At 71.7% G+C, this 57671-nt stretch carries 48 protein-coding genes (1 of these 48 running past the window's edge); 14 read left to right on the top strand and 34 right to left on the bottom strand.

The window, feature by feature from the left end:
* The 3 genes from E1298_RS06045 to E1298_RS06035 form a co-directional block, all read right to left on the bottom strand.
* Positions 1 to 3097, bottom strand: the 5' portion of a protein-coding gene (locus E1298_RS06045; RefSeq protein ID WP_131889780.1) for a bifunctional glycosyltransferase/CDP-glycerol:glycerophosphate glycerophosphotransferase. The gene continues 467 nt to the left of window position 1, outside the view; 3097 of the gene's 3564 nt are visible here — the first part of the coding sequence; its start codon is at positions 3095 to 3097; its stop codon lies beyond the left edge, outside the window.
* A 14-nt stretch (positions 3098 to 3111) separates the two neighbouring features.
* The gene (locus E1298_RS06040) at positions 3112 to 7356 is read right to left on the bottom strand and encodes a CDP-glycerol glycerophosphotransferase family protein (protein WP_165975322.1); all 4245 of its coding nucleotides are present in this window, start codon (positions 7354 to 7356) and stop codon (positions 3112 to 3114) included.
* 652 nt (positions 7357 to 8008) lie between these two features.
* Positions 8009 to 8929: a LysR substrate-binding domain-containing protein gene (locus E1298_RS06035; RefSeq protein WP_243725415.1), complete on the bottom strand. Its 921-nt coding sequence runs from the start codon at positions 8927 to 8929 to the stop codon at positions 8009 to 8011.
* A 542-nt stretch (positions 8930 to 9471) separates the two neighbouring features.
* On the opposite strand from E1298_RS06035, the gene E1298_RS06030 reads away from it, so the two are divergent.
* Together E1298_RS06030 and ahpD are read left to right on the top strand one after the other, a co-directional pair.
* A complete protein-coding gene (locus tag E1298_RS06030; RefSeq protein WP_131889774.1) occupies positions 9472 to 10023 on the top strand; it encodes a peroxiredoxin in 552 nt (183 codons plus the stop codon).
* A 75-nt stretch (positions 10024 to 10098) separates the two neighbouring features.
* Positions 10099 to 10641, top strand: a complete 543-nt coding sequence (gene ahpD, locus E1298_RS06025) for an alkylhydroperoxidase, AhpD family (RefSeq protein WP_131889772.1) — start codon at positions 10099 to 10101, stop codon at positions 10639 to 10641.
* Positions 10642 to 10674: 33 nt separating this feature from the next.
* On the opposite strand, the gene guaA is transcribed toward ahpD, so the two are convergent.
* Positions 10675 to 12282 carry a glutamine-hydrolyzing GMP synthase gene (gene guaA / locus E1298_RS06020; RefSeq protein WP_131889770.1) on the bottom strand — a complete coding sequence of 536 codons (1608 nt, stop codon included), beginning with the start codon at positions 12280 to 12282 and terminating at the stop codon, positions 10675 to 10677.
* Positions 12283 to 12509: 227 nt separating this feature from the next.
* Between guaA and E1298_RS06015 the strand changes: the two genes are divergently transcribed.
* Positions 12510 to 13478 carry a zinc metalloprotease gene (locus tag E1298_RS06015; RefSeq protein WP_243725414.1) on the top strand — a complete coding sequence of 323 codons (969 nt, stop codon included), beginning with the start codon at positions 12510 to 12512 and terminating at the stop codon, positions 13476 to 13478.
* A gap of 111 nt (positions 13479 to 13589) precedes the next feature.
* Here the strand turns inward: E1298_RS06015 and E1298_RS06010 are convergent, their stop codons facing one another.
* Entirely contained in the window at positions 13590 to 14321 is a 732-nt protein-coding gene (locus tag E1298_RS06010; protein ID WP_131889768.1) for a DNA alkylation repair protein, read from the bottom strand.
* 180 nt (positions 14322 to 14501) lie between these two features.
* Here E1298_RS06010 and E1298_RS06005 point away from each other — a divergent pair, with 180 nt between their 5' ends.
* Positions 14502 to 15401, top strand: coding sequence for a zinc metalloprotease (locus E1298_RS06005; protein ID WP_131889766.1), 900 nt, complete (start codon positions 14502 to 14504; stop codon positions 15399 to 15401).
* 13 nt (positions 15402 to 15414) lie between these two features.
* Here the strand turns inward: E1298_RS06005 and E1298_RS06000 are convergent, their stop codons facing one another.
* From E1298_RS06000 to E1298_RS05990, 3 genes are all read right to left on the bottom strand, one after another.
* Complete coding sequence (locus E1298_RS06000; RefSeq protein ID WP_131889764.1) at positions 15415 to 15897, bottom strand: hypothetical protein; 483 nt, start codon at positions 15895 to 15897, stop codon at positions 15415 to 15417.
* A gap of 122 nt (positions 15898 to 16019) precedes the next feature.
* On the bottom strand, positions 16020 to 17771 hold the full coding sequence (locus E1298_RS05995) for a GMC oxidoreductase (protein WP_131889762.1): 1752 nt from the start codon (positions 17769 to 17771) through the stop codon (positions 16020 to 16022).
* Positions 17772 to 17904: 133 nt separating this feature from the next.
* Positions 17905 to 19485 carry a succinic semialdehyde dehydrogenase gene (locus E1298_RS05990; RefSeq protein WP_131889760.1) on the bottom strand — a complete coding sequence of 527 codons (1581 nt, stop codon included), beginning with the start codon at positions 19483 to 19485 and terminating at the stop codon, positions 17905 to 17907.
* 288 nt (positions 19486 to 19773) lie between these two features.
* Between E1298_RS05990 and E1298_RS05985 the strand changes: the two genes are divergently transcribed.
* Entirely contained in the window at positions 19774 to 20514 is a 741-nt protein-coding gene (locus E1298_RS05985; RefSeq protein WP_131889758.1) for a TetR/AcrR family transcriptional regulator, read from the top strand.
* Positions 20515 to 20600: 86 nt separating this feature from the next.
* On the opposite strand, the gene glpD is transcribed toward E1298_RS05985, so the two are convergent.
* The 3 genes from glpD to guaB form a co-directional block, all read right to left on the bottom strand.
* Positions 20601 to 22340 carry a glycerol-3-phosphate dehydrogenase gene (gene glpD, locus E1298_RS05980; RefSeq protein WP_131889756.1) on the bottom strand — a complete coding sequence of 580 codons (1740 nt, stop codon included), beginning with the start codon at positions 22338 to 22340 and terminating at the stop codon, positions 20601 to 20603.
* A gap of 98 nt (positions 22341 to 22438) precedes the next feature.
* The gene (locus tag E1298_RS05975; RefSeq protein ID WP_131889788.1) at positions 22439 to 23554 is read right to left on the bottom strand and encodes a GuaB3 family IMP dehydrogenase-related protein; all 1116 of its coding nucleotides are present in this window, start codon (positions 23552 to 23554) and stop codon (positions 22439 to 22441) included.
* Positions 23555 to 23715: 161 nt separating this feature from the next.
* The gene (guaB, locus tag E1298_RS05970; RefSeq protein ID WP_131889754.1) at positions 23716 to 25212 is read right to left on the bottom strand and encodes an IMP dehydrogenase; all 1497 of its coding nucleotides are present in this window, start codon (positions 25210 to 25212) and stop codon (positions 23716 to 23718) included.
* A gap of 164 nt (positions 25213 to 25376) precedes the next feature.
* On the opposite strand from guaB, the gene E1298_RS05965 reads away from it, so the two are divergent.
* Positions 25377 to 25766 (top strand): DUF5319 domain-containing protein, encoded by a 390-nt coding sequence (locus E1298_RS05965; RefSeq protein ID WP_131889752.1) that lies wholly within the window; start codon positions 25377 to 25379, stop codon positions 25764 to 25766.
* Positions 25767 to 25819: 53 nt separating this feature from the next.
* Here E1298_RS05965 and E1298_RS05960 read toward each other — a convergent pair whose 3' ends face one another.
* The 4 genes from E1298_RS05960 to groES all read right to left on the bottom strand — a co-directional run bounded on the left by E1298_RS05960 (position 25820) and on the right by groES (position 29737).
* A complete protein-coding gene (locus tag E1298_RS05960; protein WP_131889750.1) occupies positions 25820 to 26704 on the bottom strand; it encodes a hypothetical protein in 885 nt (294 codons plus the stop codon).
* The gene (locus E1298_RS05955) at positions 26701 to 27393 is read right to left on the bottom strand and encodes a sigma-70 family RNA polymerase sigma factor (RefSeq protein ID WP_424923070.1); all 693 of its coding nucleotides are present in this window, start codon (positions 27391 to 27393) and stop codon (positions 26701 to 26703) included. The genes E1298_RS05960 and E1298_RS05955 overlap by 4 nt, the downstream gene beginning before the upstream one ends.
* A 321-nt stretch (positions 27394 to 27714) precedes the next feature.
* Entirely contained in the window at positions 27715 to 29343 is a 1629-nt protein-coding gene (gene groL, locus E1298_RS05950; RefSeq protein WP_131889748.1) for a chaperonin GroEL, read from the bottom strand.
* Between the two features lie 85 nt (positions 29344 to 29428).
* Positions 29429 to 29737: a co-chaperone GroES gene (gene groES, locus E1298_RS05945; protein ID WP_089314894.1), complete on the bottom strand. Its 309-nt coding sequence runs from the start codon at positions 29735 to 29737 to the stop codon at positions 29429 to 29431.
* A gap of 256 nt (positions 29738 to 29993) precedes the next feature.
* Between groES and E1298_RS05940 the strand changes: the two genes are divergently transcribed.
* The 3 genes from E1298_RS05940 (at position 29994) to E1298_RS05930 (ending at position 34815) form a co-directional block, all read left to right on the top strand.
* On the top strand, positions 29994 to 31283 hold the full coding sequence (locus E1298_RS05940) for a class I SAM-dependent methyltransferase (protein ID WP_131889746.1): 1290 nt from the start codon (positions 29994 to 29996) through the stop codon (positions 31281 to 31283).
* A 662-nt stretch (positions 31284 to 31945) separates the two neighbouring features.
* Positions 31946 to 33595 carry an apolipoprotein A-IV repeat region-like domain-containing protein gene (locus tag E1298_RS05935; RefSeq protein ID WP_131889744.1) on the top strand — a complete coding sequence of 550 codons (1650 nt, stop codon included), beginning with the start codon at positions 31946 to 31948 and terminating at the stop codon, positions 33593 to 33595.
* A 242-nt stretch (positions 33596 to 33837) separates the two neighbouring features.
* Positions 33838 to 34815 (top strand): phosphotransferase family protein, encoded by a 978-nt coding sequence (locus tag E1298_RS05930; protein WP_131889742.1) that lies wholly within the window; start codon positions 33838 to 33840, stop codon positions 34813 to 34815.
* A 35-nt stretch (positions 34816 to 34850) separates the two neighbouring features.
* On the opposite strand, the gene tsaD is transcribed toward E1298_RS05930, so the two are convergent.
* The 8 genes from tsaD to E1298_RS05890 all read right to left on the bottom strand — a co-directional run bounded on the left by tsaD (position 34851) and on the right by E1298_RS05890 (position 42523).
* Positions 34851 to 35888 (bottom strand): tRNA (adenosine(37)-N6)-threonylcarbamoyltransferase complex transferase subunit TsaD, encoded by a 1038-nt coding sequence (tsaD, locus tag E1298_RS05925; RefSeq protein ID WP_131889740.1) that lies wholly within the window; start codon positions 35886 to 35888, stop codon positions 34851 to 34853.
* Complete coding sequence (gene rimI / locus E1298_RS05920) at positions 35885 to 36358, bottom strand: ribosomal protein S18-alanine N-acetyltransferase (RefSeq protein WP_131889784.1); 474 nt, start codon at positions 36356 to 36358, stop codon at positions 35885 to 35887. The genes tsaD and rimI overlap by 4 nt, the downstream gene beginning before the upstream one ends.
* 20 nt (positions 36359 to 36378) lie before the next feature.
* Positions 36379 to 37059 (bottom strand): tRNA (adenosine(37)-N6)-threonylcarbamoyltransferase complex dimerization subunit type 1 TsaB, encoded by a 681-nt coding sequence (gene tsaB / locus E1298_RS05915; protein WP_131889738.1) that lies wholly within the window; start codon positions 37057 to 37059, stop codon positions 36379 to 36381.
* A 94-nt stretch (positions 37060 to 37153) separates the two neighbouring features.
* Positions 37154 to 38008, bottom strand: coding sequence for a hypothetical protein (locus tag E1298_RS05910; RefSeq protein WP_131889736.1), 855 nt, complete (start codon positions 38006 to 38008; stop codon positions 37154 to 37156).
* 165 nt (positions 38009 to 38173) lie between these two features.
* On the bottom strand, positions 38174 to 38605 hold the full coding sequence (gene tsaE, locus E1298_RS05905; protein WP_131889782.1) for a tRNA (adenosine(37)-N6)-threonylcarbamoyltransferase complex ATPase subunit type 1 TsaE: 432 nt from the start codon (positions 38603 to 38605) through the stop codon (positions 38174 to 38176).
* A gap of 35 nt (positions 38606 to 38640) precedes the next feature.
* Complete coding sequence (locus E1298_RS05900) at positions 38641 to 39717, bottom strand: alpha/beta fold hydrolase (protein WP_131889734.1); 1077 nt, start codon at positions 39715 to 39717, stop codon at positions 38641 to 38643.
* A gap of 12 nt (positions 39718 to 39729) precedes the next feature.
* A complete protein-coding gene (gene alr / locus E1298_RS05895; protein WP_131889732.1) occupies positions 39730 to 40854 on the bottom strand; it encodes an alanine racemase in 1125 nt (374 codons plus the stop codon).
* Between the two features lie 184 nt (positions 40855 to 41038).
* Entirely contained in the window at positions 41039 to 42523 is a 1485-nt protein-coding gene (locus E1298_RS05890; protein WP_131889731.1) for an NAD(P)H-hydrate dehydratase, read from the bottom strand.
* 315 nt (positions 42524 to 42838) lie between these two features.
* On the opposite strand from E1298_RS05890, the gene E1298_RS05885 reads away from it, so the two are divergent.
* The 3 genes from E1298_RS05885 (at position 42839) to E1298_RS05875 (ending at position 44437) form a co-directional block, all read left to right on the top strand.
* Positions 42839 to 43699 (top strand): helix-turn-helix domain-containing protein, encoded by an 861-nt coding sequence (locus tag E1298_RS05885; RefSeq protein WP_131889730.1) that lies wholly within the window; start codon positions 42839 to 42841, stop codon positions 43697 to 43699.
* A gap of 40 nt (positions 43700 to 43739) precedes the next feature.
* A complete protein-coding gene (locus E1298_RS50190) occupies positions 43740 to 43958 on the top strand; it encodes a DUF397 domain-containing protein (RefSeq protein WP_131889729.1) in 219 nt (72 codons plus the stop codon).
* A gap of 167 nt (positions 43959 to 44125) precedes the next feature.
* Positions 44126 to 44437 carry a DUF397 domain-containing protein gene (locus E1298_RS05875; RefSeq protein ID WP_341770595.1) on the top strand — a complete coding sequence of 104 codons (312 nt, stop codon included), beginning with the start codon at positions 44126 to 44128 and terminating at the stop codon, positions 44435 to 44437.
* A 46-nt stretch (positions 44438 to 44483) separates the two neighbouring features.
* Here the strand turns inward: E1298_RS05875 and E1298_RS05870 are convergent, their stop codons facing one another.
* The 3 genes from E1298_RS05870 to glmS all read right to left on the bottom strand — a co-directional run bounded on the left by E1298_RS05870 (position 44484) and on the right by glmS (position 48363).
* Complete coding sequence (locus E1298_RS05870) at positions 44484 to 45440, bottom strand: ABC transporter permease (RefSeq protein WP_131889727.1); 957 nt, start codon at positions 45438 to 45440, stop codon at positions 44484 to 44486.
* Positions 45441 to 45447: 7 nt separating this feature from the next.
* Positions 45448 to 46416: an ABC transporter ATP-binding protein gene (locus E1298_RS05865; RefSeq protein ID WP_131889726.1), complete on the bottom strand. Its 969-nt coding sequence runs from the start codon at positions 46414 to 46416 to the stop codon at positions 45448 to 45450.
* Between the two features lie 102 nt (positions 46417 to 46518).
* Entirely contained in the window at positions 46519 to 48363 is a 1845-nt protein-coding gene (glmS, locus tag E1298_RS05860; protein WP_131889725.1) for a glutamine--fructose-6-phosphate transaminase (isomerizing), read from the bottom strand.
* A 123-nt stretch (positions 48364 to 48486) separates the two neighbouring features.
* Between glmS and coaA the strand changes: the two genes are divergently transcribed.
* Positions 48487 to 49428, top strand: a complete 942-nt coding sequence (gene coaA, locus E1298_RS05855; RefSeq protein ID WP_131889724.1) for a type I pantothenate kinase — start codon at positions 48487 to 48489, stop codon at positions 49426 to 49428.
* 17 nt (positions 49429 to 49445) lie between these two features.
* Here coaA and E1298_RS05850 read toward each other — a convergent pair whose 3' ends face one another.
* From E1298_RS05850 to E1298_RS05830, 5 genes are read right to left on the bottom strand one after another with little or no spacing between them, the layout of a single operon-like run.
* Complete coding sequence (locus E1298_RS05850; RefSeq protein ID WP_131889723.1) at positions 49446 to 50162, bottom strand: ABC transporter permease; 717 nt, start codon at positions 50160 to 50162, stop codon at positions 49446 to 49448.
* A 4-nt stretch (positions 50163 to 50166) separates the two neighbouring features.
* Positions 50167 to 51078: an ABC transporter ATP-binding protein gene (locus E1298_RS05845; RefSeq protein WP_131889722.1), complete on the bottom strand. Its 912-nt coding sequence runs from the start codon at positions 51076 to 51078 to the stop codon at positions 50167 to 50169.
* Complete coding sequence (locus E1298_RS05840; RefSeq protein ID WP_131889721.1) at positions 51075 to 51953, bottom strand: ABC transporter permease; 879 nt, start codon at positions 51951 to 51953, stop codon at positions 51075 to 51077. The genes E1298_RS05845 and E1298_RS05840 overlap by 4 nt, the downstream gene beginning before the upstream one ends.
* Positions 51950 to 52942 carry an ABC transporter ATP-binding protein gene (locus tag E1298_RS05835; protein WP_131889720.1) on the bottom strand — a complete coding sequence of 331 codons (993 nt, stop codon included), beginning with the start codon at positions 52940 to 52942 and terminating at the stop codon, positions 51950 to 51952. The genes E1298_RS05840 and E1298_RS05835 overlap by 4 nt, the downstream gene beginning before the upstream one ends.
* 41 nt (positions 52943 to 52983) lie before the next feature.
* A complete protein-coding gene (locus E1298_RS05830) occupies positions 52984 to 53937 on the bottom strand; it encodes a DUF389 domain-containing protein (protein WP_131889719.1) in 954 nt (317 codons plus the stop codon).
* A gap of 130 nt (positions 53938 to 54067) precedes the next feature.
* Here E1298_RS05830 and E1298_RS05825 point away from each other — a divergent pair, with 130 nt between their 5' ends.
* The gene (locus E1298_RS05825) at positions 54068 to 54781 is read left to right on the top strand and encodes an HNH endonuclease family protein (RefSeq protein ID WP_131889718.1); all 714 of its coding nucleotides are present in this window, start codon (positions 54068 to 54070) and stop codon (positions 54779 to 54781) included.
* An 80-nt stretch (positions 54782 to 54861) separates the two neighbouring features.
* Here E1298_RS05825 and glmM read toward each other — a convergent pair whose 3' ends face one another.
* From glmM to rplM, 3 genes are all read right to left on the bottom strand, one after another.
* A complete protein-coding gene (glmM, locus tag E1298_RS05820; protein ID WP_131889717.1) occupies positions 54862 to 56205 on the bottom strand; it encodes a phosphoglucosamine mutase in 1344 nt (447 codons plus the stop codon).
* Positions 56206 to 56465: 260 nt separating this feature from the next.
* The gene (gene rpsI / locus E1298_RS05815) at positions 56466 to 56984 is read right to left on the bottom strand and encodes a 30S ribosomal protein S9 (RefSeq protein WP_131889716.1); all 519 of its coding nucleotides are present in this window, start codon (positions 56982 to 56984) and stop codon (positions 56466 to 56468) included.
* A 99-nt stretch (positions 56985 to 57083) separates the two neighbouring features.
* Entirely contained in the window at positions 57084 to 57536 is a 453-nt protein-coding gene (gene rplM / locus E1298_RS05810) for a 50S ribosomal protein L13 (RefSeq protein WP_131889715.1), read from the bottom strand.
* Positions 57537 to 57671 lie beyond the last annotated feature (135 nt).

Raw genomic sequence — 57671 nt, 5'->3', positions numbered from 1 at the left:
AGAACCCGCGCCGGCCGGGGGCGTGGTGCTGGTCGTCCCGCCAGGTCGGCGCGTAGAGGATGACCTTCTTGTCCTTGGCGATCCCGAGGCGTGCGCGTATGCGGGCGCCGATGGCGCCGAACTCTGGGCTGCTCAGGACGTCGTTGCGCGGGTATCCGGTCTCCAGGATCTCACCGTCGAACCGGAACGCCCGGCGCATGATCTCGGTCGTGAAGGGGTTCGGGGACAGGAGGACGTCCCAGCGGGGGATCTCGTGTTCCATCCAGTCGAGCTTCTCGGTGCGCTTGAACGGCATGTCCTTGAGGTCGTGCGCGAGCCGCTTCAGCGGGGTGCCGTGCCAGGTCTGCATGTAGGTCTGACCGTCGCGCTTGGCGAACCACGGAGGAAGCCCGTAATTGGTGACGATGTAGCGAGCGCGCGCCAGCACCCGGTAGTGCTCACGGGTTCCGGCCAAGACGGTCTTGGCTTCGCCTTCGACCGTGAACTGGCCGTCCTTGGAGATCCAGACGCATTCGAGGTCCGGGTGGCGCCGGGTGATCTCCTCGTAGACGGCCCTGGGATTGCAGCTGTACTGGGACGCGTCGTAGCTGTCGAACACGGCGATGTCGGCCAGCGGGCTCCGCAGGTGGACCGGGTAGTCGCGTTCTCGGATGAGCCGTTGCGCGTACTTGCCGCGCTCGTCCTCGGCCAGGACGAGACGGCTGCGCAGTTGCAGGGCGTCGGTCTGGTAGACGCCGACCTCGACCTCGTGCGTGCCGGTTGGGCGCCATGTGGGGAGGCTGGGGATCGCGGCGCGTTCGACGACGACCGCTACCGTTCCGGGGGCTGACCATGCGGTGTCGGCCGCCGCTTCGTTCTCAGCGTTGTCCGAACTCCGGGTCGGGGCCAGTACCTCCCAGGATCCGCTTCTGAGGGGTGTCTCCGCGCCGAACTCCGGCATTTTCGCGGGCGTGAAGACGGCGGTGAATCTTTCGTCTTCCCAGGTCAGTGGAATCTGGTGCTCCTCGCCCGAGCGGCGGCGCCGGAGGATCAGGTGGGCGGGACGGTGCTCGGGGTCGGCGAGGTCGCCGGTGAGGGCGAGCCGTCCGTCCGGCGTCCATGTGGCGGACGTGACGACGGGGCGGAAGCTGCGTTCGACGCCGCGCAGGTTGCCGTAGGCGGTGCGGGTGAGGGCGAACTCGCGGCCGTGCGAGGCGTATCGGGCGCCGGCGAGGTTGCGGGCCACGGTGAGTTTGAGCGGGCCTCCAGTGCCGGTCAGGCGGATGTCCCAGTCGATCGCGTCCCGCAGGTGGGCGGCGCAGGGGCCGAGGTCGGCGGCGTCGCCGGAGAGCAGGCCGTCCAGCGGGAGCGTGGCCGTGAAATCGAAGCCGGTGCCCTTCTCCATCCGCATGCCGGCCGCCGGGCGCAGCGTCACCTCGCCGCGGATCTCCGTGCCGCCGTGCCTGCGCGCCGCCACGATGGCCGCACTGGCGCCGAGGGCGCGTCTCGTCCAGCCGGTCAGTTCCAGCGCATCCCCTACCTGGCGGTAACCGGTGATGATCGCCTTGGCCCGCTTGACGTGGATGACGAAACCGTCGTCCGTGGCGGCGGCCGGCTGGACCGCCACGTGCTCATCGACCGGACGGGCGGGTGCCCAGTTCACCGCCGGGGCCGTGGACGTGAGCCGCTGGGCGGCCTTGCGGCCCTGCGTCGTCACCTCGGCGAACAGTTCCCAGGTGGACGTGCGCCACTCGTCCCCGTCCTGGAGGTCCTCGGGCTCGATCCGGACGCTGAACCCGGACCAGTCGTAGGAGACCAGCGACTGACCGGACCGGGACGTGGCCTCCGGGCAGCGGATCCGCTCCACCGGCAGCCGGACCTCCTGGCCTGTCGTGGCGTCGCGCATCCAGATCCGGATCCGGGAGTGGTCGGCCGAGGACACCTCAAGCCGGCTGAAATGGGCATGTCCCTCGACGACGAGCACGCCGCCGTCCCATCGGACGCGGTCCACCTGCGTCCAGAGCCGGAACTCGTTCGTGACGTCGTACACCTCGTCCGGGATGGCCCGTTGCGCGTCGCCGAAGAAGGGGTAGCGGGCGTACCAGCGCTGCCGCAGCCTGCCCCGGCTCACGAGCGGGACGTCGTGCAGGCCGTCCTCCTCGAAGCGGAGCACGTCGAGCAGTTCGGGCAGCATCCGCTCGCGCAGCAGGTGCATCTCCAGCCGTTTGATCGCCTCCAGCCCGCCGACCGCCGAGGACGCGGCCTCGGCGACGATCCCCGCGCCGAGGTCGATCAGGCGCGCCCGGTCCTCGTCGGACGCGGCGGGCAGGGCGAGGATCAGTGCGCGGACGTCCAGGTCGAGCGCGTACCCGTCGTAGGCGGGCAGCAGCGCGGGCGCGTGGTCGCCGAGGATGCCCCGGACCATCTCCAGCGAGGCCATCCGGTCGGTGATGTTGCCCATCTCGTGCCGCTTCTGGGTGATCGAGCCGGGGCGGCGGCGCCAGAAGTAGACGGTCGTGTCGAGGACGTCCACGGCGGTCGCCAGGACATGCGCGGCCATGCTCACCGGCGGGTCCTCGTAGAGCATCGTGGGGAACTCGAACCGGTGCGCGTCCCAGAAGGACCGGCGGTAGACCTTGTTCCAGACGGTGCGGTCTTGCAGCAGGACCGGGTGGCGCGTGATGTGCGTGGACTTCACCGTCGCCGCGTACGGCTCGGTGTGCAGCCAGGACTGCCAGACGCGGTCGCCGTCCAGACGTAGCACGTTGCCGCCGACCAGATCGGACCCGGTGGCCTCCAGCGTGCCGACCATCAGCTCGTAGGCGTAGGGCGGCAGGGCGTCGTCGCCGTCGACGAAGGCGAGGTACTGACCGGCGGCACGCTCGATTCCGGCGTTCCGGGCGGGTCCGGGACCCTCGTTCTCGCGCTGGATCAGGACGAACCGGTCGTCGCGTCCGGCGAACTCCTTCGCGACCACGGCACCGCCGTCGGCCGACCCGTCGTCCACCATGATCACTTCAAGGTCGCGGAGGGTCTGCCTGGCCAGGGACTCCAGGCATTCGGCGAGGTGTTCCTCGACGTCGTGGAACGGGACGACGACGCTGATCTTGGGCGGCACGGGCGGCTCCGTTCTCAGTGGGCGGTGGGGACGTCCTGAAGGACGCGGTCGAGCACACGGGAGGCGGCGAGGCCGTCATCGTGCGGGCAGTAGCGGGCGGCGAACGCGGCGCGGGCCGCGCGGAAACCGGTGTCGAGCGCGGCCGGTTCGCGGAGCGCCTCGATGACCTCCGGGGACGTGCTGAGCAGCGGCCCCGGCGCCTCGGCCTCGAAGTCGAAGTAGAAGCCGCGGACGTGGTCGCGGTAGCGCTCCAGGTCGTAGGTGTAGAACAGCATCGGCCTGCCGGTGACGGCGAAGTCGAACATGGCCGAGGAGTAGTCGGTGACGAGCACGTCGCTGATCAGGAACAGTTCGGAGATGTCCGGGTAGACCGACACGTCCAGGACGCAGTCGCCGGGCCGCCACTTCGGCCGGTCGGTCACCAGGTAGTGGGTGCGCAGAAGCAGCATGTGGTCGCGTCCCAGCGCCGTCCTGAACCGGTCGACGTCCAGTTCGAGGCGGAACGCGCGCTTGCCGATCGCGAAATGGAAGTCGTCGCGCCACGTCGGCGCGTACAGGACGATCTTCTTGCCCCGCGGGATGCCGAGTCGCCGTCGCACCGCCTCCGCGATCTCCTCGCGGTGCGGGCTGTTCAGGATGTCGTTGCGGGGATAGCCGCTTTCGAGGATCTCTCCCCCGTAGGCGAACGCCCGGCGGAACAGCGGCACGGAGAACGCGTTCTGGGACAGCAGCACATCCCATTGCGGGACGTCGTGCTCCATCCAGTTCATGCCCTCGGTGCGCTTGTAGGGCATTTCCTTGACGTCGTACCCGAGCTTCTTCAGCGGGGTGCCGTGCCAGCACTGCACGTACGTCTGGTCATCGCGCTTGGTGAACCACTGCTGCTGCGACCAGTTGCCGAACACGTAGCGCGCGCGGGCGAGAGCCTCGTAGTGCTCCCGCGTACCCGCCAGGACGGTTCGCGCACCGGCGGGCCTGCCGAATTGACCGTTCTCCGTTACCCAGACGCAGTCGAGGTCCGTCCCACGGCGGCGAAGCTCGTCATAGATGCCGCGCGGGTTGCACGAGTACTGGCGGCCCTTGTAGGCGTCGAACACGGCCAGATCGCGAACGGGCAGGTTCAGGTGGCGACGGTAGTGCCCCGACCGGAGCCTGCTCTGCGCGTATGCGCCGCGCTCATCGTCGTCCAGCGCCGTTTCGATCTTGAGCTGCAACTGGTCGGTCTTGCGCACGCTCACGGTGACCCGGTGAAGGCCCGCCTCGTACGGCTCCGGCATGTCGCGCAGTGAGTGCCGTCGCACGGCAACCGGGCTCTCCTGGGCGCCGAGCGGCGCCAGTACATCCCACCGGCCCGCGACCAACGGACGCGACATTCCGAGCACCGGCATTCGGGCAGGCGAGAACGACGCGGTGAACTGGTCACCGTCCCAGCGCAGGGGGACGGTGTGCTCCTCGCACGACCGCCGGCGCCGCAACACCAGCGCGGCCGGACGACTCGCTGGATCGGGACAAACGCCGGACAGGCACAGCGCCCCTTCGGACGACCAGGTCACCCGGTCGACGACAAGGGTCCGTCCACGGACGACGATCCGGAGTGTGCTCCGGCGCGTCCTGGCGATCTCCAGCTCACCGCCCGGGAAGGAGAAGGAGACTCCCGCCGCCTCATCCGCCAGATGGGGCCGGACGCCGCCGGGCAACGAGATCTCCCAGTCCCCCTGCCGCCTGGCCAGCCCGGCCAACGGCAACGTCGCCCGAAACTCCTCCGCTCCCTTGACCGCGCTCATAGCCACGCCCACGATCACATGCGGAACTGAGTTCGCGGGCACACCTCGGCCAGCGCCCGTAACCGCCTCTCGATCTGTGCTCGTGCCCGCAGGGCTGCCTGCGCCGGCACCTACATCTCGGCCCGCGTTCGTCGCCGCGGCTCGGCCCGTGTTCAGGGGCGCGTCACCGCCTGGAATCACGGCCCCGCCCGCAACCGCCTTCCAGCCCGCGTTCGCAAGCAGGCCGCCGCCTGAGGCCATGGACGCGCCCTCGGCCGCGCCCGCAAGCGCGTCCCGGCCCGCGTTGGCCGCCGCCTCCCTGCCCACGTTCCCAGCCGCACCGCCGCTTGGAGCCGGGGCCGCGGCCCTGGACCCGCCCGCGACCGCGTCTCGGTCCGCGTTAGCGGCCAGCCCTCCGCCCGTGTTCACGGCCGCGCCGCTGCCCGCGAGCCAGGCTGCGGCTCTCGCCGCTTCCGCAGCCGCGTCCCGGCCTATGTTCGCAAGCGCATCGCCGCCTGGAGCCGGGGGCGCGGCCTTGGACCCGCCCGCGACCGCGTCTCGGTTCGCGTTAGCAGTTGGTTCCCTGCCCATGTTCACGGCCGCACCGCTGCCTGGGAGCGCGGCTGCGGCGCTTGCCGCGTCCACGGCTGCGGCTCGGCCTGCGTTCGTAGGCGCGTCGCTGTCTGGAGCCGGGGGTGTGGAATTGGGGCCGCCCGCGACCGCGTTTCGATGCGCTTCGGCGGACGGCTCTCTGCCCATGGTCAGGGGCGCGCCGCCTGCCTGCGTGGCTGGGTGGTCGGCCGGTTCTATGGGACCCACCACCGTGGCGCGGCCCACTCGGGGGGTGGCCGTGATCCTTGGTTCGGGGTCCAGAGGTGCGCGGCTCCAGCCGTCCAGCCAGAGTTCGTCGCCTTCCAGATGGCAGCCGGTGATCACTGCGGAGGTCCGCCGCACCTGGAGTACGAACCTGCGCTTGCCCGCGACGCCCTGGACGAGCACGCCGGTCGCGCACTCCCGCTCCTCGGGCCACTGCCGGTTGGTGAGAATCGGATTCCCGAACGTTCGGCGCCGCCGCACGCCCCGGTTGATGATCTCGACACACGGGATCCAGTCGACGTCCCTCCAGCGTCCGAAGATCCTGAGCGTGGACGGGTCGATCTCCGCGACGAATCCGGACCAGTCGTAGGACACCACCGGCTGCCGCGACCGCGCCGTCACGTCCGGGCGCCGGACGCGCTGGATCGGGATGCGCATGAGACCGCGGCGGTTCGACGCCAGGAGCCAGAGGCGGATACGGGAGCCGTCCTCGGTGGAGGAGTCCAGGTGTCTGATGTAGGCGTGGCCCTCGATGCGGAGCCGCCCGTCCACCCATACCGCCCTGTCGATGGCCGCCACGGGCGTGAGTTCGTCGGTCACGTCGTAGACATGCGACGGGACGGCCTTCTCGTCGTCCTCGAAGAACGGGTACTCCGCGTACCACCGTGAACGCAGGCCGCGCCGCACCCTGGGCGTCTGTGCCGGCAGCCCGAGCTGGATGAAGCGCAGTACTTCGAGCAGTTCCGGCAGCATCCGGCGGCAGAGGAGGTGGAGTTGCAGACGCTGGAGTGCGGGCAGGCGCTTCACTACGCGGCCACTGATGGCATCTGCCAGTTCGGCGCCCATGGCGAGGAGTTCCGGGCGGTTCTGGTCGTCCGTCCTCGGCAGGGCCTCCAGCAGCACCCGGAGTTCGATGTCGACCAAGACGTGCTCGTCGTACGCGGCCAGCAATTGGGGCGCGTAGTCGGCCAGCCCGTCTCGGACGGTACGGGCCGAACGCATGCGCTGGGAGAGGTTGTCCCAGGCGTAGCGGTCTTCGGTGATGGACCCGGGGCGCTTGCGCCAGTAGTAGACCGTGTCGATCAGAACGTCCACGGAACCGGCCAGCGCGTGTGCCCGCGCGGTGACCGGTGGGTCCTCGTAGAAGCCCTCGGGGAATTCCAGGCCGGCGCGCTGCCAGAAGGTGCGCCGGTAGACCTTGTTCCACGGCGTGCGGTCGCGGATCAGCAGTGAGTAGGACGAGACGTGCGTCCGCGAGCGAACCTCCGTGAAGACCCCCTCGTGCAGAGCCGACTGCCATGTCCGGTCGGCGTCGAACCGCTCGACGTTCCCGCACGCGATGTCGGATCCCGTCCGTTCCAGCGAGGCGACCAGCCGCGTATACGCCTCACGGTCGACCCTGTCGTCCGCGTCGGCGAAGGCCAGATACTCGCCGGTCGCCTGGCTGACCCCGGCGTTGCGGGCAGGCCCGGGACCCCCGTTGCCGCGGGTCAGCAGACGGAACCGCCTGTCGCGTTCGCACAACTCCTTGGCGATCACAGCGCCGTTGTCGGTGGACCCGTCGTCCACCATGATCACCTCAAGGTCGCGGAAGGACTGCCCCGCCAGCGACTCCAGGCACTCCCGGAGGTACTCCTCGGTGTTGTGGAACGGGACGACGACGCTGAGCTTCGGGGACATGCGGCCTCCAGGTCGGTTGCGCGGGGTACCGCCGAAGCGCGAGCGGTCCAACGGAAACCTCGCCACACAGAGCATGGTGACGATGCGCGACCACATGAACGCGCATCGCGATTGCCGGGCCGTCACCTGACACAGACTTGACCTGACCTGGCCCACGTTTACCGCCCCCTGACCTGCTCACCCCGCCGGCACCATTCCCTGGCGACACTCGCCGCGTCCGCCGTCCATTCGGAGGACGACCTCGGCCGACTTCATGCTCGAACGTGCGCTCGAAGGATGGAACTAGAACGACATTCTGTGGATAACTCGCCGTTCGGAGGGCGACGAAGTGCCGAGGGCCCGAAACGCTGGACGCGTGGGGCTTCGGGGCACTATGGGGGCCGGACGAAGCGTGAATACCGTGGCGCCACGAGGACGCCCATCCGCGAAAGCGCCGAGCTCGTGGGATGCGTGCCTAAAGGGACCGGCCCGACGGGATGCCGGACCCGCGGAGCGGCGGGTTTACGGAGGTAGCCGAGCCCGCACGAACCCGAAGCCCGCACGAGCCCGAAGCCCGCACGAACGCGAGGCCCGCAGGGGCGCCGGACTCGGGGACACGAGCCGTGCGTGTTGGATGTCGGGTTCTTGGGATGCGAGCGGTCAGGGGGTGCAGTCAGGCGGGGCGGATGCCGGGGGTGCCGGTGGTCAGCGTGCCTATGGAGGAACGGATGGTGGTGGCCAGCGCTTCGAACTCGGCGGCGCGGGGGGAGGTTGAGCGGTAGCCGAGGCCGATTTGGCGGAAGGGGGCGGGTGATTTGAAGCGGTGCAGGGTGAGGTTCGGTGCTCGGCGGGTTTCGACGGGGAGTGCGGTCTCCGGGACGAGGGTTACGCCGAGGCCGCCGGAGACGAGTTGCACCAGGGTTGCGAGGCTTGTCGCGTAGGTCGCGGCAGCGGCGCGGGCTCCTACCTCGCGGCAGACGTCCAGTGCTTGGTCGCGGAGGCAGTGGCCTTCGTTGAGCAGGATCACGTCCAGGTTGCCCAGCGCCTGACGCGAAACCCCTTCCGCCGGGGAGTCCAGGCCGTAGGAGGACGGGGTCACCAACACGAAGTCCTCGTCGTACAGCGGAAGCTCGGTCACGCCTGACACTGGGGCCGGGAGCGCGAACAGCACCACGTCCAGACGTCCGGCGAGCAGTTCGGCCACGATCTGGTCGGTTTGCTCCTCGTGAACGGAGAGGGCCAGTTCAGGGAACTCCTCCGCGAGGCGCGGCAGGACGACCGGCAGTAGATATGGCGCGACGGTCGGGATCACGCCGACACGGAGTGGTCCCACGAGCGGGCCGCGTACGGAGCGGATCTCCTCGACCATGCGATCCAGCTCGGCCAGCACGAGCTCGGCCCCTCGGGCGACCCGTTCTCCCGCCGGGGTCAGCAGTACCTTGCGGGTCGTCCGCTCGACGAGCCGGGTGTCGAGGGTCTCCTCCAGCGCCGCCACGGAACCCGACAGCGCAGGCTGGCTCATGCGCAGTGCGGCTGCGGCGTCGCGGAAGTGCAGGTGCTCCGCCAGTGCCGAGAAGGCCCGTAGCTGAGCCACCGTCGGCCGACTGATAGCCAACCCTGGTCCCTTCTATCGTCTTCGTCCCTGAAGATACCCGACCCCAGCCGCCTGCTTAGAGCGAGCAAACCGTCCGTGAGTTTGTGGGGACTGGGGATTGCGGTTTTCCGGTCTCCGTCTGTCATGTATTGCACAGGCTCTGCTTGATGTCGGAAATTGCTCGAAGAATGACGACTATGAGCGTGAATATCCCAGGCTGTCCCTGGTGTTCCCGACAGGGTGGAATGGCGTGTCGCTCAGGTTCGTCCCCCGGCTGCCGGTTACGTGCGGGCTGCCGCATATACTCCGCGTTCACCGGCCGGGGTGCCGAATGTGATCTTCCTCATCCTCCCGTGGGGCGGACGGGCCGGGGACCCGATTGAAAGCCTGCACAGCGGGACATTCTGGGCATTGATAGGCTCACTTTATCAGTTTGAGCTGCCCGGGCGATTGGCCCAGCGTGCGGGCCTGCGGCAACCTTGGAGCATCCGCCGCCGCGCGCGGCGCTTCAGAGCAAAACGGATTCGCAACCAAGGAGCGACGTGCTTTCTGTTGGTGACCAGTTCCCCGAGTACGAGCTGACCGCCTGCGTCTCGCTGGACCCGGACAACGCGTTCGAGACGATCAACCACAAGACGTATGAGGGTTGGAAAGTGGTGTTCTTCTGGCCGAAGGACTTCACCTTCATCTGTCCGACGGAGATCGCCGAGTTCGGCCGTCTGAACGAGGACTTCGCCGACCGCGACGCCCAGGTGCTGGGCGCGTCCGTGGACAACGAGTTCGTCCACTTCGCGTGGCGCAAGGACCACCCGGATCTGCGGGAGCTGCCCTTCCCGATGCTGGCCGACCTGAACCGCGAACTCGTCTCCGCGCTCGGCATCCTCACCGAGGACGGCGTGGCGCAGCGCGCGACGTTCATCGTCGACCCCAACAACGAGATCCAGTTCTCCATGGTGACCGCCGGATCGGTCGGGCGGAACGTCAAGGAGGTCCTGCGGGTCCTGGACGCGCTACAGAGCGACGAACTCTGCCCGTGCAACTGGAACAAGGGCGAGAGCACCCTGGACGCCACCAAGCTGATGGCCGGGGTCTGATCCTCCCGGCATGGACGGCGGCCGGTCGCGACGCTTCGCCGCGGCCGGCCGTTCGCATGGAAAGGACACACGATCATGAGCGTTGACGCGCTGAAGGGCGCCCTCCCCGGCTACGCCAAGGACACCAAGCTCAACCTGGGGTCGCTGACCTCCACGTCGCAGCTGACCGACCAGCAACTGTGGGGGACGGTGCTGTCGTGCGCGCTCGCCACCCGCAGCGCCACGGTCATCCGCGAGCTGGCCGAGGAGGCGGGCGACCACCTGTCCGCCGAGGCGTTCGAGGCGGCCAAGGGCGCCGCGTCGATCATGGCGATGAACAACGTGTACTACCGCGCCACGCACCTCATCGGCGACGACGCGTACGCGACCCTGCCCGCCAAGCTCCGGATGAGCATCATCGGGAAGCCGGGCGTGGACAAGGTGGACTTCGAGCTGTGGTGCCTGGCCGTCTCGGCCGTCAACGGCTGTGGACGGTGCCTGGAGTCGCACGAGAAGGTCGTCCGCGAGGGCGGACTTTCGCGCGAGCTCGTGCAGGAGGCCCTGCGCGTCGCCGCGGTCGTCAACGCGGCCGCCGCGACCCTGGACGCCGAAGCGGCGCTGGCCACCGCCACCGTCTGAGCGGAAGGCCCGGACACGCGCGTGTCCGGGCCTTCACTCCCACTCGATGGTGCCCGGGGGCTTGGACGTGATGTCCACGGTGACCCGGTTGATTTCACGTACCTCGTTGGTGATGCGGGTGGAGATCCGCTGCAGCACGTCGTAGGGGAGCCGCGCCCAGTCGGCGGTCATGGCGTCCTCGCTCGTCACCGGACGCAGGACGATCGGGTGCCCGTAAGTGCGGCCGTCGCCCTGGACGCCGACGGAGCGGACGTCGGCCAGCAGCACGACCGGGAACTGCCAGATCTCGCGGTCGAGGCCCGCCCGGGTCAGCTCCTCGCGGGCGATCGCGTCGGCGTCGCGCAGGATGTCGAGACGCTCGCGGGTGACGGCGCCGATGATGCGGATGCCGAGGCCCGGACCCGGGAACGGCTGCCGCCAGACGATCTCACCGGGCAGGCCGAGCTGCTCGCCAAGCGCGCGCACCTCGTCCTTGAACAGGGTGCGCAGCGGCTCGACCAGCTTGAACTGAAGGTCGTCGGGGAGCCCGCCGACGTTGTGGTGCGACTTGATGTTGGCCGCGCCGGTGCCGCCACCCGACTCCACCACGTCCGGGTACAGCGTTCCCTGGACGAGGAACTCGACCGGCTCCGGCGCGCCCTGCGCGTCATTCTGGGAAGACGCCCCCCCGGAACGGCCCTCGACGACCTCACGGGCCGCCTCCTCGAAGACGCGGATGAACTCGCGTCCGATGATCTTGCGCTTCTCCTCGGGGTCGGTGACCCCGTCGAGGGCGGCGAGGAAGCGGTCCTGGGCGTCCACGACGTGCAGGTTGACGCCGGTGACGGCCACGAAGTCCTTCTCGACCTGCTCGGCCTCGCCCTTGCGCAGCAGCCCGTGGTCGACGAACACGCAGGTCAGCTGGTCGCCGATGGCCTGCTGGACGAGGGCCGCGGCGACGGCGGAGTCCACGCCGCCCGACAGGGCGCAGATGGCGCGCTTCCCCCCGACCCGCTCCCGGACGGCCTCGATCGACTCCTCGGCGATGTTCACCATCGTCCAGTTCGGACGGCAGCCGGCGCCCTCGTAGAGGAACCGCCGCAGGATCTCCATGCCGTGCGCGGTGTGGAGGACCTCCGGGTGGAACTGGACGCCGAAGAAGCCGCGCTCGCGGTCCTCCATGCCGGCGACGGGCGTCACGTCCGTGCTGGCGGTGACGGTGAACCCGGACGGGGCCTCGCTGACGAAGTCGCGGTGCGACATCCACACCGCCTGCTCGTGCGGCAGGCCCGCGAACAGCATGCCCGGCGAGGTCACCGCGACGGTCGCGCCGCCGTACTCGGCGACGTCGGAGTTCTCGACCGTCCCGCCGAGGGCCTGCGCCATGATCTGGTGGCCGTAGCAGATCCCGAACGTGGGGACGCCGAGGTCGAAGAGCCCCTCGGGCGCGATCGGGGCGCCCTTCTCGTACACCGACGCCGGGCCGCCCGACAGGATGATCGCCTTCGGCCGCTTGGCCAGCATCTCCGCGGCGGGCATGGTGGACGGCACGATCTCGCTGAACACGTGGCACTCGCGGACCCGCCGGGCGATCAGCTGCGCGTACTGCGCGCCGAAGTCGACGACGAGGACGGTGTCAAAGGACTGGTCTGCGGCCACCAACGACGCCTTTCACGGGACTAGGCGGAAGGGTCTCAGTCTACGGTGCCCTGCCTGCGCCGACGCGCGCGCCCCCGCCCAGGGTGACCACTTAGTGAAACTGGCCGATAACGGTCAGCTACCGTTTACCTTGATCGCGCACCGAGCATGACTACGCTCTGATAGCTCTTGATGACGCCTTGTGCGCGCCTGGTTCCCGTCCGCGTTCGTACGTCCTCCTTAGGAGTGTCGTGAAGCTGCTCGCCGCCGCCCTGATCGCCGCACTCGTCCCCGCCGTGCCGACCGGCCCGGCCTCTCCCCCAGGACCGGCGGGCGCGGGCCTCGCGGCCGGGCGCCGCGACGACGGCGTTTGCGCGTCCCCGGCGGCGCGGCTCCGTCCCGGCGCCCACGTCCGGGAGCGCAACGACCTGACCCCGGCGGAGGCCGCCGCCACCGAACTGCGGCTCGACCGGATCCTCGACCGCCTGGGCCTGCGAAGCCCCGGGACGGACGACGCGGCCGCGCCGGCGACCAAGGCCGAGAGGCGCGCCGCGGCACCGATCAGGGTGCCGGTCTACTTCCACGTCCTGCACGACGGGAGCAAGGGCAACGTCTCCAACGCCGACGTCCAGCGGCAGATCGACGTGCTGAACGCCTCCTACGGCGGACGGCTGGGCGGCTCCAACACCCAGGTCGGCTTCACGCTGCGGGAGGTGAGCCGCTCCAACAACGCGTCCTGGTACAACGACCCGGAGCGTTACGAGGGCACGTACAAGCCGAGGCTCCACAAGGGCGGCAAGAACACCCTGAACCTCTACAGCGCCCACATCGGCGGCGACCTCCTCGGCTGGTCGACGTTCCCGTGGAAGTACACGTCCGAGCCCAAGATGGACGGCGTCACCATCCACCACGGCAGCATGCCGGGCGGCGCGATCGAGCACTTCAACAAGGGCTTCAGCGCGACGCACGAGGTCGGGCACTGGCTCGGGCTCTACCACACGTTCCAGGACGGCTGCGGCGGCCAGGGCGACCGGGTGGCCGACACCCCGCCCGAGCGCGACCCCACCAATGGCTGCCCGTCCGGCAAGGACACCTGCCCCGCCCCCGGCCAGGATCCCGTCCACAACTTCATGGACTACAGCTACGACACCTGCATGACCTCCTTCTCGGCGGGCCAAGGCACCCGCATGCACAAGGTCTGGGCCGCCTACCGCGCGTAGGGCGCCGACCGCCGGCGAGCGGCGCTCAGCTCTTCGGGTACTGCCTGGCTCGCTGAGCGCCGCTCCGTTCTGTCCGGTGCGTGGTGGGTACGGCAGGGGACGCTTGGCGTGTCAGGGCCGGTAGGCGGTGAGGAGGGTCTCGGCGTCGGCGGGTGGTAGGCGGCGGACGGCCTCGCGGATCGTCACGCCTGAGATGGTGGCCACACGGGCGCTGACCCAGGCCGTCACCCAGGCAGGGTCTTTCTTGGACAGCTCCCGCAGCACCCAGCCCAGGGCTTTGCGGATGAAGAACTCGGTCTCCTCGATCAGCTCGTCGCCGAAGCGGGAGATCCGCTCCAGGTCGGGGGCGCCCGACCGGACGCCTGGTAGCAGCGCCAGCACGGCCGTGCGCCGGATCCACATGTAGGGGTCGTGGACCCACGCGTCCAGGACGGCGCCCAGTTCGGGGTGCCGTAGGACGAGCGCGCCGACCACCTTCTCCGCGAGGTGGTCCACGTACACCCAGCTGGTCGAGTCGCGGACGAGCCTTTCGGCCACGCCCACGTCGCCGGGCTCCAGCAAGGCCGCGCGCTTGGCCAGGACCTCGACGGCCGCCATCCGCGCCTCGTGGACGGGACGGCCTCCATCGGCCGTCGCCCACAGCGTCTCGGCGAGCGCGAGCAGGTCAGTGCGCGTGGGCGCCCTGCGGACGGCCGACACCGCCACCTTGCGCAGCGCCGGGACGGGCACGCCGAGGTGAGTGAAGTCGCTCTTGAGGTAGCTCCGCTCCGACTCGGCCCGCGCCGGGTCGGCCTGGGCGCGCAGCTCTGCCAGGATCCGCGCCGCCTCCCCTTCGACGTCCATGCGGATCACGCTACGCCCCGCCTCTGACGCCTTGTTCTATGGCGCCGATTTCAGCGTTGACTGTCCCTATTCGTCCAGGATTGCCAGAGACGTGGCAATCCTTGGCAATCACTCTGGTTCCAGCGACGACTCCGCTCCCCATGCGCGCGTCCCCACCGCGCGTCACCCCCAAGGAGTTCCATGAAACGCGCTGGAATCGCCACCGCCGTGGGCATGCTCGCCATGTTCACGGCCTACGCACCCGCCGCCACCCCCGCCGCGTCCGCTCAGACCGACCGATGCGCCCCGGAGCACGGCCGACCCGCGCAGGCCCGCGTCCGCGCGGGCGCGCACGTCACCGAGCCCAACCAGCCCGGCGACGCCAAGGTCGCAGCGATGGAGAAGGACTTCCACGATCGCATCGGACGGCTCGCCACGGCCGGACGGACGACGACCGCCGCCATCACCGTGCGGGTGCACTTCCAGGTCGTCTACGGGAGCGCGGGCAACATCCCCGACGCGACGCTCAACCGGCAGGTGGACGTCCTCAACACGGCCTACGCCTCAAGCGGCGTGTCGTTCACGCTCGCCGAGATCAAGCGGACGAACAACGCGGCCTGGTTCTCCGACCCGGAGGGCAACGAGAGCCAGATGAAGAACGCCCTGCGCGTCGGCGGCGCGCAGGACCTGAACTTCTACACGGCCGACCTCGGCGCGAGCCTGCTCGGCTGGGCCACGTTCCCGAGCCAGTACCGCTCACAGCCCAAGTTGGACGGTGTGGTCGTGCACTACCAGAGCCTGCCGGGCGGCTCCCTCGGCAACTACAACGAGGGCGACACCGGGACCCATGAGATCGGCCATTGGCTGGGGCTCTACCACACGTTCCAGGGCGGCTGTAGTGGCCAGGGCGACTCGGTCGCCGACACCCCGGCCGAGCAGAGTCCCGCCCAGGGCTGCCCGACCGGACGCAACACCTGCTCGTCGCCCGGAGCCGACCCGATCCACAACTACATGGACTACAGCTACGACTCGTGCATGACCGAGTTCACGACGGGCCAGGCGCAGCGCATGCGCGACCAGTGGGCCGCCTACCGCGCCTGACCCAGCCGGACGTTCAGCCTGACAGGCCGGCCGTACGTCCAGGACGCGCACCGGCGCCGGAGCACTTGGCCACCCGCATGCCCCAGGCACGCATCAGCCGCTCCGGCGCCGGACGCGCGCACGGATCGTACGCGCCGTCCACCATGCTGACGGCCCAGTGCCGCTTCGGACCGGACGCGGTGAACGCGGTGCCGGCGTCGGTGTTCTTGGTGGGGCTGTCCCGATACCAGAGGGACAGTACCGCGTAGTAACGGTTACCGATCCGTCCGTAGTGGGCTCCCCGCTCTTCCACGACGAGGTCGTGGTAGTGGCCGGGGTTGTGGTCGTGCTCGTAGATCCGCGCCAGCTCGCGGCGCAGCTCCGCGGTCATCGGCAGGACTTCCGGGGGCGCCTCGGCCCGCGCCGGAGCGGCCGACAGGCCAAGGGGGACGAGGACGAGAGGGGCGAGGGCGAAGGGGACAAGGGCGAGGGGGGTGTTCGCCAATGCGATGTGCATGGACGCACCCTAAGGACGCCGAACGCCCCCCACCCGGGCCCGCTCGATTACGGAGTGTCACGACGTTCGAGACCTTCCACGCCGAACCCGCCGAACCCGCTGAACCCGCTGAACCCGTTCGATCAGGTGATGTCGACGATCGGGAGGCGCAGGGCCGCCGGGGCGTCGGCGGGGACCACCGGATTCTTGGGCGGGACGGCGGCGACCCGCCGGTAACCGTGACCCAGTTCCGGACGCGGGTCTTCCTCGCCACGGTTCGGCCACAGCGACATCGCCCGCTCGGCCTGCGCCGTGATCGTCAGGGACGGGTTGACGCCGAGGTTGGCCGACACCGCCGAGCCGTCCACGACGTGCAGGCCCGCATGCCCGTAGACGCGGTGGTAGGGGTCGATGACGCCGGTCTCGGCCGAGTCGCCGATCGCGCAGCCGCCGAGGAAATGCGCCGTCATGGGGATGTCGAACAGGTCGCCCCAGGTGCCGCCCGCGATGCCGCCGATCTCCTCGCCGATCAGCCGGGTGGCCTCGTGGCCCTCGGCGATCCAGGTCGGGTTCGGCTCGCCGTGCCCGGCGGACGCCCGCACGTCCCACCCGAACGGGCCCTTCCTCGGGTGAAGGGTGATCGAGTTGTCGCGGGACTGCATGACGAGGGCGATGACCGTCCGCTCCGACCAGTGCCGGACGTCCAGGAGCTGGAGCAGGTCGCGGGGCCGCCGCGCCACCTCGCGGGCGAACTTGCGGATGCGCGGCGTGTGCGCCTCGCCCGGACGGTCGCCGTCCACCAGCAGCGTCTGCAGGCCCGCGAGGAGGTTCGAGCCGCGCCCGTAGCGGACGGGCTCGATGTGCGTCTCGGGCGTCGGGTGGAACGAGGACGTGATCGCGACGCCCTCGGAGAAGTCCGGGCCCGGCATGCCGCCCCGGCGCCCACCGCCGAGGATCGCCTCGGAGTTGGTGCGGGTCAGCGCGCCGAGCCGGTCGGAGACGCGCGGGAGGCGGCCGGTCGACTTCAGCTTGTGCAACAGCTTCTGCGTCCCGTACGTCCCGGCGGCGAACACGACCTGCTGGGCGGTGAGCGTCTTGCGGTTGCGGCCGAACGACCCCGTCCGGACGATCTCCACCGCGTACCCGCCGCCCGTCAGCGGCGCCACCTGCGTGACCCGGCTGAGCGGCATCACGCGCGCGCCGGCCTTCTCGGCCAGGTACAGGTAGTTCTCGGTGAGCATGTTCTTGGCGCCGTGGCGGCAGCCGACCATGCACTCGCCGCACTCCAGGCAGCCGCGGCGGCGCGGGCCCGCGCCGCCGAAGTACGGGTCGGCGCTCTCGATGCCGGCGCCGCGCCCGAAGAAGACGCCGACCGGGGTCCGGACGAACGTGTGGCCCTTGCCCATCCGGTCGGCGACCTTCTTCATGACCTTGTCGGCCTCGGTGACGGTCGGGTTCCGGACGACGCCGAGCATCCGCTTGGCCTGCTCGTAGTAGGGGGCGAGCTCGTCCTGCCAGTCGGTGATGTGCGCCCACTGCCGGTCCTTGAAGAACGGCTCGGGCGGCACGTACAGCGTGTTGGCGTAGTTGAGGGACCCGCCGCCGACGCCCGCGCCGGCCATGACCATGACCCGGCTGGCCTTGGCGCCGCGGACGAGGTGGATCCGCTGCATGCCCGTGAGGCCGAGCGCGGGCGCCCAGAGGTAGCGGGCGACACGCCAGTTCGTCTTGGGGAGCTCGGGGTAGCGGGAGCCTGGCGCGCCGGTCGGGTTGGTGTCGAAGCGGCGGCCCGCCTCGATGATCCCGACCTTGTACCCCTTCTCGGTCAGCCGCAGCGCCGAGACGCTGCCGCCGAACCCCGACCCGACGACGAGGACGTCGAAGTCATGCTTCACAGGCGATCCCTACTCGATCCGCAGCCTTCACGGGCGGTCCCCACTTGATCCGCGGCCTTCACAGGCGGTCCCCACTTGATCCGCGGCCTTCACAGGCGGTCCCCACTTGATCCGCGGCCTTCACAGGCGGTCACTACTTGATCCGCAGCTTCTTCATGACCTTGATGCCGGTGGCCATCAGGTCGGCGAAGGTGTCGTAGCCGATGGCGCCGGGGGGTTCGAGGTCGATGAGGTGCTGGCTGGCGACGGTCTGGGCCTCGGTGAACTTCAGCAGGCCCTCGGCGCCGTGGCGGCGTCCGACGCCTGACTGCTTCATGCCGCCCATCGGCGCGTCATAGGAGGCGTAGGCGGCGCCGTACCCGTCGTTGACGTTGACGGTGCCGGCCTGGATCCGGGCGGCGACGCGGCGGCCCCGCGCGACGTCCTTGGTCCACACCGAGGCGTTCAGCCCGTACGGGGTGTCGTTGGCGCGGGCGATGGCCTCGTCCTCGTCGCGGTACTTGTAGACCGCGACGACCGGGCCGAACGTCTCGTTCGCGCACAGGTCCATGTCGCGGGTGACGTCCGCGAGGATCGTCGGCTCGTAGAACAGCGGGCCGATGTCGGGGCGGGCCCTGCCGCCTGCGAGGACGGTCGCGCCCTCCTTGACGGCCTGGTCGACGTGCCGGGTAACGGCCTCCAACTGGCGCGGGTAGGTCAGCGAGCCCATGTCGGCCCCGAAGTCGAGCCCGGTGCCGAGCCGCATCCTCTTGGCCAGCTCGACCATCCGCGGGACGAACCGGTCGTAGACGTCCTCGTGCACGTACAGCCGCTCGACCGAGATGCACAGCTGCCCGGCGTTGGTGAAGCAGGCGCGGACGGCGCCGCGGGCGGTGCGCTCGACGTCGGCGTCCGCCATGACGATCATCGGGTTCTTGCCGCCGAGCTCCAGCGAGTAGCCGACCAGGCGCGGCGCGACCTTCTCGGCGATGGCCTTGCCGCCGCGGGTGGAGCCGGTGAAGGAGACGTAGTCGGCGCCCTCGATCAGCGGGTCGCCGATCTCGGACGGGTCGCCGACGACGACCTGCCACAGGTCGCGCGGGAGGCCGAGGGCGACCAGCAGGTCCAGCACCCACAGGCTGGACAGGCACGTCTGGGTGTCGGGCTTGTGGACCACCGCGTTCCCGGCCATCAGCGCGGGCGCGATGTCGCTGGCACCGAGCGCGAACGGGTAGTTCCAGGGGGCGATCAGGGCGACGACGCCCTTCGGGTGCCGCAGTTCCTGGACGCGGGTGAGGCCCGGCATCATGCCCTGGCGGCGGCGCGGCTTCAGCAGCCGCCCGGCGCGGCGCGCGTAGTAGAGCGAGCACAGCGCCACGTCGAGGAACTCCTCCATCGCGTGGCGGCGGGCCTTGCCGGTCTCCAGCTGGATGATGTCGAGGATCTCCGCGCGCCGGTCCACCAACGCGTCCGCGAGCCGCAGGAAGGGCTTGACCCGCTCGGCGACGGGCCGCGCCGCCCAGGCGCGCTGCGCCTCGCGGGCCCGGTCGTGGGCCTTGCGGACGTCCCCGGCGCTGGAGAGCGGGACGGTCGCGAGGGGCTCGCCCGTGAACGGGCTGGGGATCGTGGCCGCGTCCGCGCCGTCCGAGGCGATATGGGAGACCAGCCGGTCGATCAGGGTCGAGGGGAGCGTGTGCTCTGCCGCGCCTTTGGCAGGGACCGTCGGGGATGCCATGCACGCAGAATATGACCCCCCGGCCACTCTTGGCTACCCGCAAGTAATGAGGCGCTTGTCGCGGTATGCCGTGGCCTGTCCCGGTTTTCCGGCCCGGCGTGCGGCCGCATCTCCGAACGGACCGTTCCAAGCCGGGTGGAGTTGGGGAACTCGCGGATTGACCATGTCCAGCCGGTGTATCCCGGGAACCAGGAGGAGAAACCGGCGTCCGTTTCCCGCCGGCTCCCGGGTGTCCGCTGCCGCACGCCCGGAAGCCGGGGAACGCGCCTCATACGAAGGGGAGTGCGCATGAACGACGCCCACGGCGGCCATCGGCCCGAGGGTGGCGATGCGGGCGGCGGCGGCCCCGCGGGCGCCCAGGGCGACAGCGGCCCCGGGCAGACCCGAGGCGGCGGCCCTGCCGAGGCCCGAGGCGGCGGGTCCGGGCGGGCCCGGCGCGCCGGCGCTCCCGTGGGAGGCCGGCGCGAGCAGACGCGCACCGCGCTGCTCGGCGCCGCCGAACGGCTCTGGGCCGAGCGCGGCATCCACGGCGCCTCGCTGGACGACATCGCGGCGGCGGCCGGGCTCACCAAGGGCGCGGTCTACTCCAACTTCGCGGGCAAGACCGACCTGCTCCTGGCGCTCCTCGAACGCTTCACCCGCGACCGGGCCTGCACGAAGGTCTGCGACGAGCTCAGCGCCGCAGAGCAGGACGGCGAGGAGGACTCCGAGCGCACCGGACGCGTCTACGCGCGCACCCACTCCGGCGACCGCGCCCGGCTGCTCGCGCTGCTGCTGATGGAGTTCTGGCTGTACGGCATGCGCGACTACGCCGCGGGCTGGCGCATCGCCGACTGGTACGCCGAGCGGCGCGCCCACTTGGCGGGGGGCCTGGACGACGCCGACGGGGTCGCCCCGGCCGAACGCGCCGCGCTCGCCATGGCCCTCGACCTCGGGCTCGCCTTCCAGCACCTGCTCGACCCCGAGCGGGTCCCGGCCGAGCTCTACTCGACCGGGATCGCCCTGATGCTGGGCCGCGCCATCACCTGACCGTCCGGGCGAACCGGGACGAACCCAAGGGAACCCAAGGCGAACCCGAGGGAACCTGAGGCGAACCCGAGGCGGCCCCGGGCGGGCTACGGCGTGGCGATGGGGACGATGTCGGGGGCGCCGCGGCGGTGCGCGTCGGCCTCCTGGTCGCCGACCTGCGTCTGGGACGCGCGCTCCGCCTCCACCCGCTTGCGGTAGTACTCGATCTCCCGGTCCCGCTGCTTCTTGGACCAGCCGAGGACGGGGCCGAGCAGGTCGGCGGCCTCCTGGGCGACGCCGACGCCGCGGTCCCACGTCTCGATCGAGATGCGGGTGCGGCGGGCCAGCACGTCGTTGAGGTGCCGGGCGCCCTCGTGCGAGGCGGCGTAGACGATCTCGGCCCGCAGGTGGTCGTCGGAGCCGGTGAGGGGCTTGCCCAGGTCGGGCTTCTCGGCGATCAGCGCCAGCAAGTCGTCCAGCAGCGTCCCGTAGCGGCGCAGGAGGTGCTCGATGCGGGCGACGTGCAGGCCGGAGCGGGTGGCGAGGCGGTGCCGGGCGTTCCACATGGCCTGGAAGCCGTCGCCGCCGACCAGCGGGATGCGGTCGGTGCAGGACTCGGCGACCTTGCCGTCCAGGCCGTGCGCGACGGCGTCGATGGCGTCCTTGCCCATCACCCGGTACGTCGTGTACTTGCCTCCCGCGACCAGGACCAGCCCCGGGACGGGGTGGGCGACGACGTGCTCGCGCGACAGCTTGGACGTCTCGTCGGTCTCGCCGGTCAGCAGCGGGCGGAGCCCCGCGTACACGCCCTCCACGTCGTCGTGCGTGAGCGGGGTGTTGAGGACGGTGTTGACATGGTCGAGGACGTACTCGATGTCGGCCTTGGACGCGGCCGGGTGCGCCTTGTCCAGGTCCCAGGCGGTGTCGGTGGTCCCGATGATCCAGTGCCGGCCCCACGGGATCACGAACAGCACCGACTTCTCGGTGCGCAGGAGGATCCCGGTGGAGGAGTGGATGCGGTCCTTCGGGACGACCAGGTGGATGCCCTTGGACGCCTTCACGTGGATCTGCCCGCGGCCGCCGACGAGCTGCTGGATGTCGTCCGTCCACACGCCGGTGGCGTTCACGACCTGCTTGGCGCGGACCTCGCTGGTCGTGTTGCCCTCCAGGTCGCGGATGCGCAGCCCGGTGACGCGCTCGCCCTCGCGCAGGAAGCCCAGGCACTGGGTCCTGGACGCGATCTGCGCGCCGTACTGGGCGGCCGTCCGCAGCGCCATCATCACGAAGCGGGCGTCGTCGACCTGCGCGTCCCACAGCTGGATCGCCCCGGTGAAGGCGTCCTTGCGCAGGGACGGAGCGAGCCGCAGCGCCCCGCGCCGGGTCAGGTGCCGGTGGTGCGGGACGCCCCGCGTGCTGCCCATCTGGAACGCCAGCGCGTCGTAGAGGGCGACGCCCGCCCCGATGTAGGCGCGCTCCCAGACCCGGTGGGTGGTCGGCAGAAGGAACGGCACCGGCCGTACCAGGTGCGGCGCGATGATCTGCAGCAGCAGCCCCCGCTCGGTCAGCGCCTCCCGCACCAGGTCGAAGTTGTACTGCTCCAGATAGCGCAGCCCGCCGTGGATCAGCTTCGACGACCGCGACGACGTGCCGGACGCGAAGTCGCGCGCCTCCACCACGGCCACCGAAAGGCCCCGGGTGGCGGCGTCGAGCGCGGCGCCCGCGCCGACGATCCCGCCGCCCACCACCACTACGTCGAACTCCTCGCGGGCCATGCGATCGAGTGCGGCGGCACGTTCGGCCGGGCCGAGCCGTGAGCTTCCGAGCCCGGTCACCGGTGATCCCGTCATCGCGATTCCCCCCAGTGCGGTTGTTTTTACCGTCTGTACCTACCCCACAGTAAGGACGGGTCTACCCCGGTCGCGGCCGATTCTCGGTGACCCCGCTCTCAGTCGCCGAGCCGGCGCGGCGCCACGACCACCTGCACCCGCTGGAACTCCTTGAGCTCGGTGTAACCGGAGGTCGCCATCGCGCGGCGGAGCGCCCCGATCAGGTTCATCGAGCCGTCGGCCACGTGGGACGGGCCGTTCAGGATCTGCTCCATCGTCCCGATCGACCCCAGGTCGAGCCGGGTGCCGCGGGGCACGTCGCCGTGGTGGGCCTCGCTGCCCCAGTGGTAGCCGCGTCCGGGCGCCTCGGTCGAGCGGGCGAAGGGCGAGCCGACCATGACCGCGTCGGAGCCGCAGGCGAACGCCTTGGCGATGTCGCCGCTGTTCACCATGCCGCCGTCGGCGATCACGTGGACGTAGCGTCCGCCGGACTCGTCCATGTAGTCGCGGCGGGCGGCGGCCACGTCGGCGACCGCGGTGGCCATCGGCACCGCCACGCCGAGGACGGTCCGGGTGGTGTGCCCGGAGCCGCCGCCGAAGCCGACCAGCACGCCCGCGGCGCCGGTGCGCATCAGGTGCAGCGCGGCGGTGTAGGTGGAGCAGCCGCCGACGATGACCGGGACGTCCAGGTCGTAGATGAACTGCTTGAGGTTGAGCGGCTCGGCGCGGCCGGACACGTGCTCGGCCGACACGGTCGTGCCGCGGATCACGAACAGGTCGACCCCGGCGTCGATGACGGCCTTGTGGAACTGCGCGGTGCGCTGCGGCGACAGCCGCGCCGCCACGGTCACGCCCGCCTCGCGGATCTCCTCGATCCGGCGGCCGATCAGCTCCTCCTTGATCGGCTCGGAGTAGATCTCCTGGAGCCGGTGGGTGGCGCGGACGTCGTCCAGCGAGGCGATCTCGGCCAGCAGCGGCTCGGGGTCGTCGTACCGCGTCCACAGGCCCTCAAGGTCGAGGACGGCGAGGCCGCCGAGGCGGCCGACCGCGATCGCGGTGGCCGGGCTGACGACGCTGTCCATCGGCGCGACGACCAGCGGCATCTCGAAGCGGTAGGCGTCGATCTGCCAGGCGACGCTGACCTCCTCCGGATCGCGCGTGCGCCGCGACGGCACGATGCCGATGTCGTCGAAGGCGTACGCCCGCCGGCCGCTCTTGCCACGGCCGATCTCCACCTCAGCAGCCACTGCGCTCTTCCTCTTCCTCGCCCACCCGGGGGCCGTCCCCCCGCGCGGTCGCGGGGCCATGCCCGATGATCAAGCGGGAGTGTTCCCGCCGGTGGCGAGAACAAGCCCCGGGAGAGCTTACGTCAGGGCGCGCGGCGCCGGGCCCCCGGTCAGCGGCCCTGGTAGTTGGGCGCCTCGACCGTCATCTGGATGTCGTGCGGGTGGCTCTCGCGCAGCCCGGCGGGGCTGATCCGCATGAGCTGGCCGCGCTCCTGGAGCTCGGGGATCGTGCGGGTGCCCGCGTACCACATCGACTGGTGCAGGCCCCCGACGAGCTGGTGGGCGACGTTGGCGAGCGGGCCCCGGTAGGGCACCTGGCCCTCGACGCCCTCGGGGATCAGCTTCTCCTCGCTGGTGACGTCGGCCTGGGCGTAGCGGTCCTTGGAGAAGGAGGCGCCGCGCTCGCGGTTGCGCATCGCGCCGAGCGAGCCCATCCCGCGGTACGACTTGTACTGCTTGCCGTGGACGAAGATCAGCTCGCCGGGCGACTCCTCGATGCCGGCCAGCAGGCTGCCGAGCATCACCGTGTCGGCGCCCGCGACCAGGGCCTTGGCGATGTCGCCGGAGTACTGGACGCCGCCGTCGCCGATCACCGGCACGCCCGCCTCGCGGGCCGCGCGGGCGGCCTCGAAGATCGCTGTGATCTGCGGGACGCCCACGCCCGCGACGACGCGGGTGGTGCAGATCGAGCCGGGGCCCACCCCGACCTTGACGGCGTCGGCGCCGGCGTCGACCAGGACCTTGGCGCCCGCCTGGGTGGCCACGTTGCCGCCGACGACCTGGACCCGCGCGTTCGCCTTGATCGCGGCGATCGTGTCGGCGACGCCCTTGGAGTGGCCGTGCGCCGTGTCCACGATGATCACGTCGGTGCCCGCCTCGATCAGCGCCCGGGCCCGGCGGATCGCGTCCTCGCCGACGCCCACCGCCGCCGCGACGAGCAGCCGCCCGTCGGCGTCCTTGGTGGAGTCGGGGTACTGCTCGCTCTTGGTGAAGTCCTTGGTGGTGATCAGGCCCTTCAGCCGGCCCTCCCCGTCCACCAGGGGGAGCTTCTCGACCTTCTTGCCCGCCAGCAGCCGGAACGCCTCCTCGCGGGTGACGTCCACCGGCGCGGTGATCAGCGGCATCGGGGTCATGACCTCGCGCACCGGGCGCGAGAGGTCGGTCTCGAAGCGCATGTCGCGGTTGGTGACGATGCCGACCAGCACGCCCCGCACGTCCGTGACGGGCACGCCGGAGATCCGGTAGCGGGCGCACAGCTCCTCGACGTCGGCGAGCGTCGCGTCCAGCAGGCAGGTGACCGGCTTGCTGATCATCCCGGCCTCGGACCGCTTGACCCGGTCGGCCTGCTCGGCCTGCTCCTCGATCGCCATGTTGCGGTGCAGCACGCCGATGCCGCCCTGCCGGGCCATCGCCACCGCCGTGCGGGCCTCGGTCACCGTGTCCATCGCCGCCGAAACCAGGGGAATCCGCAGCGAGATCTCGCGCGTCAGCCGGGTCGAGGTGTCGGCCTCGCCGGGCTGGAGGTCGGAGTACCCCGGCAGCAGGAGCACGTCGTCGAAGGTCAGGCCCTGCGGGAGGAACTTGGCGGGCTCGGCTGCGGGGTTCATGACTACCTTCCCATAGAGGTGGCGGTATCCGGCCAGGTCACGGCGACCCTGTCCCCATGGTAGGGCGTGGGAAGGGCGTTCCCGGAGGCAACACTGGATGATTGTTCGTGCACAGGAGAGGCCGGGGGTGCACCTGGCGGCGCGTCGCGCAGTAGCGTGGGACCGTGCACGACGATGCCCCGCTCGACCCGTTCGCCGGAGATCCGGAGGATCCGGCGGCGTCGCTCGGCGACCCCGACGAGGAGGCCGCCCCGCTCAGCGTGGCGGAGCGGGAGGACGTGCTGGCCGATCTCGCCGACCTGGAGGTCTTCCGGGCCCTCCTGGAGCCGCTCGGCGTACGGGGCCTCACCGTCGACTGCGGCGACTGCGGCAAGCTGCACTACATCGACTGGGACCTGCTGCACGGCAACCTGCGCCACCTGCTCGACCAGGGCCTGCCCCGGGTGCACGAACCCGCCCTGTCACCCGACCCGGTCGACTACGTGAGCTGGGAGTACGCCCGAGGCTACGTCGACGGCGTGATCGACAGCGAAGAGGGCCGCGAGAGCGAGTGACACCCCGCTGACGTCCTGCCGGAGTTTCGCGGGACCACCGGTGTTTCGCGGGGTCAGTCGCGCCGGCCCCAGCGGGGGTCGTACTGGCGGTGGTACCGGTCGATGCGCTTGCGGGTGTGCTTGCGGATGTCGTCCAGGCGGCGGGGGTTGTCGTCGGGCGGCCCGGCGAACTCGGGGCCGTCGCCCGGGCGCCCCGGGATGCCCGGGCCGTCCGGCGGGCGATTGCGGGACTGGGGCGGGAACAGGTGCCCCAGCCGCTGCTTGAACCGCTCGTAGTCGGCGCGGCCCGGGGCCCCGCCGGAGTTCGTGGTGGCGGGACGGTCAGGCTCGTCGACGGGACGGCTCGGCGGCTCGGCGGGACGGGCGGGCGCGGGCCGGTCGCGGCTGGCGACGTCGGTGTCCTCGCCGGGCTCGCGGGACGACGGCCTGTCGGGCTCCTCCGCGACGCCCGCCGCGCTCGGCGGCTGCGCGGCGGAGTGGTCGGCGAGGCCGCCGCCCGCCGCGGCGACGCCCGTGCTGGCCAGCACGGCCCCGGCCACGCCCAGGGCCACGATCGTGCGGGAACCGCGGCGCCGGGAGCCGGGGCCGGACGGCGCGGGCCCGGGTTCGGGGGCCTCGCGTCCGGGCGCGGGCTCGTCCACGTCGGTGACGAGCGCGCGCAGGAGCCGCACGGCGGGGTCGGACTCGTCGGCCGGACGCTGGGCCCCGCCCGCGCGGGCCGCCTCGGAACCGGCCGTGGAGGCGGGCTCAGAAGCGGCCGTGGAGGCGGCAGCGCGCCGCTCCGCCAGGGCCTCGATGATCGCGTCGGTACCGCGCACCGCGCTGAGGTCCGCGAACAGGGTGGCCGCCGGGGCGGCCGGCGGGCTCCCCGGCGGCGGGGCATCGCCGGAGCGCGAAGGCTCGGCCGGATCCGGGGCCCCAGGGCTCCGCTCCGTCAAGCGATCGACTCCTCTCTGGCCATCGCCCGAAGCCGGGCCAGAGCCCGGTGCTGCGCGACCCGTACCGCACCCGCGGACATGCCCAGTACATTACCGGTCTCCTCCGCCGACAGGCCCGCCACGACCCGCAGCAGCACCAGCTCCCGCTGGTGGGCGGGCAGACGCGTCAGCAGGTCGCGGGCGCGCTGCGCCTCGATGTAGCGCACCACCGTCTCCTCGGGCCCCGGGCGGTCGTCGGGACCGTCCGGGAGGTCCTCGGTGGGCACGGCCGCGCGGACCGCGCTGCGCAGGGCGTCGGCGATCTTGTGGGCGGCGATGCCGAAGACGAAGGACGCGAAGGGCCGGCCCATGTCCCGGTAGCGGGGCAGGGCCGACAGAACGGCTATGCAGACCTCCTGGGCCACGTCGTCGGCGATGTGGTACTGACCCGACACCCGGCCGAGCCGGGCACGGCAGTAGCGGACCACCATGGGGCGGACCTCGCCGATGAGGACCTCGATGGCCCCCGGGTCGCCCTGGACGGCAAGTGTCGTCAGTTCCTTGAGATCGCCTTCGTCGGCTTTTGCCGCGCGCAGTACCCGTACCCCGCGGCCGGTGTCGCGGGGTGGTGGAGGGGCTGGCCCCCCCGAGGGTTCGGTAGCGCGCGCGGTCACTGTCCCGGCGTAGCATCCCTCGGTCACGTCAAGCATGATGCCCAGCGGCGCCGGGCGTGTCTCCACTGGCGACGACAACGGAATGGTCACAGTGCTGGGACAACCCTGCGGATACTACACAACGCGGTCGAACGCTTGCCGAGCGTGCCGGATTTCGCGCCCTTCCGCTCCGCTGACAGCAGCGAACAGCGCGTGAGTCCCGTCCGCCGCCGGGCGCCCGAAAGGGCGAGGCCCCCACCCGGAGAACCGGATGGGGGCCTGGCGATCCCGGGACGGGCGAGCCGCTCGCCCTTCCCGGGGCCGCCGGACGATCAGTGGCCGTGACCGCGGACGGTCAGTGGCCGTGACCGCGGACGGTCAGTGGCCGTGACCGTGGCCGTGACCGTGACCGCCGCCGGCGGACTCGTCGGCCTCTTCGGGCTTCTCGACCACGAGCGCCTCGGTGGTGAGCAGCATGCCCGCGATCGAGGCGGCGTTGGTGACCGCCGACCGGGTGACCTTCACCGGGTCGATGACGCCCTGGGCGACCAGGTCGCCGTACTCGCCGGTGGCGGCGTTGTAGCCGTGGCCCGGCTGCAGCTCCTGCACCTTGGAGACGACGACGTAGCCCTCCTGGCCGGCGTTCTCGGAGATCCAGCGCAGCGGCTCGACCAGCGCGCGGCGGACGGCCTCCGCGCCGGTGGCCTCGTCGCCGGTCAGGCCGAGGCTGGCGAACCCGTCCTTGGCCACGTGCACCAGGGCGCTGCCGCCGCCGGCCACGATGCCCTCCTCGATCGCCGCGCGGGTCGCCGAGATGGCGTCCTCCAGGCGGTGCTTCTTCTCCTTCAGCTCCACCTCGGTGGCGGCGCCGACGCGCAGCACGCAGACCCCGCCGGCCAGCTTGGCCAGGCGCTCCTGCAGCTTCTCGCGGTCCCAGTCGGAGTCGGAGTTGTCGATCTCGACCTTGATCTGGTTGATCCGCGCCGTGATCTCGTCCCCGGAGCCCTCACCGTCGACGATGGTGGTGGCGTCCTTGGTGACGGTGATCCGGCGGGCGCGGCCGAGGTCCTCCAGGCCGATGCCGTCCAGCTTGAGGCCGATGGCCTCGCTGACGACCTGGCCGCCGGTCAGGGTGGCCATGTCGCCCAGCATCGCCTTGCGGCGGTCGCCGAAGCCCGGCGCCTTGACCGCGACGGAGGTGAACGTGCCGCGGATCTTGTTGGCGACCAGCAGCGCGAGGGCCTCGCCCTCGACGTCCTCGGCCACCACGAGCAGCGGCTTCTTGGTCTGGGCGACCTTCTCCGCCAGCGGCAGGAACTCCTGCACGTTGGAGATCTTGCCGTCCACGATGAGCACGTAGGCGTCCTCCAGGACGGCCTCCATGCGCTCGGCGTCGGTGACCATGTGCGGCGACAGATAGCCCTTGTCGAACTGGAGGCCCTCGGTGAACTCCAGCTCAAGGCCCATGGTGTGGGCCTCTTCGACGGTGATGACGCCGTCCTTGCCGACCTTCTCGAACGCCTCGGCGATCAGCTCGCCGATCTGCCCGTCCTGGGCGGAGATCGTCGCGACGTGCGCGATCTCGCCCTTCTCCTCGACCTCGCGGGCCGTCTTCAGGAGCTGGTCGGACACGTACTGGGCGGCCGCGTCGATGCCGCGCTTCAGGCTCAGCGGCGACGCGCCGGCCGCCACGTTGCGGGTGCCCTCCCTGACCATCGCCTGCGCGAGGACGGTCGCCGTGGTGGTGCCGTCGCCCGCGATGTCGTTGGTCTTGGTCGCCACTTCCTTGGCGAGCTGGGCCCCGAGGTTCTCGTACGGGTCCTCCAGCTCCACCTCGCGGGCGATGGTGACGCCGTCGTTGGTGATCGTCGGCGCGCCGAACTTCTTGTCGATGACGACGTTGCGGCCACGCGGGCCGATCGTCACCTTGACGGCGTCCGCGAGAGCGTTGACGCCGCGCTCAAGAGCCCGGCGAGCGTCCTCCTCGAACTCCAGGATCTTCGCCATGCGGATACTCCTCTTTCACGCGATCCGCCCCGGCCGCCCCGCCGAAGGCGGCGCCGACCGGGGCGGGTGCATCACGTCTCGGTGATTACTTCTCGATGACCGCGAGCACGTCGCGGGCCGAGAGGACGAGGTAGTCCTCGCCGTTGTACTTGACCTCGGTGCCGCCGTACTTGCTGTAGAGCACGACCTCGCCGACCTTGACGTCGACGGGGACGCGCTCGCCCTTGTCGTCGACACGACCCGGGCCCACGGCCAGGACGGTGCCCTCCTGGGGCTTCTCCTTGGCGGTGTCCGGAATCACCAGGCCCGACGCGGTGGTGGTCTCGGCCTCAAGCGGCTGGACGACGATGCGGTCCTCTAGCGGCTTGAGAACAACCTTGGTGGCGGTCGTCACGATCTGACCTCCCCTTCGATTGGTCCTCGGCCGGCCTTAGTGGGCCGACCAGCACATGTGACAGAAGAGGCGACCCTGGACCGGCCTGCCGTCGCGGGTGCCAGACCGACCTTCGTCGCTGTGTTGGCACTCTCGCGTGGAGAGTGCCAGTCGGAGACTATGCCGTGCTCGGTACCCCGTCAACACGGACACGGAGCCACCGACCGGACCGTCCTGGCCGGTCGCACGCCGTTCACGGGCCGATAACTTCCACCCTATGGACATCGCGTCGCTCCTGGACCTGCTGACCCCCGCCGGCCAGGCCGTCCTGGACGAGGCCGCCGCCGCGGACGTGAGCGAGGACGGCCTGCTCACCACCGCCTCGCGGCTCCGCGAGCGGCACGACGCCGGGCTGGTCTCGGCCGCGCTGACCCAGGTGCGGTTGCGCGAACGCGCGGTGGCCAAATTCGGCCCTGACGCCCACCGGATGTACTTCACGCAGGCCGGGCTCGAACAGTCCACCCGTGCGAGCGTGGCCGCCCACCGCGCCCGCCGGTTCGCGGCCTATGAACCGTCCGGTGTGACGCTGGAACTGGGCTGCGGGATAGGCGCGGACCTGATCGCGCGGGCGCGGGCCGGTCTCGCCGGGGAGGGCGTGGAGCTCGACCCGCTGACGGCGGAGGTGGCGAGGGCCAATGTGGCCTCGCTAGGACTGGACGGTCTCGCGTCCGTACGGGTGGATGACGCCACCAAGGAGAGCCCGGACGGGTATGCGACGGTCTTCGCCGATCCAGGACGGCGTACCGCGCGGGGCCGTGTCTTCGATCCCCGCTCATATGAACCACCGCTCGACACCGTCCTGGATCTGGCGGGACGGGTACCGGCCGCCTGTGTGAAGGTCGCGCCCGGCATCCCGCACGAGGCCGTCCCGGACGGCGCCGAAGCCGAGTGGGTGTCGGTGGCGGGGGACGTGAAGGAGGCCGCCCTGTGGCTCGGCGACCTCGCCGGGGACGTGGGCCGCCGCGCCACCCTGCTCTCGTCCGACGCCCCGCTCTCGTCCGATACGGGATCCGGCGTGGCGACGCTGACCCCGCGCGGCCTGGACGATCCGGACGTGCGCCCGTGGGGCCGCTACCTCTACGAGCCTGACGGGGCCGTGATCCGGGCCCACCTGGTCGCGGAGGTCGCGGAGCTGGTCGGCGGCGGTCTGGCCGACCCGAGGATCGCCTACGTGACGTCCGACGAGCTGCGCCCGACGCCGTTCGCGTCCGCGTACGAGGTCGAGGACGTCCTGCCGTTCTCGGTGAAGCGGCTGCGGGCGGAGCTGCGCCGCCGCGAGGTGGGCGCGCTGACCGTCAAGAAGCGGGGCTCGGCGGTCGACGTCGACCGGCTGCGGCGCGACCTCGGCTTCGGCGGCCGCCGCACGGCCCGCGGCACCGGCCGGGACACCGTGCGGGGCGCCGCCGAGATGGCGCTGGTGGTGACCAGGGTGGGCAGCGATCCCGTCGCGCTGCTGACCCGCGCGCTCCCCCGCACGCCGCCCTCGGCCGCCCGTCCGGGGGTTTGACCTCGCGGCCTCCGGACGGGTCTGACCCGCCCGGGGGCGGTGCCGCGCCGCTAATCGGGCCAAAGATCTTCCGCCCGCCCGGGCAACGCCAAGCGGGACCGGGCGACGCGCCACGTCGGAGCAAATCATCGGCGTTTTCCGGCATTGCGTTGACCAGGGATTGCGGGCGACCGGCAAGGCCGTAACGCGGCACGGGAATCGTCGCGTCGAGATCCTCAGGCGAAGAAACACCAAGACAGGTTCAGCGGCAGGGCCTTCGGCGGCCCTGAATGCCGCCTCTAAAAGGTCGGCGGCCCACCGGGCCCCGGCAGGGCACGGTCCGCGACCGCCGCGCGGGGCGCCCGCGCCCCGCGACGCGAACTGACGATGTTGGACGAGATGTACGGACAGAGCGCCCGCCGCCAGGCCCCTCGCGCACGTCGGGGCGCCGCCACGGAATCGGACTCCACCCTACATTTGCCACATCACTCCCAAATCAGAAATTTCCCTCAAGGAGGTACGATAGCCAGCAACTCCCCCGATAGGGATAACAGGCGCATTCGACAGAACTCGCGATGTTCCCTGCTACCCGTTATAGCGGCGGTCCACACGCACTACAGTGGCGTCTTCACGATTCATTGCCGTGCGCCATTTCGTCGCGTCGGCACACGAAGGAGCATCGGGTGGAAACGAATCACAACTTCCTGCAGACGGGGGGTCAACCGGTCTCGGATCGGATGCGGGAGTTGCTCGCCCGTGCGGCGCAGGACCACGTCTATGAACAGCGCTCACAGGGTCAGGTCCTGGACGAGATCCGCCAGCGGCTGGAGGGTATGGAGTGGCTGCTCCGCGAGGTCCGCGAGCGGGAGCTCAGCGGGCTGACCGGGCAGATCGACAGCGTCCGGGGGCAGGTCGACGACCTGTCCAGCAAGCCCCCGGAATGGGCGGAGGGCCTCGCCGAGCACATCGAGGCGTTCGGCGAGCGGGTCAAGCCCGTCGCCGAGCTGCCCGCGCTGTGGGCCGACGTCGGGGTCGTCGCCGAGAACGTCGACGAGGGCCTGACCCGCATCCAGGCCATCCTCGACTCCGCGCACCACATCACCGAGGCCACGCAGCAGGCCACGCAGCGCATGGAGGAGATGACCAAGCGGCTCGACAAGCTCCAGGGCAGCATGGAGGCCGCGTCCGTCCGCTTCAACCGGCTCGACAAGTCGCTGGCCGAGCTGGGCCACCGGTCCGAGCGGCTCGAACATTCGATCAACGGTGTCACGGCGCGGGTCGACCAGGCGCTCGGCGAGATGGCCGAGCGGATGGAGCAGGGGCTGGAGGCGGTCAACGGCCGGGTCGAGGGCGTCGGCGGGCGGCTGGACGGCCTGGACGGGCGGCTGGACGGCGTCGACGGCCGGCTGGAGGGGTTGTCGGGCAAGCTGGAGGGCCTGGACGGGCGCTTCGAGAGCATCGACGGGCGCATCGACGGCGTGGGCGAGCGCATCGGGCGGCTCCCGGCCACGCTGGAGATCGCGGAGCTGCACCGGCTGCTGGGCGAGCTCGTGCAGCGTCCGATGACCGACCACAGCGACCGGTTCGACGCGCTGGAGAAGCACCTCGCCGACGCGGTCGACCCGCTGATCGAGGAGCTGCGCGCCCGGCCGGACCGGGACGAGGTCAAGGCGACCATGTCCCAGATCGCCGAGACGGCCTACAGCGACGTCGCCAAGCGCATGGACGAGTTCTCCCGCCGGTTCGAGGACGTGCACGAGGACGTCCGCAAGCGCATCGAGGGGATCCACGAGGAGGTCACCAAGAAGGTCGACGGCGCCCTGGAGGAGTTCACCACGCAGGTGGACATCGTCTCCCGGCGCGTGGAGTCGGTGCACATCGATGTGACCAAGCAGGTCGAGTCGGTGCACCACGAGGTGGCCCGGCAGGTCAGCGGGGTCCACGACGACTTCGGCAAGCGCATCGGCGACATCCACGAGGACGTCACGCGGCAGGTCGGCAGCATCCAGGAGAACGTCGCCAAGCAGGTCGGCAACATGCAGGAGGACGTCGTCCGCCACGTCGGCGGGGTCCAGGAGGAGTTCGCCCGGCGCGTGGACGGCGTGCAGGACGAGGTCGGACGGCGCGCCGAGGCGGTGCAGGCCGAGTTCGGCAAGCGCTTCACCGACGTGCAGGGCGACCTCGGGCGGCGCGTCGACGGCGTCCACGACGACGTCTCCAAGCAGGTCAACGCGGTGCACGAGGACGTGCTCAAGCGGCTGTCCACGCTGGAGGAGACGATGCTGGCCCTGGCGGAGGCGCTGCTGCGCCCGCGCCGCGAGGGCAAGGACTAGGCAGGTCGGGTGGGGCCGCTCGGGCCCCACCCCCGTCCGCCCGTCCACCCCAGGCGGCCCGTCCCGGCCGCCTGTCCCGGCGGCCGTCTCCCGGGCTTCGGATACCCATCGGAATACGCGGAGTTTGTCCGGCAAACCGACGCGACGACCGAAGGGGTTCCCTCAAGACACGTCGATGACGTGCATTTTGTTACGTTCCGTCTTCGCAAAATCACTCCCAATACCCTTCGGAATCCGTTTTCATGGATCTCGTGACCCACACCACGGCTCCCTGCCTGCCGTCCGGCGCACCGCCCAGCCACGCCACCCTGCGCTGGGTCGAGAGCTGCCTCGGCGAGGGCGCCGAGGTGCGGATGGTGCGGCCGCTGGCGGGCGGTTCCGCCCACGCCAACCACGCGCTGCTGGTGGAGAGCCGCTCGGGCAGCGCCCACCGGCTCGTCCTGCGCCGCTGGACGGCCCGCGACGGCGCGCCCACCGGCGTCGACTCCGGCCTCGCCGCCCGCCGCTCCTACGGGGACGCCGAGTTCTCCCCCGAGCGCGAGATCGCCGCGCTGGCGCTGCTGGCCGGCTGCGAGATCCCGACCCCCTCGCTCGTCGCCGCCGACCCGGCGGGCGCCTACTGCGACGTCCCCGCGCTGCTGATCACCCGGCTCGTCGGCCACCCGCCCCGCCCGGCGCCCGACGACCTGCCCGAGTACCTCATCCAGCTCGCCGCGGCGCTGCTGTCGATCCACGCCCTGAACGGCGCGTCCACGATGCCGCCGTACATGCCCTACAACCGGCTCGACGTGCGGCTCCCGCCCAAGCACGCGCTGCGCCCCGAGCTGTGGGACCGCGCGTTCGAGGTCGCGGCCGGGCCGCCGCCCGGGGCGCCCGCCCGGTTCATCCACCGCGACTACCACCCCGACAACACGCTGTGGTCGTACGGGAAGCTCACCGGCGTGGTCGACTGGTCGGACGCCTCGTCCGGGCCCGTCGCGGTCGACATCGCGCGCATGCGGCGCGGCCTCGTCCTGCGGTACGGGCGGCCCGTCGCCGACCGGTTCCTGGCCGCGTTCGACCAGGTGTCGGGGGGCCACGTGCACGACCCCTACTGGGACGTGCGCTGCCTGCTCGACCTGCTGCCCGAGGACGACGGCCGCATCATCGACGAGGCGAAGGTCCCGCTGCTGGAGGACCACCTGGCCGCCCTGCTGGCCGACCTCGGCACCGGCTCCTGAGCAGAACCCCACGCGGGCCGCCGCGAATCCTCGGGTCAGAGGGTGACCGTCTCGATCGGCAGGCTGGAGTCGGCCGGGACCTCCAGGTCGGACGGGGGCAGGTCGGAGGAGACCAGCTCCGCGCCCAGCGCGGCGACCATCGCGCCGTTGTCGGTGCACAGCTTCGGGCGCGGCACCCGCAGCCGGACCCCGGCGGCCTCGCAGCGCTCCGCCGCCAGCGCGCGCAGCCGGGAGTTGGCCGCGACGCCGCCGCCGATCAGCAGGTCGTGGACGCCGTTGTCCTTGCAGACCTTGAGGGCCTTCTGGGTGAGGACGTCCACGACGGCCTCCTGGAAGGACGCCGCGACGTCCGCGACCGGGACGGGCTCCCCGGCCCGCTCCCTGGCCTCCACCCAGCGGGCCACGGCCGTCTTGAGCCCGGAGAACGAGAAGTCGTAGGTGCCGTCGTTGTACTTCCCGCGCGGGAACGCGATGGCGGCCGGGTCGCCGTCGCGGGCCATCCGGTCGATCACCGGCCCGCCGGGGAACCCCAGGTCCAGGACACGTGCGACCTTGTCGAACGCCTCGCCCGCCGCGTCGTCCACCGTGCTGCCGAGCGACCGGACGTCGCTCGCCACGTCCGGCACCAGCAGCAGCGAGGAGTGGCCGCCGGACACCAGCATCGCCACGCACGGCTTGGGCAGCGGGCCGTGTTCGAGCTGGTCGACGCAGACGTGCGCGGCCAGGTGGTTGACGCCGTACAGCGGCTTGCCCAGTGATAGCGCGTACGCCTTGGCGGCGGCCACGCCGACCATCAGCGCACCCGGCAGGCCCGGCCCGGCCGTCACCGCGAACGCGTCGACGTCGTTGAAGGACACGCCCGCGTCGGCCAGGGCGCGCTCCACGGTCGGCGTCATCGCCTCCAGGTGCGCCCGGGAGGCGACCTCGGGCACGACGCCGCCGAACCTGGCGTGCTGCTCGACGCTGGACGCGATGGCGTCCGCCAGCAGCGTGTGCCCCCGGACGAGGCCGACCCCGGTCTCGTCGCACGAGGTCTCGATGCCGAGCACCAGCGGCTCGGAGTCGCGGATCACGTGTCCTCCCTGTCTGCGGTGAAGCCCGCGGGACGGCGGCGCAGGACGCGGCGCATCACGATCGCGTCCACGTCCGAGGGCTGGTAGTAGCGCTTGCGGACGCCGACCTCGCCGAAGCCGAACCGCTCGTAGAGCCGCCGGGCCCCCGCGTTGTCGGCGCGGACCTCCAGGAACACGGCCTCGCTGCCGCGGCGGACCGCCTCGTCCATCAGCTCGGCGAGCAGGGCGGCGCCGACGCCCGCGCCGCGCATGTCGGCGCGCACCCCGATGGTCTGGACGTCGGCCTGCCCGCCCGCCGCGGCCAGCCCGGCGTAGCCGACGATCTCGCCGCCGGGCGCCTCGGCCACCACGTAGTGCCGGGTGCGGGGCTGGTCGTCGAGCTCCTCGCGGAGCATGTCCTCGCTCCAGGCGTCCTCGGGGAACAGCACGCGCTCCAGCCGGTGGACGGCGGGCAGGTCCGCATGCGCCATGGCCCGCACGACGACCTCGCTCACGCCGGCGTCACCTTCTTGCGGGGGCCGGGCTCCTTGGCGTCGGGCCTGCGCAGGTAGAGCGGCTCGGGCGGCAGCAGCTCGGGGCCGGGCTCGCCGGCGAGCCGGCCGATGGCCAGCTCCGCGAGCGCCGCCGCGGTGGGCAGCAGCGGCTCGTGATCGCCGTCGCCGAGGACGTCCGGGTAGAGGGCCGCCCCCTCGCCCACGACGGGCAGACCGCCGGGCGCACCGTCCAGGACGGCGGACGGCGGGCCCACGACAGGCTCGGTGACGCGCGCGCGGAACGACGCGTACCGCGCCCAGTAGACCTCTTTGCGGCGGGCATCGGTGGCGACGGCGAACGGCTCGTCCCGTCCGGTGGCCCAGGCGATGACGTCCAGCGTGCAGAAGCCGTGGACGGGCACGTTGAGGGCCTCGCCCATGGCGCGGGCCGTGACCAGGCCCACCCGCAGCCCGGTGTACGGGCCGGGGCCGACGCCCACGGCGATGGCGCTCAGGTCGTCGGGCGCCGCCCCCGCCTCCGCCAGCACCTCGGCGATGGACGGGGTGAGCAGCTCGGTGTGCCGGCGCCGGTCGACGGCCTCGGCCGCGCCTCGGCGCCGGGCGCCCTCGCCGGGGATCCACTCGTACAGCGCCACGGTGATCGCGGCGGTCGCGGTGTCGAAAGCCAAGACCAGCACGGACTGAAAGCCTAGTGCAGGTCGCGGGCTGCTACCGGGCGCCGTCCCGCGGATCGGCGCCCTCCCGGTCCCCGGTCGCCCGGGATCCGGGCCGTCAGGCTTCGGTGAGGCGCTGGAGGACGGCCTTCGCGACCTCCACGACCCCGTTGGCGGCGGCCTTGGAGTCGAGCGGGTCGCCCTTGTTGGACCCCGAGTAGTGGATGGTCATCAGGACGTTCACGGACCGGACGTTGGCGATGGCCTCGCCCGAGCCCTGGCCCGTGTCGACGCTGTAGACGACGTAGCCCTCGTCCCCGACGTCGCCCAGCCGGGTCTTCTCGGTGAGCTCCTGCCCGGCCAGCAGCCCCTTGCCGGACTCGTCGTCCGCGCGCTCGGAGGCGAACGCGCGCTGCGCGGCGGCGGTGGCGGACTGCCCGGCGGCCCCGGCGAGCGCGCGGAGCTCCACGGTGAGCTGGCGCTTGCGCTCCCCCGCGTAGGCGCCCCACACGCACTGGTTCTGCCGGTCGTTGCCCTGGTAGCTGTCGGCCTGGTTGCGCGCGGCGCCGGGCGCGAGGCGGCCGGCGAGCGCGTCGTCCACCAGCGTGCAGGCGTCGGGGACGAGGGTGAGCTCGCCCTTGGACGTCGGCGAGCCGTCGGGGGAGCCGCTGCCGACGACCTGGCCGGAGTCGCGGTCGCCGCTCGTACCGCCGCTCAGGAAGGCGAACGCGGCCAGCGCGCAGGCGACGGCTCCGGCGCCGACCACGGCCAGCAGGATCGCCACCCGCCGTCCGGTGCGGCGCTCGCGCACGACGCGGTGGCTGCCGCTGCCCGCCCGGTAGTTCCCGCTGGCCGACCTGTAGCCGCCCGTGCTGGTGCGGTAGCCGCCGCTTTCCGTACGGTAACCACCGCTGTCCGCGTGGTAGCCACCGCTGTCGGCGCGGTGACCTCCGCTGTCATGGCTGCCACTCACCGGATTCCACTCCTGCTTTAGGGAACCTGATATGTCACGGGGTGAGGTTCGTTCGGCAAAGAGTACGACATGCCACCGCAAAGTAGCCCAATCCGCGCTGGCCGAATATGGCGGGCGGTCCGCCGCCTCTCAGCGGCGGTTTCAGTGGCGGTCTCAGTAGCGGTCTCAGTGGCGGTCAAAGTCCAGGTCGGACCAGCGATCACCGATGCCCTTGATCCAAACTTCGCGCGTCTCCCCGGGACCGGTCCCGCGAGAAATGATCACTTCCAGCCGGTCGTCGGCGAGGCCCTCCGCGAGCCCTTCTCCCCATTCCACGACCGTCACCGATTCGGCCACCGAGGCGTCGAGATCGAGATCGTCCAGCTCCGCGAAACCGCCCAGCCGGTAGGCGTCGACGTGCACCAGCGGGGGGCCGCCGGCCAGCGACGGGTGCACCCGCGCGATGACGAACGTGGGCGAGGTGACCGGCCCCCGCACCTTCAGCCCCTCGCCGATCGCCTGGGTGAGCGTCGTCTTGCCGGCGCCGAGATCGCCCGTCAGGACGAGCAGGTCGCCCGGCCGCAGCAGGACGGCCAGCCGCAGCCCCAGCTCCCGCATGTCCGCCGCGGTGGGCACGGTCAGGGATGTGCCGCTCACGCCGTCCGCTCCTCCTCGTACTCGGGACGGACGCGCTCGACCAGCCGGCGCAGCCCGCCGGTGACCACGCCCGGATACTCCAGGGGCAGGACGTGCCCCGCCTCGTCCACCTCGACCAGCTCCGCGTCCGGCAGCGCCGCGGCGATGCGGCGGCCGTGCGCGGCCGGGGTCAGCCGGTCCCGCCCGCCCGCCAGCACCAGAACGGGCACCTTGCCGATCACGTCGAGCGCCGCGCACTTGTCGTGGGCGGCCAGCGCCGGGTAGAACTCGGCGATCACGTCGATCGGCGTCGCCCTGATCATCTCCTCCAGGAAGCCGACCACGGTCGGGCTGACGTGCTTGTCGGCGAACGCCATCTTCCGGGTGACCACGAACGCCAGGTCGGCGCCCAGCCCGCGGGCCCGGTCCACCAGGTCGGCGCGGCGGCCGAGGCCGCGCAGCGCCCCGGGCGCCAGCGGCCGGACGAGCTTGGCCAGTACCAGCGGCAGCCCCAGCGTCATCTCCGCCATGTCCCCGCAGGAGGTGTTGACCAGCGCGACGCCCGCGACCCGCTCCTCGAACACCTCGGGATGCCGCTCCGCCAGCGCCATGATCGACATACCGCCCATGGAGTGGCCCACGAGCACCACGGGCTCGTCCGGCCCGATCGTGGCCCGCAGCACCGCCCACAGGTCCTCGCCGGTCTGGTCGATCGTCGCGTGCGTCGGCAGGCTGCGGCCCGAGCGGCCGTGGCTGCGCTGGTCCCAGAAGACCGCCCGGAGGCGCCCCTGGAGGTCGCGCCGCTGGTAGTGCCAGGAGTCCTGGGTGAGGGTGTAGCCGTGGCAGAACACGACCGTCAGGTCGGCGTCGTCCGGGCCGTCCACCTCGACGTGCAGCGGGAGGCCGTCGTCGGCGAGGACGGTCAGCTCCCGGCCGCGCAGCCCGCCGAACGGCTCCCCGGCGTCCGGGTCCGGCCGCAGCCGCACCCGCCCGACGGCCAGGCGCCGCAGTCCCACGGCCGCGCCCACGCCCGCCGCGCCGACGCCCGCCACGGCGCCGATGATGCCGATGTTGCGCTTGCTCCTGCTGCCCATGTGCGCGGCCCCCTACAGCGCCCGTCCCGTGTACACCCTCGGCACACGGGCACCGATCCGGGTGACGATCTCATACGAGATCGTCCCCAGGGCGTCCGCCCACTCCTGCGCGGTCGGCTCCCCGGCGTCGCCCGGCCCGAACAGGAGGATCTCATCGCCCGCGGACAGGTCGTCGTCCCCGATGTCGATGACGAACTGGTCCATGCAGACCCGCCCGGCGATCCGCCGCCGGCGCCCGGCGGCGAGGACCTCCAGCAGGTTGGACCCGTGCCTGGGGACCCCGTCCCCGTATCCGGCCGGGACGACGGCCAGGGTGGTCTCCCGCTCGGTGTGGTAGGCGTGACCGTACGACACGCCGCTGCCCGCCGGGACGCGCTTCACCAGCGCCGCGTCCGCGACCAGGGACATCGCCGGCCGCAGCCCGAACGAGCCGAGCTCGGGCACCGGCGACAGCCCGTACACCGCGATCCCGGGCCGGACGAGGTCGAACCGCGCCTCGGGGAGCGTCAGCAGGGCCGGCGAGTTCGCCAGGTGCCGGACCTCAAGGCGCGCCCCGGCCCGCTCGGCGTGCTCCAGCATCGCGGTGAACGTGCCGAGCTGGGCCGCGACGGACGGATGGCCCGGCTCGTCCGCGCAGGCGAGGTGCGAGAAGACCCCGACGACCCGCAGGTGGCCGGCGGCCTCGGCCTTCAGCGCGGCGTCGACCAGCGCGGGCCAGTCCCGCTCGCCGGTGCCGCCGCGGCTCATGCCCGTGTCGGCCTTGAGGTGCACCCGGGCCGGGCGTCCCGCCCGCTCGGCCGCCGTGACGATCTCCTCGATCAGCCAGATCGCGCCGGCGGCCAGGTCGACGTCCCGCGCGACGGCCTCCTCGTACGGCTCGCCGGGGACGCCGAGGCAGACCAGCGTCGGGGCGGTCACCCCGGCCTCGCGCAGCCGGACCGCCTCGGCGAGCCTGGCGACGCCCAGCCACGTGGCGCCGCCGACGAGCGCGGCGCGGCCCGCCTCGATCAGCCCGTGCCCGTAAGCCTCCGCCTTCACCATGGCCATGACCTCGGCCCCGCCGGCGCGTTCGCGCAGCAGGGCGGTGTTGGCGCCGATGGCGTCGAGATCGACGCGTGCCTTCGCTGGAACCTTCATGGTCACCCAGTGTGCCGTTCCCGGGGGCGTGACCGGAGCATCTTCGTCCTGCTCACGCCCCCATGGCACGTTCCCCGTAGTCCTGTGAGCACCCGCGGTGCCCAATACCCGCTATGACGCGAATGTCCCCTGCCTGGTTCATCGCCGGACGACCGAATCCCGTTCGCTCACGGAGCGGAGGCGGTCAGAGGAGGGCGCGGAAGGCGTCCGGGAGGGCCGTGATGACGTCGCCGGCGCTGATCGGGGACCCGGACGGGTGGGACCCGGGCGAGGAGGCCAGGCGGGCGGCCAGGCCGTGCAGGTAGGCGCCCGCGGCCGCCGCGTCGAGCGCGGCCATCCCGCCGGCCAGCAGGGCGCCGATCAGGCCGGACAGGACGTCGCCGGTGCCGGCCGTGGCCAGCCGGGACGTCCCGGTGGGGTTCGCCCGCACTGGACGGTCCTGCTCGGCGACCAGGGTCGTCGAGCCCTTGAGCAGGACGGTCGCCGAGAGCTCGGCCGCCGCCCGCCGGACGTGCTCCAGCCGGCGCGCCTCGATCGCCTCGCGGTCGGCGCCGACGAGCCGGGACAGCTCGCCCGCGTGCGGGGTGAGGACGGTCGGCGCCTGCCGGCGGAGCAGGTCGCGGCGGCGCGCGAGGACGGTGAGCCCGTCCGCGTCCACCAGCACGGGCAGCTCGGTGGCGAGGGCGGCCTCCAGCAGCGACTCCGCCGCCTCGCCCGTGCCGAGGCCGGGGCCGACGACCCACGCCTGCACCCGCCCGACCCGCTCCAGGATCTCGCCTCCGGAAGCCGGGCCCGCCTCGATCACCGTGGTGACGGCCTCGGGCCAGCGGTGCCGGACCAGCTCGACCGGATGCGCCGCGGACGCGAACCGCACCATGCCCGCGCCGCCCCGCACCGCGCCCCCGGTGCACAGGACGGCCGCGCCGGTGAACTCGTCGCCGCCCGCGAGGATCCCGACCACGCCGCGCCGGTACTTGTCGGACTCGGGCCCCGGCTCGGGCGGCTGGACGTCCACCGGCCAGGGCGCCACCACGTCCGGATCGGGCAGGTCGCCGCCGAGGCCGATGTCGATCAGCTCGACCACGCCGCAGCGGGACGCGCCGGGGTCGATCAGCAGCCCGGCCTTGTAGGTCCCGAACGTGACGGTCACGTCGGCGTGGACGGCCGCGCCCTCGACCCGCCCGGTCCCCGCGTCCACACCGCTCGGCACGTCGCACGCGACGACCAGGCCGGTGGCCTGCGACGCCTGCGCGGCCAGAGTGGCGTGGGGCTCGCGCAGGCCGCCCGTCCCGCCGATCCCGGTCAGCCCGTCGATGATCAGGTCGGCCGCCTCGATCGCCGCGGCGCCGTCGGCCTCCGCTTCCAGCAGGCGGCCCCCGCCGGCCCGCAGCGCCGCCAGGCCCTCCTGGTGGATCTTGGAGCCCGCCTGGACGGCGGACACGCGGGCGCCGCGGCGGGCCAGCCGCGCCCCCGCGTGCAGGGCGTCGCCGCCGTTGTCGCCGCCGCCCACGAGGAGCACCACGCGCGCCCCGTACACGGCGGGCAGGAGCCGGGCGCAGGTCGACGCCAGGCCGGCGGCGGCGCGCTGCATCAGCGTGCCCTCCGGCAGCCGTGCCATCAGGGCCCGCTCCGCCGCCCGCACCTTGCCGACCTCGTGCGCGTACCTCATCCGCAGCTCCCCACCCGCGCCGTCCCGCCGATCACATCCTTAGCGTGCCACGCGAGCGCTCTCCGCAACCGCGCCGGGCCGTTCCGCAGGGGGACGTGCGGGCCCGTCCCACGTGACGCCGGTAGGCCGCCCGGACGCGGCTTCCCGCGGCTTCCGGCGGCTCCGAAAATTTCGATGCAAGTTGCATTGCCAAGTGCGCAAAAGAATCTTCGGCCGTAGAATCGCGTTCATCGGTCCGATGTGTTCGCACTGCCGCGCCCCCGTGCGGCAGAATGCGCCCAGAACAGTCCGTCGAGGACTGGAGAGGCTCCGGCAATGAGCACTTCCCGAGGTCCCTCCGTCCGGCAGCGGCGGCTGGCCGCCGAACTTCGGAGACTGCGCGAGCGGAAGGGACTCACCGGAGACGAGGTCGCCGAGCGACTGGCCTGGTCCACCGCCAAGGTCAGCCGGATCGAGAACGCGCGGACCGGCGCGAAGATCAGCGATGTACGCCGCCTCCTCGACCTTTACGAGATCGACGGCGCCCGGCACGACGACCTCGTCTCCCTGGCGCACGACGCCGCCGAACGGGGCTGGTGGGAGGACTACCGCGACCTGCCGAGCCCGCTCGCGGACTTCATCGCCCTGGAGTCGGAGGCCACGGCCGTCCGGGAATGGGGCAGCACCGTCATCCCGGGGCTGCTCCAGACGGAGAGTTACGCGCGGCACGTGATCGGTGGATGGAGTGCTCTCGCGACCCTTCCGCCCCAGGAACTGGAGCGCAGGGTCGAGGTGCGGATTCGGCGCCAGGAACTCCTGCGCCGCGCGAATCCGCTGGAACTGTCGGTGGTTCTCGACGAAGCGGTTCTGCGGCGCCGGATCGGCGACCGCAAGGTCATGCGCGAGCAGCTCGAACATCTCCGCAGGATGGCAGAGCTTCCGGGCGTGAACGTCCAGATACTCCCGCTGGACGGCGCCCACTCGGTGCTGGCGGAAACGTTTATTCTGCTGGAATTCTCACCGGTGCATGACATCGTCTTTCCTGATATCGTGCACACCGAATCGCTGACAATCAGCCACTTTGCGGATGAGACTGTTACTTATATGTACAGGCTCGCCTATACAAGCCTTGCAGGTCAGGCCCTGAACGCCGCCGATTCCCGGCGGCGCATCATCGAGGTCAGAGACGCCTGGTAAGGGGTCCGCGGAGTGGCTTTAACCATGTGAAAGGCTCCTGGTGTCCCCTTTCGCCACTCCTGTTCCGCAATGGCGGAGAAGCGCCCACTGCGGGGCGAGCAACACCTGCGTCGAAGTGGCCACATTGGCCGGTCCGTCCCCTTTCGTCGGGGCGCGGGACGCGAAGCACGGAACGCAGAGCCCGGTCCTGTCCTTCTCCCGTGGAGAGTGGCGCGACTTCGTCGAACGAGCCAAGAAGGGCGAATTCGACGTGGGCTGACGGTGCTCGGCCGGCGCTCTGACCTCGTCGCTTGAGGCAGGGCCCGGCCGGCGCCGGGCGAGCCGGGCCAGGGGGCGAGCGCCCGCCGGGCCCGGCTCGCCGCCGTCCCACACCAAACCCTGGGCCTACCTCGTCCCGCCCGTCCCACCGGCACCACCGGGCCGTCGATGATCACCCGTTTCCGGCGATCTTGTTACCGTGTGCTTGAGTCACCGGCAGCGCGGCCGCGGGCAGATGCAACTTTCGAGGCAGGAGCCGGAATGAGTTTCGATGCGACACCGCCCGCCCGATGGAGGAGGAGCACCCGATGCGGCGCCAGCAACGGATGCGTCGAGATCGCGCGCATTGACGGCGAGGTGATCTCCGTGCGCGACAGTCACGGGGCGAACGAGGGAGCCGCATACCGGCTGGAGTTCGGGCCCGGGGAATGGCGGGCGTTCACCGACGAGGTCAAGGGCGGCCGGCACGACCGCCCTTGAGAGTTCCACCCTGACTGAGATTCTCAATTCATCGCCGAATTGAGATTCAGGCCACACGGACGCCCTTCGGAACGCGGTGGAGGGGCGTGCGCAGCCGTGCCGCCGATATCCAGACCGCGCCCGCGGCGATGGCCAGATCGAAGGCCAGCCCGTACGGCCAGACCGGCAATTCCGGATCCGGGCCCGCGTCGTCGCCCGCATGGATCTGGCGCACCTCGCGGCTGATGCCGCCCAGCGGGTCCGACGACGGCGACCGCGTGTACACCACGTCCCCGGACCGGACGGTCCGCTTGGGCAGCCGCGGCGCCGCGTCCGCCAGCACGACGACGGGGTTGGGCGCCAGCAGCCACCAGACACGGTCGGTGCGCTCCTCGTCGTAGCCGTCCACGCCGTGGCGCTCGGCGGCGAAGGGAAGCGCGATCGTGAACAGCAGCGGCGTGCCGACGATCAGCCCGAACACCGTCAGGTACGACAGGAGCACCGAGGTGATGCTGCGTGCCAGCAGCGCCGACCAGCCCTGCGAGACGGCGCACACGATGCCGATGAGCAGGGCCATGACGACGAGCACGACCAGCGCGCGGCCCGGTCCGACCGCGCCCTCGGCGACCGGAAAGAGCACGCAGGGCAGCGTCAGCAGCAGGATGAGCAGGCCCGTCCCCCAGGCGGCGGCGAGCTTGCCGACCGCGATGTCGCCGGGCGCGAGCCGGGTGACCTGGAGGGTGGCCAGCGTGCCGCGCTCCCGGTCGCCGTTGATCGACTGGGCGCCGAGCGCCGGGGTGACCAGCAGCGTGAGGACGAGCACCCCGAGCAGGACGCCGCCGAACATCGGCACGCCGGGCTCTCCGAACGAGGAGATGCCGTCCGCCTCCAGCGCCAGCCGGAACAGCAGGCCGAGACCGTTCACGACCACGAACCAGACGCCGAGCAGCACCTTCCAGCGGCCCGTCCGCAGCCGGGTCCTGATCTCCTGCCGCGCCACCAGGCCGATCCCCCGCAGGGTCATCGCCCGCTCACCTCCGGTTCTCCGTCATCGCCAGGTAGGCCGACTCCAGCGCGCTGCCGGCCGGCGCGAGACCGGTCACCGGGACGCCCCGGGTGACCAGCGCCGCCAGCAGCGCGGCCGCCTCGGTCTCGGTGAGCGGCCCGACCTCGGCACCGCCCGGAAGGTCACGAACAGGCTCCGGTCCGCCCGGTCCGCCCGGCGTGCTGGGCACGGGTGGGTCGAGGGCGGCTTCGAGGGCGGCGGGGAGGGCGCGGGCCAGGCGTTCGGGATCGAGGGAGCGGATCCGCCAGCGGACGCCGGCGGCTGCGCCCGCGAGGTCGGCCATGGCGTGCTCGCCGACCGTCCGGCCGTGGTCGACCAGGACGACCCGGTCGGCGATCTCCTCCAGCTCGCTGAGGATGTGGCTGGACACCAGCACGGCGACCCCGTCGGCCGCCAGCGCCCGCAGCAGGTCGCGCAGCTCCACGCGCGAGCGCGGGTCGAGGCCGGAGGCGGGCTCGTCCAGCAGCAGGACGCGCGGACGGTGCACGAGGGCCCGCGCCACGCCGAGCCGCTGCTTCTGCCCGCGCGACAAGGCGTGGACGGGCCGCCCGAGGTGGTCGTCCAGGTGGACGAGGGACAGCAGCGCCCGGATCCGGCGCGGCCGCTCGTCCTTGGGCAGCCCGTAGGCGTCGGCGAAGAACGCGAGGTACTCGTCCACCGTCAGCTGGTCGTACACGCCGAACGTGTCGGGCATCCAGCCGAGCGCGTCGCGCGCCTGGCGGGGATGGGTGCGGACGTCATGACCCGCGATCCGCACGAGGCCCTCGTCCGGGCCGAGCAGGGTCGCGAGGATGAGCAGGAGCGTGGTCTTGCCCGCGCCGTTCGGTCCGACCAGGGCCGTGACCTGCCCGTACGGCACGGTGAGGTCGAGCCCGCGCAGGGCGTGCACCGTGCCGAAGCTCCGCGCCACGCCGCGCGCCTCGATCCCGAACACCCGCCACCTCCCGCCGCGCCAGGGCTTCCCCTGCGACGCGGCCCGGTGACGGGTGGTTCCGGGCGATACGGTCTGTTATCGGGCCGTTATCCCGCTATACCGCTATTCGACCGTGACGGACTTGGCCAGGTTGCGCGGCTGGTCGACGTCGTGGCCCTTGGCCGTGGCCAGCTCGCACGCGAACACCTGGAGCGGGACGGTCGTGACCAGCGGCTGGAGCAGCGTCGGGACGGCGGGCACGCTGATCAGCGTGTCGGCGTACGGCTCGACCGACGCGTCGCCCTCCTCGGCGATCACGATCGTCCGGGCGCCCCGGGCGCGGATCTCCTGGATGTTGGAGACGATCTTGTCGTGCAGCACGTCCCGGGCCCGCGGCGGGACGACCACCACGACGGGCAGCCCGGCCTCGATCAGCGCGATCGGGCCGTGCTTGAGCTCGCCGGCGGCGAAGCCCTCGGCGTGCATGTACGCCAGCTCCTTGAGCTTCAGCGCGCCCTCCAGCGCGACCGGGAACCCGACGTGGCGGCCGAGGAACAGCACGCACCGCTCCCCCGCCAGCGACCGGGCCAGCTCCCGGACCGGCTCCATCGTCTCCAGGACCTTCTCCACCTTCTCCGGCATCCGCTCCAGGAGCTGCACCATCGCGAAGACCTCGTCGCCCCACTTGGTGCCCCGCACCTGCGCGATGTAGAGCGCGATCAGGTAGACCGCGACCAGCTGCGTCAGGAACGCCTTCGTGGACGCGACCGCGATCTCCGGCCCGGCGTGGGTGTACAGGACGCCGTCGCACTCGCGCGGCAGCGTGGAGCCGTTGACGTTGCAGATGCCCAGGAGCTTGGCCTTCTGCTCGCGGGCGTGCCGGACGGCCATCAGCGCGTCCATCGTCTCGCCCGACTGGGAGATCGCGATGACCAGCGTGGTCGGCGACAGGATCGCGTCCCGGTAGCGGAACTCGCTGGCCAGCTCGACCTCGCAGGGCAGCCCGGCCCAGTGCTCGATCGCGTACTTGGCGATCAGCCCGGCGTGGTACGACGTCCCGCACGCCACGATGATGATCTTGTCGACGTCGCGGAGCTCCCGGTCGGAGATGCGCATCTCGTCCAGGGTGAGCCGGCCGTCGGTCCCGATCCGCCCGAGCAGGGTGTCGGCGACGGCCCGCGGCTGCTCGGCGATCTCCTTGAGCATGAAGTAGTCGTAGCCGCCCTTCTCCGCGGCCGACACGTCCCAGTCGACGTGGTACTCCTTCACCTCGGCGGGGCGGCCCTCGAAGTCGGTGACCGTCACCCCGTCGGCGCGCAGCTCGACGATCTGGTCCTGGCCCAGCTCGATCGCGTCCCGGGTATGGGCGATGAACGCGGCGACGTCGCTGGCGAGGAAGTTCTCGCCGTCCCCGACGCCCACCACCAGCGGCGAGTTGCGGCGCGCGCCCACCACCAGGCCGGGGTCGCCGGTGTGCATCGCGACCAGCGTGAACGCGCCCTCCAGCCGCCCGCAGACGCGGCGCATCGCCGCGGCCAGGTCGCCGCCGGACTTCAGCTCGTCCTCCAGCAGGTGGGCGACGGCCTCGGTGTCGGTGTCGGACCCGAGCTTGTGGCCGGCCTCCTCCAGCTCGCCGCGCAGCGCGGCGAAGTTCTCGATGATCCCGTTGTGGATCACCGCGACGGAGCCGGCGCAGTCGAGGTGCGGGTGGGCGTTGCGGTCGTTCGGCGCGCCGTGCGTCGCCCACCGCGTGTGGCCCATGCCGAGCGTCCCCGCCGGGGGCGGGTCCTCCTCCAGGGCGCCCCTCAGGTTGACGAGCTTGCCCGCGCGCTTCGCCGTCCCCAGCCGCCCGTCGGCCAGCACGGCCACCCCGGCCGAGTCGTAGCCGCGGTACTCCAGCCGCGCCAGCCCCTCGACCACGACGTCGAGCGCCGGCCTGCCGCCCACGTAACCCACGATTCCGCACATGGTGGCCAGCCTATTGGGTGTCCATCCCGGGACCTACCTGCATGTGGCGTATAAGCGTGGCGCTAGCGTGGACGCTCGGTGAAAGTCCGGAGATGGAGCCGGGCACTTGACTACTGTCATGCCATGACGAGTGGATGGGACAGCGTGCCGAGCCCTTACGTGGAACTCTCTCGCGACGCCTGGCGCGCCCTGCGGGAGAACACCCCGCTGCCCCTCACGCCCGGTGAGCTGGACGCGCTGCGGGGGTTACGAGATCCGATCGACATCGCCGAGGTCGAGGACGTCTACCTGCCGCTCTCCCGGCTGCTGGACCTGTTCTTCCAGTCGGACGGCCGCCTGCGCGACACCGTCAGCGGGTTCCTCGGCGGCGAGGTGGAGCCCACCCCGTTCATCATCGGGGTGGCGGGCAGCGTCGCGGTCGGCAAGTCCACGACGTCGCGGCTGCTGCGGACGCTGCTGGCCCGCTGGCCGGAGCACCCCACCGTCGAGCTGGTCACCACCGACAGCTTCCTTTACCCGAACGCGATCCTGACCGAGCGCGGGATCATGGACCGCAAGGGCTTCCCCGAGTCCTACGACCGGCGCGCCCTCGTCCGGTTCGTGTCGGCGATCAAGTCGGGGGCGCGCGAGCACGCGATCCCCGTCTACTCCCATCTGGAGTACGACATCGTCCCGGGCGCGTCGCAGACCGTCCGGCGTCCCGACATCCTGATCGTGGAGGGCCTGAACGTCCTCCAGGCTCCTCCCGCCGGCCAGCTCGGCGTGTCGGACTTCTTCGACTTCTCCATCTATGTGGACGCCCGCGTCGAGGACATCCGGCAGTGGTACGTCGACCGCCTGTTCGCCCTGCGCCGCACCGCGTTCACCGATCCCCGCTCGTACTTCCACAAGTACGCCCGCGAGCTGGACGAGGACGAGACGGCCGCGTTCGCCCAGCGCGTCTGGCGCGACGTCAACGAGATCAACCTGGTCTCCAACATCCTGCCGACGCGCGCCCGCGCCACGCTCGTCCTCCACAAGGACCGCGAGCACGCCGTCCAGCGGGTCCGCCTGCGCCGCATCTGACCCCGTGTGGCCTCTGTTCAGTCGGCGCTGGCGACCGGCAGGGAGCGGAGCCGGTAGGAGGCCAGGAGGGTGCCGGCGGCCGTGACCAGGATCAGCAGCGGGATCGCCACCGGGAGGTCGACGGACGACTTGACCGGCGACGCCTCGGTCAGCGAGTCGGTGACCGCCAGGGACCACTGCAGGATGGACGCCGACTTGGCGCCCGGCGCGAAGTTTCCGAGCAGCGTCTCCCACACCAGCGCGTACAACAGGCCGATCGTCACGGCGTTGCGGCTGGCCACGGCCAGGGCGACGAAGACGGCGCTGTAGGCGAAGCCGCCGACCAGGACCCCGGCCGCGAAGGCGGGCGCCATCCCGGCGGTCGTCCCCGTCAGCAGGAGCCCGGCCAGCAGCGTCGGCACGGTCGCGAACACCGTCACCAGGACGATCGCCACCGCCAGCTTCGTCAGCACGATCACCTGGCGCGGGATGGGCTTGGTCAGCACGTACATGATCTGGCCGTCGTCGATCTCCGGCCCGATCACGCCGGTGCCGGCGATCAGCGCGAGCAGCGGCAGCAGGGTCGCGAGCCCGAACCTCTGCAGCACGTCCGCGGAGATGTCGATGTCGTTCTCGCCGGAGGAGCGCAGGATGAGGGCGAGGACGAGCAGCATCAGCGGCAGCGCCAGCAGGAGCAGCGCGCGGCGGCGTCCGAGCATCGCCCGGAACGTGATCATCGCGATGGTCGAGTTCATGCCGTCACCGGGCCACGAGGTAGGAGAAGACGCTTTCGAGGGACTCGTCCGCCGGGGAGACCTCCCACAGCCGCACGCCCGCGTCGCGGGACACCTGGGGCAGCAGCCAGGTGAAGCGCTGGAAGTCGACCGCCTCGACCTGGAGGCCCTTGTCGGTGAGCTGGACGCTGCGGGCCGACCCGTCGGCGATGACGGCGGCGGCGAGGCCCCGGTCGTCGGACGAGCGGACGAGGAAGATGTGCGGCCGGTCGGTCATCAGCCGCCGGATCTTGCGGAAGTCGCCGGAGGCGGCGTGCCGGCCCGCCACGACCACCTCGATGTGGCTGGCGAGCCGCTCGACCTCCTCCAGGATGTGCGAGCTGAACAGGATGGTGCGGCCCTCGGCGGCCATCCGGCGGATCAGTTCCATGAGCTGGATCCGCTGGCGCGGGTCCATGCCGTTGAACGGCTCGTCCAGCAGCAGGACGGGCGGGTCGTGCACCAGCGCCGACGCCATCTTGATCCGCTGCTTCATGCCCTTGGAGTAGGTGCCGATCGTGCGTCCGGCGGCGTACTCCATCTCGACCAGGGCGATCGCGCGCCGGGCGGCGGCGCGCGGGTCGGGCAGCTTGTGGAGGCGCGCCATGGACAGGATGAACTGATCGCCGGTGAGGAAGTCGTAGGCGGCCTCGCGCTCCGGGACGAGCCCGAGCACGCGGTAGATCTCGGGGTTCTGCCAGATCGGCGCGCCGTCCAGGGTGATCGAGCCGGACGAGGGGGCCAGGAACCCGCCCATCATGTGGATCAGCGTCGACTTGCCCGCGCCGTTCGGGCCGAGCAGTCCCGTGACGCCGGGGCCGACGGTCATGGAGATCCCGTTGACGGCGACGACGTTGCCGTACCAGCGGGACACGCTCTCCAGCTTCAACTCGGTCACGACAGGCCCGCCTTCCTGAACCGGCGGTACAGGACCGCGATCGAGCCGAGGACGATGACCGTGCACAGCGCCAGGGCGACGGCCCCGGCGGTGTGGCCGGGCGGCACCTGCACCGAGGACTTCTCCGCGCCGAGCAGCCGCACCTGGACGATGTCGACCAGGTTGAACGGCGCGAACAGCCCCATCCAGCCGGAGAGGGTGAAGTTGGTCCGCGCCTCGGCGATGCCCTGGATGATCAGGACGAACGTGCTGCTGATCATGTAGACGGCGATGACCGCGGCGACGCCGAAGCCGCGGCGCGGCGTGAACGCCGCGACCACCATCCCGATCGCCGCCAGGACGAGGGCGAACAGCGCGCAGCCGACCACGGCGCCCAGGTACTTCCAGAGCTGGCCGCTGGAGTCGGGCACCTTGGTCACCAGCCCGCCGGCGTACAGGACGGTGACGGGCACCGCCATGAGCGCGAACAGCGCGGTGGTCATGGCCGCGACCTTGGCCAGGACGAAGTCCAGATGGCCGACCGGCCGCGAGAAGTACAGCGGGACGACGTGGAAGCGCAGCTCCCGCGAGGCGAGCACCGGCGCCTGCGTGGCCAGGAAGATCGCGATGATCACCTGGAGCAGGGAGGCGTAGGAGGAGTAGCGCATCAGCGCCTGCGGCTCCTTGGTGAACGAGAAGACGGCCACCGAGCCCGAGGCGGGCAGCAGCATGATCGCCCCCAGCAGGAACGGCATCACCTTGGCGCGGGCGGGACGTCCGAGCCCGTACGCGGCGCGCAGGTTGTGCACGTACAGGGACCGCAGCACGTAGGCGCGGCCGTTGCGGCGGCCGTCGTAGTGCCGGTAGCCGATGTCATGGATCGTGCTGGTGCTCATCGCGGCGCTCCCTGCGGTCCGGGCACGGCCTCCGGCGGCGGGGCCCCCGGCGGCGCGGCCCCCGGCGGCATGGCCTGCGCCGCGCCCTCGGGCGGTCCGGCCTGGAAGACCTCCTCGATGTGGTGGCGGCGCTGCTCCATCCGGATCAGCCGCAGCCCGAGGTCGGCGACGCCGTCCCGGACGAGGTCGTAGGTCGTCTCCCCGGCGATGTCGACGACGAGGAACCGGCCCTCGGGGCGGACGGTGGCGCCCTGGTCGTGGAGCCGCTGCCCGAGCAGGTCGCGTCCCTCGTCCACCTCGACGGTGAGGGCGCCGCTGGCGGTCGTGTACGCCTCGACGGCCTGGGAGCGCAGCAGCTTGCCGCCGTCGATGATGACGACGTGGTCGCAGACGCGCTCCAGCTCGCCCAGCAGGTGCGAGGTGACCAGGACGCTGATCCCGAACTCGGCGCCGATGCGCCGGATCAGGTCGAGCATCTCGTCGCGTCCGGCGGGGTCGAGGCCGTTGGTCGGCTCGTCCAGGAACACGAGTTTCGGGTCGTGGACGAGGGCCTGGGCCAGCTTCACCCGCTGACGCATGCCGGTGGAGTAGCCGCCGATGGGACGGTAGCGCTCCTCGTAGAGCCCGACGTGCCGCAGCGTGTCGGCGGCGCGCTCGCGGGCGGCGGTCGGGGGCAGCCCGCACATCCGCGCCATGTGGACGACGAACTCGGTCGCCGAGACGTCGGGCGGCAGGCACTCGTACTCGGGCATGAACCCGACGCTCTCGCGGATCCGCAGGCCCTCGCGGGCGATGTCGAGGCCCAGCACGGTCGCGGTCCCGGCGGTGGGCGGCAGGAGCCCGAGCAGGATCTTGATGAGCGTGGACTTGCCGGCGCCGTTGGCGCCGACGAGCCCGACGACCCCGGATTCGACGGCCACCGAGAGGTCGTCCAGGGCGGTCACCCGGGGGAACCTCATCGTCAGCCCCTGGGTGGCGATGATCGGCATACCCCGAACCTAGTGCCTGACCGGCCCGCGGGGCGTCCCCCTCAGGGTTGACCGGTGGCGGCGCTCCCCCTCTTGCGGAGGACGACGGCCCACACCCCGCGTTGGACGAGCAGCGTCAGCGTCCCGGCGATGATCATGCCGGCGAAGTTCACGCCGAGCTGCTGCAGCGAACCGTTGATCTCGCTGCCGTGCCGGAGCGCGAGCGCGACCGCGAGGTTGCCCGCGGCGGGCACGGTGGTGACGGAGATGAAGACCCCGACCAGCGCCGACGACTTGCCCGCCGTCAGCGACAGCACCCCGGCGGCCCCCGCCAGCAGCGCGACGATGAACGACCAGCGGTCCGGGCTGTAGATGAACGCGGTGAGAGGGCGCTCGGCGGGCAGCCGGGCCATCTCGATCACGCCGATCGAGTGGCTGACCAGCGCGCACACATAGGTGATCACGATCGCGACGAGGAACCCGAGCACCAGGGTCCACACCGCCTGCCCGATCCGCCACGGCTGCCGGCGCGTCAGGCCGTAGCAGATCGCCGCCACGGCGCCGAACTCCGGGCCGAGGACCATCGCGCCGACCACCAGGACGGGCGAGTCGATGAGCGCGGCGATTGCCGCAAGCTGCGTCGCCAGCGCGAGGAACGCCACGAACGACCAGGTCAGCGCCGCCCCCTCGCTGACCCGCCGGTCCAGCTCCGCCCAGACGACGGCGTCGTCGCCGTGCCCGGGCGCCCGCTCCTCGGCCAGCTCCGCCGCGTCCGACAGGGACAGGTCGATGTTCTCGACCGCGATCGACCCGTCCCGCTCGATGTCGAGCGCCCGCAGCCCGGCGAGCACCTCGTTGGCCGACTCGCGGGCGATGTCGCTGGTCACGAGGTCGCCGCGCGGCGAGCGGGCCGCGCCGGGGAAGACGACGACGTTGGTGGCGCCGGCGCAGTCGTCCAGCACCGCGCAGACCGCTTCCGTCCGGTCCGTGGGGACGATCGCTCTCAGGTGAAGCACGCCGTACATAGTGCCTCATGAGCAGGGCGCCGCGCCGCGCCCGCGCTCGCGAGCCCCAGGTCATAAGGTGTGATCGTTTAATTCCGGCCAAGCAGGCAAACTACGGCGAAAACCCCTGGATGGTGACGGCATGGCGGCGTGGCTTGGCCGAGACGGGCTGCGCGGACGGCGCTGGACGGCGGCGGCGGTGGCGTCCCTCGCGCTCGCCGTCCCGCTGGCGGCGGGCGGGTGCGAGGGCAGCGTGGGCCTCTCCGACACCCGCTCCGGGACCCCCGCGCCGGGCGGCTCCCAGCCCGCCGCGAACGACGCCGGACGGGCGCGCAAGGACCTGTCCGGGCTCAGGATCGCGGCGGAGGGCGGCGGCGACGGGTACGCGCGCGACAAGTTCGGGACGCGCTGGAAGGACACCGACCGCAACGGCTGCGACCAGCGCAACGACGTCCTCGCCCGCGACCTCGGCAAGGTGGAGAAGAAGGGGCGGTGCGTCGTGCTGTCGGGGCGCCTGCACGACCCGTACAGCGGCAAGGACATCGCGTTCGCCAAGTCGGACGCCGCCGAGGTGCAGATCGACCACGTCTACCCGCTCGCGCTCGCCTGGCGGATGGGGGCGTCCCGCTGGGGCGAGGACCAGCGCGAACGGTTCGCCAACGACCACGACAACCTGCTGGCGGTGTGGGGCGTGCCCAACCGGCAGAAGAGCGACTCGGGGCCCGGCGAGTGGAAGCCGCAGAAGGGCTTCCAGTGCGCCTACGCGGTCAAGTACGTCGCGGTCGCCAAGGAGTACTCGCTGCCCGTGACCCGCGCCGACCACGACGCGCTGCAGGACTTCCTCGCCCGCTGCTGACCGTCCGCCCGCTGCCTCGACCGCCGGGACGGCCGCGCGGCACGTTCCACGCGGCCGCTCCGGCCGTCCGGCCGTCCGGCTCAGGCGAGGGCGGTGCGCACCACCCCGGCCAGGTGCTCGGCCACCGACTCCGCCCGCTCCTGCGAGGCCGCCTCGACCATCACCCGGACCATCGGCTCGGTGCCGCTCGGCCGGATCAGCACCCGCCCGGTGTCGCCCAGCTCCTCCTCGGCCGCCGCGACCGCCGCGGCCAGCTCGGGCGAGCTCTTCGCGCGCCCCTTGTCCACGTCACGGACGTTGATCAGCACCTGCGGCAGCCGGGTCATCGCCTTGGCCAGCTCGTCCAGCGGGCGGCCCCGGCGCACCATCGCCGCCAGCAGGTGCAGCCCGGTCAGCACCCCGTCGCCGGTCGTCGCGTGGTCCAGCATGATCACGTGGCCGGACTGCTCGCCGCCGAAGCCGAAGCCGCCCTCCTTCATCGCCTCCAGCACGTACCGGTCGCCGACGGCGGTCTCCACCACGGCGATCCCGGCCTCGCGCATCGCCAGCTTGAAGCCCAGGTTGGACATCACGGTCGCGACGACGGTGTCGGCGGCCAGCACGCCCGCCTCGCGCAGGTCCAGCGCCAGGATCGCCATGATCTGGTCGCCGTCCACGATCTCGCCCGTCGCGGTCACGGCCAGGCACCGGTCGGCGTCGCCGTCGTTGGCGATGCCCGCGTCCGCTCCGTTCTCCTGGACGGCCCGCTGCAGCGCCTCCAGGTGCGTGGAGCCGCACCCGGAGTTGATGTTCAGCCCGTCCGGCGCCGTCCCGATCGTGAGCACCTCGGCGCCGGCGCGGCGCAGCGCCTCGGGCGCCACGTCGCTGGACGCGCCGTTCGCGCAGTCCACCACGACGCGCAGCCCGTCCAGCGACACCGGGAGCGTCGACAGCAGGTGCGCCACGTACTGCTCGACGGCGCCGTGCGCCTCGCGGACGCGGCCGACCCCGGCGCCCGTCGGCGGGTCCCACTCCTCGCCGAGCCGCGCCTCGATCCGGTCCTCGATCTCGTCGGCCAGCTTGTAGCCGCTGCGGTCGAAGAACTTGATCCCGTTGTCGGGGGCGGGGTTGTGCGAGGCCGACAGCATCACGCCGAGATCGGCGTCCAGCGTGTGCGTCAGGTAGGCCACCGCGGGCGTCGGCAGGACGCCGAGCCGCAGCACCTCCACGCCCGCGCTCGCCAGGCCCGCGACCACTGCGGCCTCCAGGAACTCGCCCGAGGCCCGCGGATCCCGCCCGACCACCGCCAGCGGCCGGTGCCCCTTGAACGCACCCTCCTCGCCCAGCACCCGCACCGCCGCGGTGGACAGATCCAGGGCGAGGCGGGCGGTCACATCGCGGTTGGCGAGCCCGCGCACGCCATCGGTCCCGAACAGACGACCCACAGTTCAACTCCCGATAGAAAGAAAGACCGCGCGGATGCGGACGGGTCCTGCACGTCCCGTCCGCTTCGTGCGGTCAAATCTAACGGTCACACCCCGCCACGTCCGCCGACCCGGCGGCCCGTCCGAGTTTCCGGAGCCGGGCGCGGGAGAACGGCGGCCGTACCGGCCCCCGGAAATGCGGACGAGCCGCCGCACCCGGTGCGCCGACCATGCGGGTCGGCCGCGGAAGAGCTTCGGGGTGCGACGGCTCGTGCCGTTGATTAACGCTTGCTGTACTGCGGAGCCTTACGGGCCTTCTTGAGACCGGCCTTCTTGCGCTCCGGCACCCGCGCGTCGCGGGTGAGGAATCCGGCCTTCTTCAGCGCCGGGCGGTGCTCGATGTTCGAGAACTGCAGCGCGCGGGAGATGCCGAGGCGCAGCGCACCGGCCTGGCCGGTGGTGCCGCCGCCGTTGACCCGGGCGAGCACGTCCCACTGGCCCTCCAGGCCCAGCAGCACGAACGGCTCGTTCACGATCTGCTGGTGGACCTTGTTGGGGAAGTACTGGTCCAGGGTACGGCCGTTGATCTTCCACTGGCCGGAGCCGGGGACGATGCGGACCCGCGCGATGGCCTGCTTGCGGCGGCCGGTGCCGGCGGAGGGGCCGGTCGCGACCGGCTGGCCGAGGAGGCCCTCGCCCGCGGTCTCGGGGGTCTCGGTGCTGTACTCGGACGGCGCGTCCTCGTACGAGTCGAGCTCGGCGCCCTCGGCGGGCGCCTCTGTGCCGGTGGACTCGTCCACGATTCTCCTAGGGTTTTCTAGCCAGGGCGGCTGGCCCGGTCATCCGGGTGCCCCGGCGGCCTCAGCCCGATACCGCGTGCGCGGCGCGCACGCCGGGCGTCACTTCTTGATCTGGCTGATCTGGGTGATCTCGAACGGGACCGGCTTCTGCGCCTGGTGCGGGTGATCCGGACCGGCGTAGACCTTCACCTTCCCGAACATCTTCCGGCCGAGGGAGTTCTTGGGCAGCATGCCCTTGATCGCCTTCTCGACGGCCCGCTCGGGATGCTTGGCCAGCAGGTCGGCATAGGACACCGAGCGGAGGCCGCCCGGGTAGCCCGAGTGCCGGTACGCCTTCTTCTGCTCCAGCTTCTGGCCGGACAGCGCCACCTTGCCCGCGTTCACGATGACGACGAAGTCGCCGGTGTCCAGGTGCGGGGCGTAGATCGGCTTGTGCTTACCCCGAAGCAACTGCGCGACCTGACTGGCGAGACGGCCCAGCACGACATCGGTCGCGTCGATGACGTACCACTGACGCTGTACGTCAGCGGGCTTAGGGGTGTACGTGCGCACGGTCGATGGCCTTCGTTTCTCGTCGACTTCTCAGCGGATATCCTGCTCGCGCCGATCAGGTAGCTCGATCCGACCTGGCGCTCCGGGAGGCCGGGGCCCGAGCGCGCGGACGCGTGAACCGCGCTCGCGCCTGGG

This window comes from Actinomadura rubrisoli (assembly GCF_004349215.1).
GTDB lineage: Bacteria > Actinomycetota > Actinomycetes > Streptosporangiales > Streptosporangiaceae > Spirillospora > Spirillospora rubrisoli.
The sequence above is the reverse complement of the archived record's forward strand: the minus strand, read 5'-3'. Positions and strand labels throughout refer to the sequence as shown.

Excerpts from the sequence above, each read along its gene's own strand:
- E1298_RS05990 (WP_131889760.1), bottom strand. The coding sequence starts at position 19,485 with ATGGCATCCCCGACGGTCCCTGCCAAAGGCGCGGCAGAGCACACGCTC.
- groL (WP_131889748.1), bottom strand. The coding sequence starts at position 29,343 with ATGGCGAAGATCCTGGAGTTCGAGGAGGACGCTCGCCGGGCTCTTGAG.
- tsaE (WP_131889782.1), bottom strand. The coding sequence starts at position 38,605 with ATGCGGGAGCTGGGGCTGCGGCTGGCCGTCCTGCTGCGGCCGGGCGAC.
- E1298_RS05985 (WP_131889758.1), top strand. The coding sequence starts at position 19,774 with ATGAACGACGCCCACGGCGGCCATCGGCCCGAGGGTGGCGATGCGGGC.
- E1298_RS05885 (WP_131889730.1), top strand. The coding sequence starts at position 42,839 with ATGAGCACTTCCCGAGGTCCCTCCGTCCGGCAGCGGCGGCTGGCCGCC.
- E1298_RS05875 (WP_341770595.1), top strand. The coding sequence starts at position 44,126 with ATGATCACCCGTTTCCGGCGATCTTGTTACCGTGTGCTTGAGTCACCG.
- rimI (WP_131889784.1), bottom strand. The coding sequence starts at position 36,358 with ATGGCGCATGCGGACCTGCCCGCCGTCCACCGGCTGGAGCGCGTGCTG.
- E1298_RS05835 (WP_131889720.1), bottom strand. The coding sequence starts at position 52,942 with ATGCCGATCATCGCCACCCAGGGGCTGACGATGAGGTTCCCCCGGGTG.
- glmS (WP_131889725.1), bottom strand. The coding sequence starts at position 48,363 with ATGTGCGGAATCGTGGGTTACGTGGGCGGCAGGCCGGCGCTCGACGTC.
- E1298_RS06010 (WP_131889768.1), bottom strand. The coding sequence starts at position 14,321 with ATGGACGTCGAAGGGGAGGCGGCGCGGATCCTGGCAGAGCTGCGCGCC.
- E1298_RS05890 (WP_131889731.1), bottom strand. The coding sequence starts at position 42,523 with ATGAGGTACGCGCACGAGGTCGGCAAGGTGCGGGCGGCGGAGCGGGCC.
- E1298_RS06005 (WP_131889766.1), top strand. The coding sequence starts at position 14,502 with ATGAAACGCGCTGGAATCGCCACCGCCGTGGGCATGCTCGCCATGTTC.
- E1298_RS05825 (WP_131889718.1), top strand. The coding sequence starts at position 54,068 with ATGGCGGCGTGGCTTGGCCGAGACGGGCTGCGCGGACGGCGCTGGACG.
- E1298_RS06040 (WP_165975322.1), bottom strand. The coding sequence starts at position 7,356 with ATGTCCCCGAAGCTCAGCGTCGTCGTCCCGTTCCACAACACCGAGGAG.
- ahpD (WP_131889772.1), top strand. The coding sequence starts at position 10,099 with ATGAGCGTTGACGCGCTGAAGGGCGCCCTCCCCGGCTACGCCAAGGAC.
- glpD (WP_131889756.1), bottom strand. The coding sequence starts at position 22,340 with ATGACGGGATCACCGGTGACCGGGCTCGGAAGCTCACGGCTCGGCCCG.
- guaB (WP_131889754.1), bottom strand. The coding sequence starts at position 25,212 with ATGAACCCCGCAGCCGAGCCCGCCAAGTTCCTCCCGCAGGGCCTGACC.
- E1298_RS05840 (WP_131889721.1), bottom strand. The coding sequence starts at position 51,953 with ATGAGCACCAGCACGATCCATGACATCGGCTACCGGCACTACGACGGC.
- E1298_RS05900 (WP_131889734.1), bottom strand. The coding sequence starts at position 39,717 with ATGGGCAGCAGGAGCAAGCGCAACATCGGCATCATCGGCGCCGTGGCG.
- E1298_RS05930 (WP_131889742.1), top strand. The coding sequence starts at position 33,838 with ATGGATCTCGTGACCCACACCACGGCTCCCTGCCTGCCGTCCGGCGCA.
- coaA (WP_131889724.1), top strand. The coding sequence starts at position 48,487 with ATGACGAGTGGATGGGACAGCGTGCCGAGCCCTTACGTGGAACTCTCT.
- E1298_RS05850 (WP_131889723.1), bottom strand. The coding sequence starts at position 50,162 with ATGAACTCGACCATCGCGATGATCACGTTCCGGGCGATGCTCGGACGC.
- E1298_RS05955 (WP_424923070.1), bottom strand. The coding sequence starts at position 27,393 with ATGCTTGACGTGACCGAGGGATGCTACGCCGGGACAGTGACCGCGCGC.
- E1298_RS05940 (WP_131889746.1), top strand. The coding sequence starts at position 29,994 with ATGGACATCGCGTCGCTCCTGGACCTGCTGACCCCCGCCGGCCAGGCC.
- alr (WP_131889732.1), bottom strand. The coding sequence starts at position 40,854 with ATGAAGGTTCCAGCGAAGGCACGCGTCGATCTCGACGCCATCGGCGCC.
- E1298_RS05870 (WP_131889727.1), bottom strand. The coding sequence starts at position 45,440 with ATGACCCTGCGGGGGATCGGCCTGGTGGCGCGGCAGGAGATCAGGACC.
- E1298_RS06000 (WP_131889764.1), bottom strand. The coding sequence starts at position 15,897 with ATGCACATCGCATTGGCGAACACCCCCCTCGCCCTTGTCCCCTTCGCC.